The organism is Trichocoleus sp. ST-U2 (assembly GCF_039961875.1).
Lineage (GTDB): Bacteria > Cyanobacteriota > Cyanobacteriia > Cyanobacteriales > FACHB-T130 > FACHB-T130.
Window position 1 is genome coordinate 1 of sequence record NZ_JAMPJY010000044.1, and the last position, 46,640, is coordinate 46,640.

Here is a 46,640-nt window from a genome sequence, read left to right on the forward strand (position 1 = left end):
GTATTTCATTAGCTTTACTTATGAATTACCAGGGGTGAGCGTAGAAGACAGGTGAGCGAGCGCATAATTTCAGACCTCATATTACCCCAGCGACGACTTTTGCAAGAGGTCTACTATTTAGATGGATCGAATTATTTGTAGTTCCCCATCCTTATCTCTGTGTCAGCATTAAGTTTCGTTCCTCAAACGCCACGTCGCAAGAGTGGGGAAGCCTCCGTTTTCAGGTGGCTTCCCAACCTTTAACGCATTAAAGGACTCCCGTGGTGATGGACTAAATACCACTTTTGGGCCATTCGCTCAAAAATATTCGTTGCCATCGACTGGGCTTTAACTCTTCTGCCACCGCTGACTTGAAACACATTTTCGACAAGTACAACGTAGGCAATATTATCTCGAATCTCTGTAGTAACAATCTCTGTTTCTATTTCAATGTAACTGGTGTTTTTAAATATCTGTTCCCAGGAAGAGCGAATTTCCTTGCGGCCTTTCAGTGCTTTGCGTCCGGGGTGAATACAAAGAGTCCCTGTTCCCTGCGAACAGATTGCACTCATGGCTTCAATATCTTTTTTCTCGAAGGCTCGATAGAAAGCCTGATTTGCGGCTAATACCTCTTGCTCATCGCTCATAGTTTCCTCACCTCATTTAAATTTTGACAGAATTAATTATCATGTTCTTAACTTAGGTGTTTCAGTATCAAAATATTCACGCCAGCGAGTAATCCAACCCTCTTTGAAACTAATAACAATAACATCATCGGCTTTGTTACGACGACCAGTTTAATTTTCAGTATCTTCGTAATACCACTCAACGACTGCGCGATCGCCATCAACGATAACCTGCTGAATCTCAATTCTTACATCTGAATACTGCTGAGCAAAATGAGCGACTTCTTGCCGAATTCTCTCTTGCCCCTGCCATCGTTGACCCGGTACGATGATTTCACCGTTGGGCGTAAACAGTGCCGCTAGAGCCTCGCCGTCACGCGCAATCCAAGCGTCTCTAGCTTGCGCGATCGCTATCCGAATGTCTTCTGGATTCATAGACTGATTGGCAAACGCAACTTTGCTAAAATCTGTATTTAATAATATGAGGCTTAATCCTACCTATATAAACCATTTTAAATGAAAAAGATGTATTAATAAAATAATAAAGGCTATCGTAATTACATTTAACTTTAAAAATGTTGTTTTTTACGAACCGCAGAGGCGGCAGAGAAAACAAATACAGAGAAAATTTATAAGTTAGGCTAGGAAAGCTATGCATCCCTCCACCAGCAGAATGAGTTGATAGCAAGTTTACTAAATGATTAGAAGGCGAGCTACCCGACTTCTCTAAGAAGTCGGGTAGCTGAACCTCTAGCTCATAACTGAAATCTGATTGCTATACTATTTTGGATTGTCAAATACTTACGATTTTCCTTGTCTCTACCAGTCCGTAGCTTCAGAAAATAAAACTCAGAAAATTAAGTATGGTAACGGTCAAACAAAATGGGATTACCAACGAGGGGAATGGAGGTTATTAAAGCCTTTTCTGAGAGTATCTTATCGCCCTGCCAGAAAATTTACTTTAAGGTAGACTCAGGCTGCTAAGGAAAGAAGCTTGAGGCTGGAATTTTTAAACGTCTTTTTTACTTCAAGGGTAAGGAAAGAAGCTGGATGCTGGAATTTTTAAATGTCTTTTTTAGTTCAGGAGGGTTTATCCCTCACGGTCATTGCTACCTATGGAAGCCTGGTTTGGTGTGGCTTCATATCGTGTCCGATTCTCTAATTGCCCTTGCTTATTATTCGATCCCAGTGACGCTGTTCTACTTTGTCCGGAAGCGTCAGGATCTTCCATTTGACTGGATTTTTCTATTATTTGGCTCATTTATCATCGCCTGTGGTACCACCCATGTCATGGAGATTTGGACGCTTTGGCATCCTACCTATTGGCTATCGGGGTTCGTCAAAGCAATTACCGCTTTAGTTTCGGTGTACACGGCTGCGTCTCTGGTGCCCTTGGTTCCTAAAGCGCTTGCTCTCCCAAGCCCCGCAGTGTTGGAAGCAACGAACCGAGAACTGGAAAACCAAATCGCCTACCGCTTGCAGATAGAGGAGGCGCTGCAAGCAAGCGAAGAACGATTTCGGAGTGCCTTTGACTATGCGGCGGTGGGAATGGCGCTGGTGGCAACAGATGGACGCTGGCTGGAAGTCAATCGTTCTTTATGCGAGATCGTTGGCTATTCGGAGCAAGAATTATTGGCTAGGAACTTCCAAGCGATTACGCATCCAGACGATTTAGAAACCAATCTGGAATATATGCACCAAATGCTGGCTGGCAAGATTCAGCATTACAACGTGGAGAAGCGATACCTCCACAAACAGGGACACATTGTATGGATTTTCTTGAGTGGATCGCTAGTGCATAATGCCAAGGGTGAACCGTTGTTTACTGCTCAGATTCAAGACATCACGCAGCGCAAGTTGGCAGAAGAGGAGAGAAAGGCATCGCAAGCGCGACTGGCTGGGATTTTAGATATTGCTGAGGATGCAATTATTTCCGTAAACGAAACTCAACAAATTACCTTATTTAACCAAGGGGCGGAAAAAATATTTGGCTATACCGCCAATGAGGTAATTGGTCAGTCCCTGGATTTGCTGTTGCCAAAGCGGGCTGCGATCGCTCACCGTCAGCATATTCGCAATTTTGACACTTCTGTGGGTACCGCCCGGAAGATGGGAGAGCGCAACGAGGTTTTTGGACAGCGTAAAAATGGTGTGGAGTTTCCAGCGGAAGCTTCCATTTCTAAGCTGGAATTAGCTGGGGAAAAAATATTTACCGTAATTTTACGAGACATCACCGAACGCAAGCGGGGGGAGGAAGCTTTATCCCAACTAGCCTCGATTGTTGAGTCCTCAGAGGATGCAATCGTGGGCAAAACACTAGATGGAATCATTACCAGCTGGAACTCAGGGGCTGAACGAATCTATGGCTATACCGCCCAAGAAGTCAAGGGACAGCCAATCTCGATTCTGTTGACACCCGACCGCTTCAATGAGATGCCGTCAATTTTGGCAAGAATCAAGCAGGGAGAACGCATCCCCCCTTATGAAACCGTGCGCCTTAAAAAAGACGGCAGCCAAATTGATGTTGCCATTACGATTTCTCCAATTAAGAATCGGGTGGGTCAGGTGACGGGTGCCTCAGCGATCGCTCGTGACATTAGCGATCGCCGCGCCATAGAACGCCTCAAAGATGAGTTTGTCTCTATCGTCAGTCACGAACTGCGGACGCCCCTAACCTCGATTCGCGGTGCCCTCGGCTTGCTGGCAGGGGGTCTGCTGACTGCTAAACCGGAAAAGGCTCAACGGATGCTGGAGATTGCCGTCTCGAATACCGATCGCTTAGTGCGCCTGATTAACGACATCCTCGATATTGAGCGCATCGAGTCGGGTCAGGTAGCGATGGAAAAGCATATTTGCGATGCCGCAACTCTAATGCTTCAGGCATCAGAGGTGATGCGGGCAATGGCTGACAAAGCTGGAGTCACCCTATCCGTGTCTCCCACATCCGCCCAACTTTACGCCGATCCTGACCGGATCATCCAGACCCTGACGAACCTACTCAGCAATGCCATCAAATTCTCGCCTCCTAGCAGCAACGTCTATCTCAGCGCCGAAATTCAGCAGACCAGGGAGCCGCTTGTAGAGACGCGATTTCCCACTTCTGGAGTCGGGGAGGGTGGAACAGGGAAAGAATTTACCCCCTCACTTGCTCAACCTCTCACCCTCACAGTATTGTTCAAAGTGAAAGACCAGGGACGAGGGATTCCCGCACAGAAGCTGGAAAGCATCTTTAACCGATTCCAACAAGTTGATGCCTCTGACTCGCGCGATAAAGGTGGCACAGGTCTGGGGTTAGCAATCTGTCGCAGCATTGTGCAACAGCATGGAGGTCGTATCTGGGTCGAAAGTACGCTGAATGAAGGCAGTACCTTTTTCTTTACACTGCCCCTTTTGAGTGGTGAGACACGAATGCTGAATGCTGAGGATGAACGGGAGAATCTGTCTTTGGGAGATGTGACGACAGCTCAAGCCGAATACTCCCCTGTGGATACTCAGGACAGTGCCGTGCCCTTACCTTCGGATGCTGAGAATGCACTAGGTACGCCTCTCGTGCTGGTGTGCGATGATGAGCCTGCGGTCTGTGCTGTAGTCCAAACTTTATTAGAACAGCGCGGCTACCAAGTCAAGACGGCTTTCTCAGGTCAAGAAGCGGTAGAATTGGCGCTACAGGAGCAACCTGCGGTGATTCTGCTTGACCTGATTATGCCCGGTATGAACGGCTGGCAAACAATGGCGGTTTTGAAACAGCGACCCGATACGAGGGAAATTCCCATCGTCATTTTCAGCGTTTTATCCCCAGAGCAGAGTAATCTCCTCAAATCTTCTTTAGAGAATCAGACCTTAAGTAGCCTGCTAGATGGAAACCTTCTGCAAACCGATCTGAGTCAGTTGCAGCCGTCTGAGCCTTCAGATGCGATCGCTACCAATGCAATTGCAATGGAAAATGCAGCCAGTTCTAATATTGACAGCGCGGATTCTACAATCAACGACATTCCGCCTCAGGTATTGCTTCCACCAAACTCAGATGATGACAAGCCGCGCCCTCCTGATTTTACCGGCTGGGTTCGCAAACCCTTAAATGAAGCATCCTTATTTCAAGCGCTAGAGCAGTCGTTGCAACAGGCAAAGGTTGCTAGAGTTTTGCTGGTGGAAGACGATCTGGATCTGGCGCGGGTACTGATTGCTCGGTTTGAGCGCCACGGTTTGGAAACGATTCACGCGAAGAACGGACGCGAGGCAATTCAAAAATTAGCAAATATCAATCCCGATCTGCTAGTGCTGGATATCGTACTGCCGGAGTACGATGGTTTTGCTGTAGTAGACTGGCTGCGTCAGTGCAATCGCCTGCGCCAAATTCCAATCGTGGTATATTCTGCTAAGGATTTGAACAACGCCGAAAGAGAGCGGCTGCGGCTGGAACAAACCGAGTTTCTCACTAAAGGTCGGATTACTCCAGAACAATTTGAAGGGCGCATCATTGCCTTGCTGAATCGGATGGTTCCCAACAGGAAGGAAAACTGCAATGGTGACAACGAAGCGCATCCTGGTAATTGATGATGAAGAGGATATTCGGGAAGTGGCTCAGCTAAGCTTAGAAATGGTCGCCAGCTGGGACGTTATGACAGCGAGTTCCGGAAGGGAAGGGCTTGCCAAGGCTGAAGTTGAACCACTTGACGCCATCCTTCTAGATGTGATGATGCCCGACTGGGACGGTACAACGACTTTTCAACAGCTGCAAGCCAATCCAGTAACCCAGCACATCCCCGTGCTGTTGTTGACGGCTAAAATGCAGGCTGCTGACCAACGCCGTTTTGCTCAACTAGGAGTAAAGGCAGTAATTGCGAAACCTTTCGACCCGATGACTCTGGCAGATCAAGTTGCGAAGTCTTTAGGATGGGATATTTAACTGAGTTTTGCTACCAATCGACTGCAAACTCACCCCATCCCAAATTTGAGTGAAAACCAAAAGAATAGGGCGCACAACTGCGCCCTATTCTTGTTAAACAGTAAAATCAATTCGATGAAATGAGGTTAACTCAGCTCGTTCTAGGATAGATAGGCCAGCTTCTTAGCTAAATCTTCTCTATACTCCCAGCGCTCTGCGAGTTTGCGGTCCCACTACTCCATCTGCACGTAAGCCATTTCTCGACTGAAAATTCCGGACTGCTCTTTGAGTCACCGAACCATAATATCCAGTCGGTGAAACCCCCAAAGCTGATTGAACTTGTCGAACAGCAGAACCTCTAGAGCCTAGGCGGAGAAAGGAACCGCCAACACCAGAACCAGGATTAGAACCAGAACCTGGTCTCGTGCTGATATAGTTAGCAGCAACATAACGACCCGTAGAAAGCTTTGCATACCCGTTGCGATAAGCCACAACTGGTGCAAGTGCGGCTCCATTACGGACGCAGCTATGCACTCCGTAAGATGTGCCGGGGCCATAGCGAGCGTTAAGACAACTGCCGTTTGTATTTACAAAATACTGTGCTGCGTTGGCAGGTTTGATCTCGCTGAGACCGCCAAATAAGAAAGCTACGCCAAGTAAACCCAGCCAAGCTGAACTCGGTGGTTGCTTCCAGTTCAGCGAAAAGTCACGCAGAGTATACTCGATACCAGCTTCTGCCTCTTCATAGGTATTAGAAACATGAATGTAAGCAAGAGTTTCCATGATTTTTCTCCGTATGGTTGAGAAACACTTTGTGATGCTTCAGGATGGCTGCTGAGTTTTTCGGAAACATTTTTCGGAAACTCAGGTGATTTTTTATGAATTGTTGAGTTTCAGCCACATTAGAGGAACCTAATGTGCAATTTACTTTCTAAATGAGACGTTCAAGTGTAGCCGTTCCAAGACATACAGACAATTCAGCAATACACAAATAATGTGAACTGACAGATGGCAATTCAATCAACGAGTCAAGTTCCAGAAATATCTGGTCTATCCCCGCTTTAGAATAAATCGTTTGCTCAGTTGTCCGATCGCTGTTTTCCCGCACTGACGCACCTTCAGAAAAGTTGCATCGATGCGAGATGGTAATGCTCGTGTCGGTCAGAACGCTTTGTCTATCTGGTTAATCAATACTGTAAGGCTTTAACTCCTCACAATAGTCAAACAATAAGGTAGACATTATCGCAATCTTAAAATCTTAATTTTTTATTCAGAAAAAAGTGAAGAAAAATAAGTTTTATTAAGAAGAAGTAAAGAAAAGGCGATCGCTTTGTCACCTCCCTTGGAAAATCAGGGTAGAAAGAGCGATCGCCCATAGAGAACCTGATAGTCTATCTAGAGAAGAAATCGGGTAGCACTTTCTCTTAGCACGTTCTTTGAAGATTCGTAACCATCAGTCGTCAAACCAAAGCTTTTAGAACCGTGAAATCTTCAAAGAACCGTTAAAAGGCTCAGAACGGAGCTGACGACCATTTCGCCAAACTTCTACTCCGCGTGGACTAATAAAATAAGAATAACTGCCGTTATCCGCTTGATACCGATCCTGCCCAACACGCCAAGCAGCAAGCTGCATCGAAGCGCTCGGTTGTTGCTTTAATTGCCCCATATAAAACAATTGACCATTTTCCCGACAAACTTTCACCAGAGAGCTTGCCGTCTCACCTTCAATCAAGGGGTTGCCGCATTGATTGAAAGTCGCAGCAACAGCATAAGTCGCTGGTGCCGGAGTCACTGCAATCGGTTGCAGTGGTTTGGGTGCGATCGCGCGCGGTACTCGAAGAGAGTTCCCTTGCTGACGACCCCCAGAATAAACATTTAGATTCGGGTAAAGTTTGGTGTTGCCTCTCGTGTCCGCGTTGTTGCGTACAGTCTGAGAAACCACTGGAGGCGGATCAATCGGTTTAGGCGCAGCGGTTGCTGTTTGCGGCGGTGGAATCCTGCCTGCGACTAAAGAGGGCAATCCGGCAGCCGGGTCAACCGCTAGACGACCATCAGGATGATACTCAAAGTGGAGATGAGGGCCTGTACTATTCCCTGTCGAACCCATCTCAGCAATTACTTGACCCTGAGTAACTTGTTGACCTTTACTCACCAAAAGACGACTATTGTGACCATACACCGTGTGGCTTCCATCAGGATGCTGGATTTCTATTACGTTGCCTAATCCCCATCCCGAATCATCACGACCAGCTTTGATGACTGTACCCGATGCGGCAGCAACAATCGGAGTTCCAGTGCTATTAGCAATATCAATTCCTTCATGATAAGTATTAAAGCCTTGAGTGAGATTCCCTTGAGTGGGCCATATTAAGCCAGAAGCAAGGGAGGGATGACCTTGAGTAGCGGAATAGTCTTTTGCTTGACTCAAGAGGCAGAAACTTGTCCCTAGCATGGTGGCGCATGAGATAACGCCAATTAAGCCATATTTACGGAATTGAGAAATAGCGAGTTGTTTCATTAGATCAGAGCCTGGAAGAAGAAGGGTCTAGGAAGCCTTTTTGTTATCTGTTGGCTTCAGCTTTGAGCTAGCTATATCAGGACAATCGCTATGTAGATTAGGGATACCCGTTTAAGGGGGACAGTAGAACCCCCTCCTCTTATCTTCAGAGGCAAACCTGCATCTCCCAATCCCTCCCGGCTGATGGTGAGGGGCGCTCGGTTTGATAACCTACGCTGCTAGCGAGTCACTAAACCTGGCTGACAAGTAGTTATATTTTGTGCTGTTCGCTTGGAGTTGAGCTTTCGGACAGGTCTATAGATGAAGGAACTTGTTATTTAGTTTAAGTGGATATTTTCTATTAGAAGGGTTGCTTAGAAGTATGTTCCTTGTTTGGGGATAGATCCAAAAATGGTCAAAAGCATTAATAAATGGCTTAATTTGTGCAGATTCGCTTTAATTCAGGAATTAGCGCTTTTCATTTGAAGCGAATACGGCAGAATAACCTAACCTTCTAGCCTTCCTTCCCTAAGATGGCTATCCTTTACCCATCACTGCGGAAACAGAGTTTATTTTTTTTGTGTTCTGTAAAAAAGTTCAGATAGCTCCGATAGTGACAAAGGACTCTCTCAATCTGACACGCAAGCAGATGGGTATTATCCAACTTTAGTCTGCTCGTGCTGCCCTTCACTCTCCGACAGCTCAAACAGCCTGAGTGCAAAGAAGTGTTAGATATTTGGCTAATCCTTATTGAATAAATCTATCGGATTATTTCTTAAGGAAATTAAAGTTACATCGGGTGGAAGAGGAAGCTGCAAACTTGAAAATGATATTTTGTAATTGTCAGGCAACAAAAGAAGTTTAAATAAACTGGTTCATTTAGCTTCATTCTCAGACACATATCAATTACTTAACTTTAGTTTTTGGCCTAGTTGGGCACAGGAGAATATTATGGAACGCCCCATTGAATTGTCTTTAGAGCAAGAATTTAGCCTAATTTCTTTTGCAGATCAAGTGCAGCATATGTCTCGCGAGCAAGCTCAACAATTTTTGGTTCAGCTACATAAGCAAATGATAATTCGAGACAATATCTATCAGAACCTGCTGAAGCATCAATGGGGGCTGGATTCAATTCTGGGATCTGTGTAAAGCTTGAAAGCGATCGCCTAAACTTTCCTAAATTTTGAAAAATTACATATATATGAGTAAAGCCCTGGTTTACAGCCAGGGCTTTGTTGTTAGCTTTGGTTTTTAAATACTTGCACGCCTTGATTTAACGCTGACGTGCAGTTTCATGGTTCTGCTTACGGAACAGATTAGCTAGACCGATTAGACCCAGCAAGCCTAACCAGCCCCAACTGGAGTTGCGATCGCCTCTTGCAGACTGAACTCCTTGGTAAGAAGTGGTGTCTGTAGTAGCGCCGTTGGGAGTTGTGCTACCGGGAACCGTAGTTGTGTCTGAAGTAGTGCCTCCAGGCGTCGTAGTCGTGGCGTCAGGAGCAGCGGTAGTCCCTGTTGCACCCCCAGGCGTTGTGACTGTGCCGTAAGGAGCAGTAGAAGTCCCTGAAGTAGTGCCACCTGCACCCGTGGTACCGGAAGTAGCACCTGCACCCGTGGTACCAGAAGTTGCGCCACCTGCTCCTGTGGTACCGGCAGTTCCGCCACCGATGCCAGTGGTACCAGGAGTTGCACCGCCTGCGCCTGTGGTACCGGCAGTTCCGCCACCGATGCCAGTGGTACCGGAAGTTGCTCCACCCGCGCCCGTTGTCCCGGCAGTTCCGCCACCGATGCCAGTGGTACCGGAAGTTGCGCCACCCGCGCCCGTTGTCCCGGCAGTTCCGCCACCGATGCCAGTAGTACCAGCAGTTCCGCCACCGATGCCAGTAGTACCAGAAGTTGCGCCACCCGCGCCCGTTGTCCCGGCAGTTCCGCCACCGATGCCAGTAGTACCAGCAGTTCCGCCACCGATGCCAGTGGTACCGGAAGTTCCGCCACCCGCGCCCGTTGTCCCGACAGTTCCGCCACCGCCTGCACCTGTAGTACCGGCAGTTCCGCCACCGATGCCAGTGGTACCAGAAGTTGCACCGCCTGCGCCTGTAGTACCGGCAGTTCCGCCACCGATGCCAGTAGTACCAGAAGTTGCACCGCCTGCGCCTGTGGTACCGGCAGTTGCACCGCCTGCACCCGTCGTACCAGAAGTTGCGCCACCTGCACCCGTACCAGTACCGGAAGCTGAACCACCAGCACCACCGCCTGTTTGGGCAACAGAAGGCAGAGTTAAGGGTAGAGCCGCTACAGTGAGGGCAAAGGTACTTGCAAAAAGAACTTTGGACAAATTAGAAGGTTTCATCGTAGTGGTTTTTCTTATTCTCTAGAACTCTGCGATTTGTTATTATTCAAAAACAGTCTTGTTAACTTCATGGTCAGCTAAATTACGAAGACTGGATATACTTCCCGCTCATGAAGTCCCGATCTAGGACGATCGTGGTTTAGAATACGGGTCTGGAATTACCAGAGCGTTTTGCTATTCTCCTCAGATGCGATCGCTCTTAGGAAGAATAACTGCCATCAGTTCTCTTTACTTCTACCAGAGGAACAGACCCACCTCTCCCTGAAGGATTGACTTTACTTTAAGCCAGTGTGTGCTTAAGAATACAAACAGTTCTATGGGGAGCTATGCTATGCTATGCTTCTCCCGATAGCACAGCAGATAAGCTTAGTGATTAGTTGAGACTGTGTCATCGAGGGGAAAATATTTTCCTTTCGTTATTAACTTTCCTTGGCTATTTTCCCCTTTCATCCATCTGCTTTACAGTTTCTCTGAGCAAGCGATCGCTCAACGCTCAGTTTGTAAAACAGAGTCAAGATTCATCACTCCCTTTGGGAGGTTCGCCAAATTCTCCTAGAGAAGTTACTATCTACTGTTCAGTAACTTTGCAGAAGGCCTTTCGAGGCAATTCCTCGAAGTATACTCCACGCTCAATAAAAATTATTAATATATTATTAAGGTTTTTATTTAAAGCCTAAATAAGATATTTTCTTTAGTAGCTTTAGCTATTAAAATACTTACGAAAAACTTTTGCACACCTTTTGTATTTGCTACTAAAGGTGATACATAAAGCATAAATTATATAAATTTAGTGCTGTATTTTTTTAGGATACAAGCATTTAATTCACCTTTATTCAATCCATTTAGAGCGATCGCTAAGCGCACAGCTTCGGCGAACATAACTCTTATTGAATAACCTAAAACGCAAGCACCTAAAATGATAAACCGGCGTAAAACCAAATTACGTGAGATTACGTGCGCTCGTTACTGAAGCTACTACAGCCATCGAATAGGGATGCAATAATGCTGCTACTTGGAAGCATTGTCTTCTAAGTCCTGCAACCCACCCGCATCTCTTGTTTACTCCCATTAAAAGTCACTATACTTAGGTATTTTGTATTATTTAGCACAAACTAATTTAACATTAAATTTATTCTTTAGGAAGAAGTCGCGTCATTCCTCTGGTAGAAGCTAGAACTCAACAATAGCTATTATTTTTTTAGCAGTGGCAGCAAATTCCTTCTCCAGGCAGAAGCGGATGGTAATAAAACCCGATAAATTAAGCAGAAGTGCGAAGTCAATAAAACTGCTTTAGAGTCGCAAAAAGGGTAAACAAGGCAGGAAAACATCATTTCTAGCTGCTTTTTGTAGTTATAGCTAGGAATTAATTTTAAGTGTTCTTTTCACTTCAAGGCTTTCCACTTTGTTCTTCTTTGTGTGTAGGTAGGCGATTCTGAAAGCTTAAATCCAATCTACGAAATATCTGAGGCTATTTATGTCCCAGCCCAAAAATTTGATAAAGAATAGTGTGAGTAATGGTGGGGCATGGGAGATACAGTTCTCCATAAAAGATGCACTTGAGTCTCCCTCAGCGAGTGCATTTCCAACATTACAGTCGGATGGTTCTGATTCCTTGTCAAATACACCGGCGCTCATTTGTTTGTCGCATTTGCGTTGGGATTTTGTCTACCAACGACCGCAACATCTCTTGAGTCGCTGTGCAAAGCAGCGAAGAGTATTCTTCATTGAAGAACCGATTTTCAGTTCCGATCCATCTTGGCGGCTGGATGTTAGCCTCCGCGAGAGTGGTGTCTCGGTGGTGGTGCCTTACTTGAGCGAAGGAATGAGTGAGGAAGAAATCATTGCTGCTCAAAAGGGGATGCTCGATGATTTGTTAGCACAAGCGCAGATCCGCGAGTATATCCTGTGGTATTACACACCGATGGCGATCGCGATCGCAGACCACTTAGATCCTTTAGTCGTTGTCTACGACTGTATGGATGAGCTATCTGCATTTAAGGGAGCGCCACCCGTGATGATTGAGCGCGAAGCCGAACTCTTTAAACGTGCAGATTTGGTATTTACAGGCGGACAGAGCCTTTACGAAGCCAAGCGCAACCAGCACCCGAATGCCCACGCCTTCCCCAGTAGCATCGAGAGAGCGCACTTTGCACAAGCAAAAACTCTGACAGAGGAACCAGCAGATCAAAAAAATATTCCCCACCCGCGTCTGGGATTCTATGGGGTAATTGATGAGCGCATGGATCTGGAACTGCTGAGTGGCATGGCCCAAGCGCGACCTGACTGGCATCTGGTTATCATTGGCCCAGTCGTCAAAATAGACCCCAAAGAGCTGCCCCAACATCCCAATCTTCACTATCTGGGTGGGAAGTCTTATCAAGAATTGCCTGCATATCTTGCTGGGTGGGATGTAGCGTTGTTGCCTTTTGCTCGTAACGAGTCAACCCGCTTTATTAGCCCTACCAAAACTCCAGAATACCTCGCCGCTGGGAAGCCAGTTGTATCTACCTCGATCCGGGATGTCGTTCGTCCTTACGGAGAGATGGGTTTAGTGCAGATTGCAGATACCGTCGCAGATTTCGTCGCCGCAGCCGAAGCAGCAATCGAGCAAAATTACGATCGGTCGGCATGGCTGAGTCAGGTGGATGCTTTCTTAGCGCAGAATTCGTGGGATTCCACTTGGGCGCGGATGATGCAACTGATTGAGGGTGTAATGAACGACACGAGTGTATCTCAAGAATTGCGCGATCGCGTTGCCAAAACTTCAGCGTCTCAAATGGACGAGCGTGCAGGAGTTACCTCGGTTAACAAACCTCAACAAACATCCTGAGCTAGTCCGCTCAAAGCGAATCAGGACTGGTTTTTGGTTGATTTTCTGACTTTTCAGTTTTTCAATTTTTACTTTCTACCCAAGGGTAGCCGTTTCATTTTTCCCTTACTCCCGTAAGGGTTTCACCGCCATATTTCTATTAAATAAGCGAGGCTTTTAGAATGTTCGATTATCTTATTGTGGGTGCAGGGTTCGCTGGAAGTGTCCTTGCAGAGCGGCTGGCGACTCAGTCGGGCAAGAAGGTTCTAGTGGTTGACAAGCGATCGCACATTGGCGGCAATGCTTACGATCATTACGATGATGCGGGCGTTCTGGTACACAAATACGGCCCTCACATCTTTCATACCAACTCCCGCGAAGTCTTTGAGTACCTTTCCAACTTCACCGAATGGCGCTCTTACGAACACCGCGTTTTGGCGAGTGTAGACGGTCAACTGGTACCCATGCCCATCAACCTCGACACCGTTAATAAACTTTACGGACTGAGTCTCACCTCCTTTCAACTCGAAGAATTTTTCGCCTCGGTTGCTGAGAAAAAAGAACAGATCCGTACCAGCGAAGATGTAGTTGTCAGCAAAGTAGGGCGGGAATTGTACGAAAAATTCTTCCGGAACTACACGCGCAAACAATGGGGAATCGATCCCTCGGATCTCGATAAGTCAGTCACCTCACGGGTGCCTACCCGCACCAATCGAGACGATCGATATTTCACCGATAGCTATCAAGCGATGCCATTGCACGGCTATACCCGGATGTTCGAGAAGATGTTGTCTCATCCGAACATCAAAATCATGCTGAACACCGATTATCGGGAAATTCAGAAAGTCATTCCGTACCGGGAAATGATTTACAGCGGGCCTGTTGATGCTTACTTCGATTACCGCTATGGAAAGCTTCCCTACCGTTCCCTTGAATTCAAGCATGAAACGCACAACAAGCCTGTGCATCAATCAGCGCCAGTCGTAAACTACCCCAATGAGCATTTATACACGCGCATCACTGAGTTCAAGTATCTGACCGGACAAGAACACAGTAAAACTAGCATTGTTTACGAGTACCCCCAGGCAGAGGGAGATCCTTACTACCCAGTACCGCGGCCAGAAAATGCCGAACTCTACAAGAAATACAAGGCATTGGCTGATGCAACCCCGGGGGTACATTTTGTCGGACGCTTGGCGACCTACAAGTATTACAACATGGATCAATGCGTGGCTCAGGCGCTCACGGTTCACAAACAGATTGGCACGAAACAAGAACCAATCACTTTAGAACCTGTGGAAGCGAGAAGCAACTACACCCAGAATGTTTCTCTCAGTGAAATCGTTGAACAACGCCCGCAGACAGAAGTTGCAACTACAAACGGAAACGGTCACGGAAAAGCCGTCAGTCATTAGTCAGTAGTCAACAGTCATTAGTCATTAGGGATTTGCTAATGACTAATGCTTGCTTGAATCATTTTTACTGCCATGCCATGAACGATGAATAAAACATCGGAAACAATAGCCATGAGTCATGGGCTACTGACACTTCATGCACAAGTTATTCGGGGGTGAGGAATGATAAGAGCAGCCTTAAGTAAAGAACTAATCATTAGCAATTCTGAACGAACTCAAAACTCAAAGCCCAAAACTCAAAACTCTAAATTGGAGATGTGGGCTGGAGTAGAGTGTACCGTTAACCGCGTAGGCGATCGCTATTTCAACCAGTTGGAACGAAACGGTCACAAAACGCGCTTAAGTGACCTCAATTTGTTTGCCGAACTCGGCGTAAGTGCCATTCGCTACCCGATCCTCTGGGAATTAACTGCCCCTGATGGGCCAGATAGCGCCGATTGGTCTTGGGCGGATGAACGACTGGGACGTTTGCGCGAACTCGGTATCCGTCCCATTGTCGGTTTAGTTCACCACGGCAGTGGCCCTCGTCATACAAGCCTGGTGAATCCCACCTTTGCCTCTGGGCTTGCCCAGTTCGCCGAAGCCGTTGCCCAACGCTATCCGTGGGTGGAAAATTACACCCCTGTTAACGAGCCGCTCACGACAGCGCGTTTTAGCGGATTATACGGTCACTGGTATCCTCACGGTCGGGATAGTTTAACTTTCTTGCAGGCATTGCTGACGCAACTCCGCGGCACAATCCTGTCAATGCAGGCCATTCGCCAAGTTAACCCAGACGCAAAGCTGGTGCAAACCGAGGACTTGTGCAAGGTGTTCAGCACGCCACAGATGGCGTACCAAGCAGAGTTTGAAAATGAGCGTCGCTGGCTGAGTTTCGATCTGCTGTCTGGTCGCCTCAATCCCGATCGCCCGATGTGGCAATATCTATGTAAAGTTGGAATTCCTGAAGCTGAACTGGAGTGGTTTTTAGAAAATCCCTGCCCGCCAGACATTATTGGGATTAACCACTACTTAACGAGCGATCGCTTTCTGGATGAGCGCCTAGAACGCTATCCCCAATGGACGCATGGGGGAAATGGGCGGCAGCAGTACGCAGATGTCGAGGCAGTGCGGGTGCGTGCTGAAGGAATCGCCGGACCCTACACGCTGATCAAAGAGACATGGGAACGCTACGGCTTGCCAATTGCGGTCACTGAAGTCCATCACGGTTGCACCCGCGAGGAACAACTGCGCTGGGTTAAAGAGGTGTGGGAAGCAGCAACCCGTCTGCGTTCCGAAGGCATCGATCTGCGGGCTATCACCGCTTGGTCGCTCCTCGGTTCTTATGACTGGACTAGCTTGGTAACAAAAGATAACGGTCATTACGAGCCTGGGGTGTTCGACTTGCGATCGCCCGAACCCCGCCCAACTGCGATCGCCCATATGCTGCGCGAGTTGGCACGCGGCGAGATGCCTCACCATCCCCTTTTGGATGTGCCAGGATGGTGGCATAGAAACCAGCGACTGCTCTATCCACCCGTTGCGGAGAGCAACGGCGCAGAGGTGCAGAGGCACAAAAACCCAGAAACGCACCTCAGTCCTCAGTACCTAAGCACCTCAACACCTGTCCGTTCTTCCTCACCGCGTCCGCTCGCCATTATTGGAGCGAGAGGCACGCTGGGGAAAGCTTTTGCTCGAATTTGCGACATCCGGGGTATCCCCTATCACCTCCTTAACCGTCAGGAACTGGATATTGCCGATCCTGCCTCGGTTAAGCGGGTACTGGCTGAACTCAAGCCTTGGGCGGTTGTAAATGCGGCTGGATACGTTCGCGTAGATGATGCGGAGCGCGAACCGGATGCTTGTCTGCGCGAAAACGCAGTTGGCCCAGCAACTCTTGCGGCTGCTTGCGCGATGCAGAAAGTGGCGTTGCTCACCTTCTCATCGGATCTGGTATTTGATGGAACTGGTGTTGCTCCTTATGTGGAGAGCGATGCTGTTGCACCGCTCAATGTGTATGGACGCAGTAAAGTAGAAGCTGAGTCGCAAGTTCTAAAGTTTCATCCCTCGTCGCTCGTCGTCCGCACCAGCGCCTTCTTCGGGCCGTGGGACGAGTACAACTTTATTACAATGGCGCTCCGCACCCTAGCGGCAGGAAAACCCTTTATTGCGGCAGAAGATTCGGTCGTTTCACCGACCTACGTTCCGGATCTGGTCAATGCCAGCCTTGACCTCTTAATTGATAGCGAGAACGGTTTGTGGCACATTGCGAACCCTGGTGAGAGTTCTTGGGCAGATTTGGCACGGTTTGCTGCAAAGAAAGCTGGTTTCGATGCTACCCGAATTGAAGCTTGTCCCATGCAAGCGCTGAGGCTATTGGCACCACGCCCAATCTACAGCGTTCTGGGCAGCGAACGAGGGGTACTGTTGCCGTCGCTGGAAAATGCGATCGCCCGCTACTTCCAAGAATCCAAAATTTCCCTGTAAAAATCGATACTTTAACCCACTCTAAGGTGGGCACTGCTCACCTTAGTCCATTTACCCATTGAGGTTTTTAAGATGAGCATTCTTTTTAAAATCGTTAAATCCCCAGACATTTTTGATAGCTCTAGAGCAGCTCAGTTTCATCAAGAAATTGAGAATCTGATCGACGCAGGAGTCAAATTTGTTCTCCTCGATCTCAAAAATGTCACTTTTATCAGTAGTTCTGGCTTAATGGCTCTTGTTTCAATGGTGAGGCTTACCCGCTCCGCGGGTTGCAAAATTTTACTTTATTCCAAGAGCGAACAGGTTAGGATTTTATTGGAGATGACGGGTTTAGATCAGGTTTTGGAAACCTTTAATAAGTCAGAAGGATTTCAAAGTTTAGGAAGCTTAACGCGAGCTAATGTTAATCCTATATCAGAAACCTTGTCAAAGTCAGCATATTCACCAAAGCTGAAATCTACCAGCTCGCCTGTCCAGCCTGCTTCGGCTCGTTAAATCGTTAAGTTTTCGCGATTCTTCTCCAAAATGGGAGCGTGTGTTCCTGAAGGATGAACGCAGCAAAATTATTACTCTTTTGCTTCTAACAATGCCTGACAAGCGTTGTGCTAACGTATCCTACTCTTGAGAAAAGGTACGTTATCAATGAAGCAACAGTAATATACTCTTTCTGCGAACGGCAAATAACCCAATTTAATAACATCTCCCAATTTTCTTAATTGCAACCATCACAGTTATCCTGACATAACGCCGGATTTACGATTCTGACCAATCCAAATTTTTTCCATTAGGCAGAGAGAGTGCATTTGGGCGAATATCTTCGCTCACATCACTGGAAAAATCCCGCCATAAATCTTAACGATCTGCCGTCGATCGATTTGATTCTACTCTCGCAAATGCACAAAGCTCGTTTCGAGTGCATTGCAGAGCAAAAACTGAATACAAACATTCCCATCATATCTTCCCTTTCCGCAACTGCTACAATTAATAAAGAAGGGAGTTTAATGCAACCTAATCTGCTCAAAACTTGGAACCTTTAACTGTTACCAAGGGGAATGTTGATTTTTAGCTTAAGTCGATGCCTGGAAGACACGGGTCGATGCTCCTCACAGCCGTACTACCACCTGTTATGCGAGTCTGCTAAAGCTTCAACCTGCTTCTGGGAAGACGGCATTTCGTCTCTTTATTACTGGCAATACCTTCGCTAACCAACAACTGAAAGAAATTCCTCGACAGTATTCGGATATCGATTTGGTTTTGCTGCACTTGTATGGAACAAAAGCATTCGCAATTCGTCTGATAATCGATGCCAAGCAAGGCGTTAAGGCAATTCAATAAATTGTTCTTTCTATGCCATCCCAATTCACTCCAACGATTACACGAATTTTAAATCGTCGTTAGAGGATTTTATGCAAGCGATTACGGCAACGGAACTCAAACAAAAAGTTACGTATCTGAGTCACGATAAGACTTACAATTTTGAGGCGTCGATAACACAGTAGCCGGATATGTGGTACAGAGGCAACGTACCTCGCTCCGGAAAAGATTGGCAAATGGATGTAGTAATAACGATAGGCATTACTTATCGTATTAATGGCATTAAACAGTCTTGGTTCTTAAACTGTATTTTTGCTAGAAAAAAATAACCTTAAATCCCTGAAATCCAGACTGTGTAGACATTTAAAAAATTTTATAGAAAAACACTTAAAAGAGTTAGTACTCAGATATTTATGGGTACTCTAGAAATATAACCTTGGATAGATGACTATATGCACTCTTTGGGGAAATGGCTGGAGAATTGTTATATCGCGTCTGGCGGCGCTACTCAGTCTAATTTTGACCAGTTCGACAGAGCATATCCGCGTCCGCAGTTACAGCGATCGCATTGGATTTGTCTCAACGGTCCGTGGAAGTTTACTTATGACGATGAGGGGAAGATAACTCGACCCTCAGATGTTTCCGGGTGGACGCATACAATTGAAGTTCCCTTCGCGCCAGAATCCTCAAAAAGTGGCATTGGCGACACAGGGTTTCACCCGAACTGCTGGTATGAGCGAGAATTTAACATTGTTAAGGGTGCAGGTCGGGTGCTGCTTCACTTCGGGGCGGTAGATTATCGCGCCCGCGTGTGGATCAACGGTCAATTTATGGCTGACCATGAAGGCGGACATACTCCCTTCAGCATCGATATTACGCCAGTATTTAATGAGAACGGACCGCAGCGGGTAACAGTGTGGGCGCAAGACGACCCCCAAGACTTGGCAAAACCTCGTGGTAAGCAAGATTGGCAACTGGAACCGCACAGTATTTGGTACCCGCGCACCACTGGGATTTGGCAGACCGTTTGGGCGGAGATCGTTCCTTCTACTTATATTGAGCGCATCCGCTGGACACCGCACTTTGAGCGTTGGGAAATTGGCTTTGAAGCTTTTGTTGCAGGTGACCAGTGCGATGGCATCGAGGTAAAGGTAAAACTAACCGTTGGCTGCCAGTTGCTAGTCAACGATACCTATGAAGTAATTCACGGAGAGATTCACCGACGGATTGCCCTTTCTGACCCTGGTATTGACGACTACCGCAACGAATTGCTTTGGAGTCCAGAAAAGCCAACTCTGATCGATGTTGAAGTGCAGTTGTGGTCTAATGGCGAGTTGCTGGATGAAATCAAGTCTTATACCGCAATGCGGACGGTGGGAATCCAGCGCGATCGCTTTATGCTCAATGGTCGTCCCTACTATCTGCGACTGGTTCTAGACCAAGGCTATTGGCCTGAAACTCTGATGACCGCACCTTCCGATGAAGCGTTGCGGCAAGATGTTGAGCTAGTCAAAGCAATGGGATTCAACGGGGTTCGCAAGCACCAGAAGATTGAAGACCCCCGCTTCTTGTATTGGGCAGATGTGCTAGGACTGATGGTTTGGGAAGAAATGCCCAGCGCCTATCGCTTCTCTCCTAAAGCGGTGGAACGGATTACCAAGGAGTGGACTGAGGTCATTGAACGCGATGCCAGCCATCCTTGCATTGTCGTCTGGGTGCCCTTCAACGAATCTTGGGGTGTTCCCGATTTGACAGCGACAGCAGCCCACCAGCACTGCGTCCAAGCACTGTATCATTTGACCAAGACTCTCGATCCAACTCGTCCAGTCATCGGTAACGACGGTTGGGAAAGTGCGGCGACCGATATTTTGGCTATCCACGACTACGATAATAAGCCGACTCGGATGGCAAAACGCTACGGTCCAGAAGTGAAGCTATCAGACCTTTTCGATCGCCAACGTCCGGGTGGGCGGGTTCTGACGCTGGATGGCTATCCTCATCAAGGACAGCCGATTATGCTGACTGAGTTTGGCGGTATTGCTTATGCGGGTCGGGAAGATAAAAAAGCTTGGGGATATGTGCGTTCCCATGATGTCTCCGAACTGCAAATCCGGTATACGGCGCTACTAGATGTGGTGAACCGAGTCGAGTTATTTAGCGGTTTTTGTTACACCCAGTTGACCGATACCTACCAAGAAGCGAACGGACTGCTATATGCCGACCGGACTCCGAAATTTCCTATCGAAGCGATCGCATATGCAACTCTAGGCAGGGGTGAGGAAGACGAAGAGGACGTTATGCTCACAACAGTTAAAGCTGCATTGGGGCAAGAAAACAATGTATTCCCAGGAGCTGTTGAAGCCGGATGGTCGCAAGCTGATTCTATACAGCAGATTCCCCATTGCGGAGGAAATTACAGCCACTAGCCCTAGTAATGAGCCAGTGCAGGCGAATCCTCACCTGCGCTGGCATCCGTTGCGGGGCGAATGGATTGCTTATGCAAGTCACCGTCAGGGGCGGACTTTTATGCCGCCCCCAGAATACAATCCGTTAGCACCTACCAAAGATCCTCAGTTTCCGACGGAACTCCCGCAGGGGAAATATGATATGGCGGTGTTCGACAACCGCTTTCCCTCAATGGCTTTGGGGGCGCACAATCCACCCGCTAGCATTGTGCAGACTCTCCCAGCAAACGGCGCGTGCGAAGTGGTCGTATTTACGCAAGATCCGCAAGCTTCCCTCAGTTCTTTAGAACTGGATCAATTAGAGTTATTGTTGCAAGTTTGGGGCGATCGCACTCGCGCTTTAGGCGAAATGCCCCAGATTCAGTATGTACTGCCTTTTGAGAATAAAGGGGTCGAAATGGGGGTGACTTTACAGCATCCCCACGGGCAAATCTACGCTTATCCCTTTGTTCCACCCGTCCCAGCGCGGATGTTAGAGAGGCAACATGCGTATTATCAGGAACATCAGCGGGGTTTGCTGCAAGATTTGATCCAAAAAGAGATTTTGGATAATCAGCGAATTATTTATCTGGATGAGGAAGCGATCGCATTTGTCCCCGCTTTTGCCCGTTACCCTTACGAAGTCTGGATTGCCCCGATTCAGCCCACCGCTACATTTGTGGATCTGACAGATGGGCAGCGCCAAGGACTCGCCAAAGCCTTAAAAACGGTCACTCTCAAGTATGACGGTTTGTGGAATCGTCCTTTCCCTTACTTGATGGCGTGGTTCCAAGCACCTACCGATGGAAATCCGCACCCAGAAGCGCATCTGCACGCAGAGTTGTATCCTCCCTATCGGACTCAGGATCGGCTTAAGTACCTGGCGGGAACCGAACTAGCCGCAGGTATGTTTGCCAATGATGCGCTTCCGGAGGAGAAGGTGAAGGAGTTGCAAGCTGTCGTCATCACACTTGAGAATCCTGTGCGGTTGTGAATCAAAACTTAACCCCCGAATCCCTTCGTTTGCAGGGAAGGGGCAAGAACTTCAGTTTCCTCCCCGTTTCCGGGAGGGGCTGGGGGAGGAATTTCCTGCTGTAAGAGGTGAGTTATGAATCAAGTTAGTGAAGAAGTCTCTCAGAAGCTAGAGTTAATCCGAAACGCCTTAACAGAATCTGAAGCGCAGGGTTTGCGATTGCGCGGCACAGATTGGTTCGCCTGGGCGACTGCTGGCGGTTCTAGCACCGTACTGCTGACGGCTGAAACTGGAATCGCAGAAGTGCTGGTGACTCCTGAGGATGCCTGGATATTAACCGATGAAATCGAAGCGCAGCGGTTAAAAGATGAGGAGATTCCCGGAAATTTCCAGCATTATGCGAATCCCTGGGCTGATGCGGCGGCGCGTGAATCTTTTGTGCAACAGGCAACCAATGGGGGGAAAATTTTAAGCGATCGCCCGATTCCTCATGTTGAAAAGCGATTACCCGCCTCTCTACAACAGCATAAGCGAACCTTGATACCAAGCGAGCTAGAGCGATATCGCCAGCTAGGGCGTCAGGCAAGCGAAGCGATGACTGAGGTACTCAAAGCCGCCAAGCCAGATTGGACAGAATATCAGCTTGCCGGTGCGGGTGCGGAGGCATTATGGGCGAGGGGGATACATCCAGCGCTGACGCTGGTAGCAGGCGAGAGACGTTTGCCGCTGTACCGTCATGCTACCGCCACAGGTGAAAAGATTGGACGGCAAGCGATGCTGGTATTTTGCGCCAGAAGACATGGTTTGTATGCGAATCTGACCCGATTTGTATCATTCGGTTCGTCCGATGAAAGTGCTAAATTGCATGGTGATGTCCGGCAAATTGAAGCGGAAGCTTTGAATTTTTTAAAGCCTGGAATCGCTCTGAATGCAGTTTATGACACTTTAGCTGATGTTTATCAAAAGCACGGATATCCTAATGCCATCCGAGAACATCATCAAGGTGGAACGACTGGATATTTGGCGCGAGAAGTTGTAGCGAATCCGACGACTAATGACACGTTGGAAGAAAATATGGCTATCGCCTGGAATCCCAGTGTACGGGGTGCAAAGATTGAGGATACTTTTGTACTTCTCAAAGATGGACTAGAAAATCTGACTTTCGATCCAAATTTTCCCAGTGTTGAAGTAGCCGGAAGATTGCGCCCTGTGCCCTTAGAGGTTGGGTAATGAGAACGCCTTGGCGAATGTAATTCGCGTCTACACAGACGAAACCTGCCTACGCAGGTTTGAAGAGGAATTTACTCTTAGTCCGCGAAGGCGGACTTTGTTTGTGTAGCCGCGATTTCTAATCGCCGGGGTCTTTTTTGCACCAGATATATTCAGCAAAGCCGCCGCAGTATGTCACAGGAAAAGATTGAAAAGCTGACTCCAGAACAAGAAGCTTTAATTCCGGTTTATCGGGAGAAGTGGAGAGATATAGCATATTCAACTGAGCCAATTGATAGAGAAAAAGCTGCTAAAGCGGTAAAAGCAGTTTATATTTTGATTGAATTATCTGAACCAGAGATACTTTTTTACGATAGTCCTTATGCAGTAGGTAGCGACAAACAATTAGTCATAGATAAAAATAGAATATATGGAGAATTGTATGAAACCAGAAGAATATTTAACCAAGATTTTTCCGACTATTTATTATCAGCTATAAAGTCTAGTTTTTGTAATACAGTTATGAGCCGACTGGGTAGCGAACTACATAATGATATAAGTTGGAAATTAGAGGGGTTACTAACGGAGGAACTTATAATGTTCTTCCAAACAATGGAGCAAGTGCGAAATCAACTATGGGAGGAAATAGAATTTAAAGAAAAGCAAATACAGAAGCTATGCGAGGAAATGTGGGTACAGCTTGATATACCAATACCAAATAATTTGGTGGATCGGTTAATACTACAGGATTTACTCATAGGAAGTGAAACGAATCATCAACTTGCAAATCGCATATCCCAGGAAACGGATAACCTTAGCCAACAGGAAAACCTACTGAATATTATCTTTGGTAATGATGATATATATATTGAACCCGCTCAATGGGTTAGTTCGGGCAGTTTGTATGACTTTTGCATTAACGTATTAAATTTTGAGTATAAGCAAAAAGAATGGGAAGCATTTCAGACAATAGCCAAGAATTGCGGTTGTATTTTCCCTTATGAGAAGATGGTAATTGTCTGCGATCGCCCTCGCATCCTCTCCCTGGACAACCAGCAGCGCCTCCACGCGGAAGGCGCACCCGCGATCCAGTTTGCAGACGGATACAGCCTCTACGTTTATCATGGGGTAAGATTACCTGAAAAATACGGCAAGCTACACCCAACACAGTGGGAAGCTAAATGGATAATAGAAGAAGATAACGCCGAACTACGGCGAGTGCTAATTCAGGGAATTGGCTACGATAGAATTGCCCAGGAATTAGGAGCAATTGAGTTAGATTCTTATCAAGAATACACTTTATTTAAAATTGATACTGATATTGATGTTGAGCCAATATCTTTGTTGAAGATGACTTGCCCAAGCACAGGATTTATTCATGTGTTGCGCGTACCACCTGAGATGATATCGGCACGGGAAGCGATCGCTTGGGTGAATTGGGGAATTAAGCCGGAAGAATTTTCTGTGCAGACATGAAATTTTTTGATGATTCACGCGCTATTGAAAGCAATCAACTAACTGCTACACTATCTCCCAACTTCGAGGGCCAGCGGACAGTCAGAATGGTACAATCTGACTCGGCAGACCAAGAATGGGGTACGCCTGGAGACCAGAGAACGTAGTCGCCTTCACGAGACAGTAAGACTTCTTGCTCTGGAAATTTAACGTGAAATCGTCCTTTAATCAGGATAGAAAGTGTAGTTGCTTCCTCATTCATTGCCCATTCGGATCTCCCGTCTCCTGCTGGGTGCATCCCCCATTTCACTTCTAGGTTGGAAGTCGAACGAATGTCATCGATTGGGTTTATAAAATGACCGAGAAACCAACCAGAACGATTTGCACCTTCACTATGAGCATTCCCAACAACAACATTAGACGGCATTTGCGAATCCTTGCTTATATGCAAGTATTAATTTTATAAAACTCAGCAAAATTATCAAGTCGGATGACTAAGTGTTAACGCACAAGTGCTAACGCACAAATGTGAACGCACACAGATTGTGCAAAATCTTAGGAATTGTAGAGACGCAAAATTCTACGTCTCTACAGGATGGGATTTCTCTCTACTCCCGGCGAGATTTCCCGGCGAAATGTTCCTTAACGGGACGCCACGGCTAAGCCGCTATGGCGCAGTAAAGGCTCCGTACTCGGTTCCCGTCCCCGGAAGGACTTGAACACTTCCATCGGGTGTAAGCTACCACCCAGCGCCAACACGGTGTCGCGGAAGCGCTTACCTGTAGAAGCTACAGCCGTCTCATCTTCTAAGCCAGCGTCTTCAAAAGCTGCAAAGGCATCAGCACTGAGAACTTCAGCCCACTTGTAGCTGTAATAACCCGCCGCATAGCCGCCAGCAAAGATATGTCCGAACCCGCATAAAAAGGAGTCTTCTGGCAGAGGGGACAAAATTGTTGTGGTTTGGGCAATGCGGTTTCGCACATCAGCCACCGTTTCATTCCCACCCGGTTGATAGCGATGGTGCAGTTCGATATCCACTAAGCTAAAGTGCAATTGCCGCAACGTGCCAGTACCGCTCATGTAGTTGCGTGCTGCCAAAAGCTTTTGGTAGTAATGCTCTGGTAAGGTTTCCCCGGTTTCGTAGTGCTTCGCCATTCCCATCAAAGTGGGTCGGTCATAGCACCAGTTTTCCATAAACTGGCTGGGTAATTCTACCGCATCCCATTCCACATTGTTGATGCCTGCTGCACCCGGATAATCCACCTTGGTCAGCATATGCTGCAAGCCGTGACCGAATTCGTGGAATAAGGTTTCTACCTCGCCAAAGGTCATCAGGCTGGGTTTGCCATCGACTGGGGGGGTTTGGTTGCAGACCAAATAGGCGACAGGTAAGCGTGTAGTGGGCGTGCCAGCTTCGATAATTTTGGCACGGACTAGGCACTCGTCCATCCAGGCACCGCCGCGCTTTTCGGCGGGACGGCTGAAAGGATCTAAATAGAAGTATGCGATCGCATTGCCTGTTTCATCAGCAATCTGGAAGTAACGCACATCCTCATTCCACACTGGGGCTTGACCATCAGCCGCCGTGACGGTAATGCCAAATAACCGCTTGACGAGGCTGAATAGCCCATCTAGCACTTGTGGTAGGGGGAAGTAAGGGCGTAACTCTTCTGCACTGAAGGCGAACTTTTCTTCCCGCTGGCGTTCCGACCAAAAGCTGATATCCCAGTGCTTCAAGTCGCTGCTTTCTGCGGCTCCTTTACTTGCAGCATACGCTTTTAATTCTTCTAATTCCTTCTTAGCCGCATCATAACTAGCGCCGCGCAGTTCATCTAGTAACGCCTCAACTGCTTCAACGCTAGGAGCCATTTTTCGGGCTAGGCTTAACTCGGCAAAACTGTCAAAACCGAGTAGCCTTGCCTTTTCTTGGCGCAGTTCCAATATGCGCTCAATGAGTGGGGTGTTATCTAACTCGCCACTCGATGCACGGCTGACATAGGCTTTATAAAGCTTTTCGCGCAAGTCCCGACGGGTGCTGTGCTGCAAGAAAGGGCCAAAGCTGGGAAAATCCAGGGTGATGCGCCAAGGGCCATTTTCAGGGGTGGCATTTTCTTCGCCAGCAGCACGGGCAGTTTGAGCAGCTAGACTAATTAAGCTGGGCGGTAAGCCGTCAACTTCGTCTTTGTTGGTGAGGGTCAGGCTAAACGCTTTTGTAGCGTCGAGGACGTGGTTAGAGAACTTGGTGGAAAGTTCTGCTAATTCGAGTTGGATAGCGTTGAAGCGATCGCGCTTTTCTCCTTCTAACCCAACGCCGGAAAGTTCGGCATCTTTAATCGCTGATTCGACAATCCGCTTTTGGGCTGGTTCCAGGCTATCCCAAGCGTTGCTACTTTGCAGCCCCTTAAATGCTTCATACAGCGGCTTACTTTGGTTCAGCTGGTTGGAAAACTGCACCACTTTTGGCTGCACGGTTTCGTGCGCTTCGCGGATTTCGGGGCTATTCTTCACAGCCATCAAGTGACCGACAATCCCCCAACTCCAGGTTAAGCGTTCAACCAGTTGTTGGAGGGGATCGACTAAACCGCTCCAAGTCGGTTCTACCTGAGTTTCTAGGGTGGCAAGTTCCTGTTCTAGTTCAGCCAGTAGCTGCGTCATCGCCGGAACGACGTGTTCCGGCTTGATGGCATCAAATGGGGGCAGCCCTTTGCCGATGAGTAACGGGTTATCAGTAATAATGGCGTTTGCACTCATAGGTGATTTGTTTGTAAACGTATTTGGGCTGAATCGTCCTTGTTATCCGATCTTAAGAAAAAAATCAGCTACCCTTACAGGGTGGTTAACCGTAGCGAAGTTGCGGCTTATCGTCGGTACTCGTCGCCGCAGTCACCGATAAGCTGGTAGAGATCGCGCGATTGTTGAGCGATCGCATTCATTCGCCGATCATCCTCTGCATCCAGTATCAAATCAAACACCCTGGCATTGTCTTCGATATGCTCTGACACCCCTAACCGTGCGCCGACGATTGCACCCGCGACTGCTGGCTGCTCTAGAATATAACGCACCGCCACATTAGAGATATTTACCCCGTGCTTCTGAGCAATCTCTTGGAGGACAGAAAGTAACTCTTGAAATAAATTCCAGCCACCCCACGCATCTACCATATTCTTGTATTTTCGCAAGCTAGCCGTCTTCAGTTCTCCTGCTCGCGGTTCTGGTTGTCCCAGGTACTTTTCTGACAGCAAGCCGCCGCAGAGTGTCCCGTAAGCAAAAAGCTTGATGTTATTCTCTTGACAGAATTGCACCATGTTCGCTAAGGGACGCCTGTCAATTAGCGAAAATTGCACCTGATTGGAGACAATTTTGATACCTGCCTCGGTAATAATTTTCAGACGTTCTGTATCAAAATTTGTCAAAGCTAGATGATTGATTTTTCCCTCCTCTTGGAGTTCCGCCATATACTTGAGCGCATCCAAGTAGTTTTTATCGCGATAATCCCACCAATGAAACTGCATCAAGTCAAGAGAATCAACTCCCATTCTTTTTAGGGAAATATTAATGTTATCTTCTACCAACTTGCGCGTCATTTTAGTGGGTCTTGGTACCCATTTTGTGAAAGCTTGCAAGTTAGACAGCGCCTCTTCACCTCGACTTGCTACCAATTGCCTCCGGAACTCTCCAATAAAGTCCTCAGCGGGGCCATAATGGTCGGCTAAATCCCAAGTGGTGAAGCCTGCATCCATGTAATCAAACATATTTTGGATCGCAGCTTTTGAGTCAATTCTTCCATGTGCGCCTGACACTTGCCACATTCCATTCAGTACGCGGCAGATATTCAAATCTGGGGTAAATTGTAATCTACTTGATTCTGGTAAATTCATGTTGACGCTTTGTTATGTATAGATAAAATTATTGCCTATAGTGCCAGAAGTTGGATGCGATACACAAACTTAACCTCTCCCCAAACCCCTCTCCTCGTAGGAGAGGGGCTTTCTCTATCTCCTAGTTTTGAAATTTAAATACAGATAAACACTGATAATTTATCTGCGTTTGTCTATGGTTAATAAGTCTAAAAACTTACTATTCAGGTTTGTACGGAAAAATCTTCTGGATCGATGTCCCAATTGATCCAGCGAATCGCTGCACGAGCCGATGTAATATCCGGCGGCACTCGCATAGCATGAATGAAACCAGTGCTAGGACAAGTCATTTTTATCAAGTGAATAGGCTCTTTTTGAGGAGCATCATCAAAAGCATTACGTTGAAAACCATCAATATCAGCATCAAGTTTTAGCAAAGTGTATTCTTGCCAGGAATCTAATTCAGTTGCTTGTAATTCTTGACAGATTCGTGCATAGCCAATTCCTTGAATTAATATTCGACGCAATTCAGCGTTGTCTTCTTCTAAAATCCATTGTGCCTGCCATTGATGGGGATGCAGTTTGCCATATTTTTCAGGCAATTTTACCCCATGATAGTAATACCCCGTATGCCATCCATCAGCAAACTGAATCGCGGGTTCACCTTCGGCGTGGAGGCGGTTTTGGCTGTCGAGGGAGAGTTTAGTCGGGCGATCGCATACAATACAAACCTTCTCAAACGGGAAAATCCAGCCGCATTGCTCGAAAAGCTGGTTCAAGCATTCAAGTGCTTCCTGTGACTTCTGCTCCAGCACCCAACCGATAGAGACACAGTATTGGCTGATGCTGATAATCGCAACGAAATCTTCAGGGGTAATGGCACTCAATGGTTGGTAATATTGCAACAAATGTTGTGTTAGGTTATTCTCGATCGTTCTTCCTAGTTGAAAGTTGATCTCTTGCTGCAAAGCTGTCCAGACTCCTAAACTCAGCGATTTCCTAGCTAATTGGGATAGTGACTGTGCGAGTGAAATTCCCAACTGCTGGTATTCGCGTAACCACTCAACACCAGTAAGTGGACTACTGCAAAAAATGATTTCAGGTTCTTCTTGACCAATAACTGCGTAGGTTGATTTTATTGTTTCTGTGACTTTTTGACGATCGATCGGCTGTGTTAACAAAGCGCGCCACTTCTGTTGAAGCGATCGCAACAAACTTAGATTGGAAATTGGATTGGCTTGAAGATACAGTTCGGTGAGGTTGGTTAACCCAGATAGCTCGCTCAAGTCAGTAATTTGATTGCCACCGAGATTCAGGCGGGTGAGGTTGGTTAACCCAGAGAGGCTACTCAAGTCAGTAATTTGATTGTTACCTAGATACAGTTGGGTGAGGTTGATTAACCTAGAAAGCCCACTCAAGTCGGTAATTTGATTGCTACCGAGATTCAATTGGGTAAGGTTGGTTAACCCAGAAAGGGGACTTAAGTCGATAATTTGATTGTTATTTATATACAGTTGGGTGAGGTTGGTTAACTCAGAAAGGGGACTTAAGTCGGTAATTTGATTGTTGTAGAGATGCAGGTGGGTGAGGTTGGTTAACTCAGAAAGGGGACTTAAGTCGGTAATTTGATTGTTGTAGAGATGCAGGTGAGTGAGGTTGGTTAATCCAGAAAGCGCACTCAAGTCTGTAATTTGATTGGTGTGGAGATTCAGACGGGTGAGGTTGGTTAACCCAGAAAGCGCACTCAAGTCTGTAATTTGATTGTTATTTAGATACAGTTGAGTAAGGTTGATTAACCTAGAAAGCGGACTCCAGTCGCTAATTTGATTGTTATTTGGATACAGGTAGGTACCGTTGTAGAGATGCAGTTCGGTGAGGTTGGTTAACCCAGAAAGAGAACTCAAGTCAGTAATTTGATTAATGAGATACAGTTGGGTGAGGTTAGTTAACCTAGAAAGCCCACTTAAGTCGATAATTCGATTGTCATTTAGATACAGTTGGGTAAGGTTGATTAACCCAGAAAGCGGACTCAAGTCTGTAATTCGAGTGTTATAGAGATTCAGTTGGGTAAGGTTGGTTAATCCAGAAAGCGGACTCAAGTCGGTAGTTTGATTGTTGTAGAGATGTAGCTCAGTGCAGCTTGATAGTATCCGATTCGCTTGATTACAGTCAGAAGTGCCAGCTTTCTGCAACAACACCTCAACCGTATGCCTTGCTGCTGGAGAGAGGCTATCTTTGTGCAAACACCAGTCAGCAAAGCTGTTAAAAATTGTGGTTTGGTTTGGCTGCGATCCGGACATAAAGCACCCTCAACAGTAATTTTTGCTTTTTTAGTCAGGTGTCAGTAACCAGCAACTTGTTAGGAACGCCAGTCTTTTTCAGCTTGTTCTAGCACGTAAGCAGAAACAGCTTGGATTTCTTGTTCGCTGAGGCGGTCTTTGTATGCCGACATATTGTTTTTGCCGTTGGCGACGATGGATGCGATCGCATCCACGTTATCCATGTCATTTCGTTTTAATGCCTTGAGTTTCAGATTCTTCCCGCGTCTGATAATATTGCCGCCGTTGAGATGACAGCCTGCACACTGGACGCTAAAGATTTTGGCACCGTTAGCAGTATCTGCGGCTAAAGCTGGAACGCTAAAAGCAATTAGCACGGTGAAAGTTAGAAGTAAGACGGTTAGTAGCTTCCTCAAGGGACTTTTCCTCGGTTTTTATTAAATTAATCACCACTGAGAATCCGCTATTTTATGAATCGGTGTCTTCTCCCTCAACTTCTTCGTCTTCTATCGCTTCCTGAAGAAATAAGCGTGCCAATCTGTTATAGGTGCCAGGGCCAACAAATTGAGGATAAGTATGAGAACGGCTGTACACCCATACCAGTTCTTTTCCGTCAAAAATGCGGATATCTTGAAACAGACCTTTGCATTTTGGTTGCAGCGACTTAGCTGTATTTAATGCGTCCGTCCATCTTTCAAACTCTTGGGAAAATTCATAGGTGATGACTTTAAACATAAGCTTGGGCTTCTTTCTTGACTTCCTAATTTGAAGCTTAAGCGGCGGGTAGGAATTGGGGGAATGATTCTGGACAAGCGACCAAAAGCACCGAGGTCAAAGTGCCTGATGTCAAAGTGCCTCAAAGGAAGCGGTGAATCCTTCAAGACTTAAACACTCGTCTTGGAAAGATTCGGCGTCTCCGACCTCTTCAACCTTGTATTCCATGAAGCGCTGACCATCTGGCGTTTTTTTGGAAGAGATACAAGTGCTTTGATACTTGTCTGCGATCGCTTTACAGGTAGTCCCATTGCGTTTCCAAGCATCGCCCGAACAGCTAATCGTTACCAGCCACATAACTTCAGTCTCCATTGATATTGGGGGTGTGCGATCGCGAAAACTCTGAGTTGCTCTGACGCAATCTGATGCATCATATCAAGGGTTATCACCCTAAGCCTAACTCCGGAGTTAAGGATTGATATGACTCGCAAGCGCTTATTTTCGCTAATTGTGGCGCTGTTACTGATTGCACTTTCCTGGTGGGGGGTAGCGGCGGCACGGACTGGATTGGTGACGCGAACATTCTCAGATACATTCTCAGATAAAGGGTTGCCGATGCTGTACGTCGCACCAGAGGGTTTTGAACAGGGTTCTGAGAAAATACCCGGTGTGCTGGTGGCGCACGGCTATGCGGGTTCTAAGCAATTAATGCTGGGCTACGCGCACGTTTTGGCGCACGCGGGGTATGCCGTGATGTTGTGGGATTTCGGCGGACATGGCGCGAATCCAGCACCCCTAGAGCGCGATTCACTTCAGCAAGACCTGAATGTGGCTTATGCTGCCCTGTTGGAGCAACCAGAGGTCGATCCTAGCCGCTTGGCGCTGCTGGGGCACTCAATGGGGAGTGGTGCGGTGATGTCGGCGGGTATCCGCAATCCCGACCGCTTTGCGGCAACGGTTGCCGTCTCGCCAACGGGTGCGGGAGTGACGCCTTCTATCCCGCGCAATCTTCAGCTACAAGCCGGGAGTTGGGAAGGTGGATTTGTGACGAATGCCCAGCGGTTGCTGGCGGCGGCAGGAGGAGAAAACGATAACTTTGCTGGGGGAAGGGCGCGATCGCTCGTTATCATCCCGAACGCCGAACACATCACCATTCTCCTCCGCAATATCAGCCACCAAGCTGCCCGAACGTGGCTCGATGCTACCTTCAGAATTCAGAGTAGCAGTAACTATAGTGACCGTCGGATGGCTTGGTATGCCTTGCATTTGTTGGCATGGCTGTTGTTCCTTTTCGCCGTTGCCCCTGCTGTTGCTGACCCGGCGACTACACCTAAGGCAAAGGTGCATCCGCTACAAAGCTTGCTAGGTTCGCTTTTAGCTCCCTTCCTTGCCAGCGCTTCACTCCTATTGCTGAGTCGTATAGGGGAAATTGACAGCTTGGGTGGCGTCCTCGTCGGCGGTGCAATCGGAATTTGGTTCTTTGTGGCAGGCGTCGTCTGGCTGGGGATTCTCTTGCGCCTACAACGTCCTACACTCAGGGCGCTGGGGATAGGCTTAGGGCTGTTTGTACTGCTTTGGGTGGGTTTTGGGGCAATGGCACAGTCGGTGTGGCTGCAATGGTGGCTAATTCCAGCACGTCTGAAGCTTTGGCCTTTGCTGTCGTTGGCTTGCCTTCCTTGGTTTCTAGCGTCGGGAGTGGCGCAACAGGATGCTGGGGTACTCTCGCGGATGGCGTGGTGGTTGTGGCAAAGCGTGCTGCTAGTAGGCGGCTTTATTTTGGCGGTGTACTTGGTTCCGCAACTTGGTTTTATCTACCTGTTGCTGCCGCTATTTCCGCTAGCGATGGGTATTTTCTCCTTTGCTGGCAGCCAACTTAATAATGTGTGGAGTTATGCACTGGGGAGTGCGTTGTTTTTCGGTTGGGCGATCGCTGCTGCTTTCCCGCTCGCTAGTTAGCGAATACAGAATTAGAAGTTTTCTACCTAAAGGAAGTACCGATTTCGAAGCGATCGCGCCAAGATAGAAGAAGCGGATTATAACCTCTTTTTTGCTGGAAAGCTTGTACAAGTAGTTTAATTAAAGCTTCATCTAAATCAACTACTACAAACCGGGGAAGAAAATGCCTAATAATAAAATCAAAGAACAAATTACAACCGATCTCCATCAAGCTAAAGAAACAGGACAGCTCAGAGCAGAGCGGATTCGGGAAATTGTTCAATCTGCTGTCTCTCAGGTGGGTTCGGAGTTTAAGGAAGGTTCCACCGAACTTCGCTCAATTGTTAAAGATGCGGTTTCTGTGGTTCTGGAAAACTTGCAAGATAAAGGTGGCGAACTCAAAGAAGAAGTCACGGCTACGATTGAGGGAGCGGTTGAAGGCTTTAGCCATCTAAGACATCGAAATATTGCGAAAACGCAAGCAGAGGTTAAACAGCTACAAGCTCAACTGGACAACGAAGAAAATGAACTCCAGCAAGAAATTGATAAGCTGCTAGTAGACATCGAAGAATCTGGTAAAGATACCTCGCCTTCTACCAAAACTGCTCTGGAGTCTGCGATTAATAATCTCAAAAATAGCGACGAGGTCGCATCGCTGAAAGAGCGTTATGCTCAACTACAAGCTCAACTAGCGATTCTCCGAGCGAATTTGGCTGCACGTTACGGGGGACGCGCCGAGGACGTGAAGGGGTACCTGGACGAAGCGAAGCACTGGTACGACCGTTCTCGCCCTCAAGCTGAAATAATGGTTCAGCAGGTAGAACAAAAGCGATCGCAGGTTGAAGAAAAACTGGGTGATGCTGGGGTAGCGATCGCTAAGAAAGAACGTCAGGTACGTCAAATCTTGAGTGAGTTGTTACGAACAGCAGCAGATGCAATTCGCGAAAAAGAACCCGTGAGTAAATCAGGGACTCCTAAAGATTCTCACCATTAATTAAAACAGAACCAGCTAAGACTTAGCTGGTTCTGTTTTTTAAACTCAATTTTTAAACTTGCAGTAGGGTTTTAACACGCAACCAGCACTCAAGAAAGACTTCTACTCCCACCACTACCGCTACAAGGGATAGAAGCGTCTAACTAACCTTGGCTTAGTATACGTTTTCTCCTCCAGCCATTCTTTCTTCGTGCTTCACGATTACCCAAACCGCATGAATACTACCGGGAAGCCAACCCAGAACCGTAAGCAAAATGTTGATGAATAAAGTTGGGCCAACACCAACTGTCAGAAAAATGCCTAAAGGAGGCACGAGAAGACCAGCCAGAATCCGGAGTAATTTCATGAGACTACTTCAACTTTCTTATTTAAACTCTTATTAGTCTTATTGTCCTAAATCAAGTAATTGAAGACCTCCCCCTAACGAATTATCTTCGTTTGGATAGATGGTATACAAAACTGCATTCATCTTTCTAGCTTGCAAACTAAAAAAGGAGGAATAGCATCTAGCTTTCCTCCTTTTTTTAATCCCTATCAATTTTACTTCTCTGGATAGAGATTAACCTTGAGTTTTCAAGTCACTACTGCTGCCGGTTAGTACACCCGCATTTCTCTCAGCAAAATATTTGCTGATGAAAGTATTTGCAAAAGATAGAACGACGGGTGCCAACAGAAAAGCTAAAATCCCATGCATACTAAATCCGGGAACCAAAATTGAAGCCAACCAGAAACATATCCCGTTAACGACGAGCGAAAATGTTCCTAAGCTGACAAAGTTAAGCGGCATAGATAGTAAAGATAGAGTCGGCTTAACTCCAGCATTGACTAAGCCAATCGCTACAGCAGCAATTAAAGCAGCAGGAAATGTAGCAATATTAACACCTGGAACAAGTAAATCAACAATTAGTAGGCTAAGAGCTGTAGCTACCCAGGTAAAAAGCGTTCCCATCATGGTTTTTTTCCTTAAATTGACACAATAGAAAATTTTAAAGTCCTGATACTATGCTCAGCGATCGCCTAGCCTTCAACCTCCCTACGAAGGTAGATTTTTCTAGAAGCGATCGCCTGTTGCCTTGGTGTTTTAGTGTCTTGGTCGTTGATTACACACAAGATGTAGATAAGGTAGTTCCTCTCGCCAGGAGAAGGCAGTAAATCTCAATACAATCAGGACAACTTAAGCTAAGTGAAATTAGTGATGTATAGGATGGGTAAGCGATAGCGAAATCTATGCAGGGGTTGGGTTTCCCAAGTCAAACACCACTTGCGTGCGGGGGAACCCCCCGCACGCAAGTGGCTCCCCAACCTACGAACATCTTCAATTTAATTGCATCCGCTTACTTATTGTTGAGGTGCAGTTATGCTGACGTTATTCGTTGAGCTATCCAATACTATCCAGCCAGATTTCCCGTCTAAATTCTCTGAACTATTTGCCACTTTAAAATAGAGCTTCTCGCCGCCACGAGTTTCAACAGCAAAATCGGCTTTTTCCGCATAAACCACTTTAAATCCTCGGTCTCTCAGACAATACATCGCCCAAGCTTTCAGCGTGTGCTTGTGTGGTTCATATTGAATCGGAGGCTTGTTTAACGCCTCTTCCATCACCTTAATTAGCTGCACTGGTTGCACGCTCCACTAGATACTTTCCCTTTTAGTTTCTGCTGGATCGCAGCGAATTTCAATCAGGAATCCATCCGGGTCGTAAAAGTAAATGCCTCGTCCGGTGGGACGGCTGACAGGGCCGTGATCGATGGGCACTTGATTTTGTTTTAGCACCTCGACCGCCCGCTCGAACAACTGCGGGTCGATGTCAAAGGCGAGGTGATTGACGCGGGTAAAAGCGCGATGCGGGTCATTGTCTGGGGGTGGCAAATCCGGCTCCCAAAACAAGTCGAGGACGGTACCATCGGGGGTGACGAAATTGGTAACTTTGCCTGATGCTACAAGCGATCGCAATGTGGTCGGCACTTCTTCACCCGTCAGTTCGTACAAACCCAGGATACCCCCGTAAAAGTGCCGGGAAGCTTGCAGATCGTGGACGTTCAAGGCAATGTGGTGGACTCGCCGCAGATCCCCTGCGGAAAGGGCAGTGTTGACGGATTGGGGGCTGGATAGCATGACAGAAAAGACTCCTTTCGTTACTTTCGATAGAAGCAAGACTTTTTTCTTTAAGTCTATTATTCAAAATAAAAATTATCATGCCCTTTGATTACACTTTAGATTTTAAGGCAATCGATTTTCGCTCTTCTCCCGAACTTTATCGAGTGGGTAAGGGCGAGCAGGGGGTGCTTTTGGTAGAACCCTACAAATCAGAAATTCTTCCCTACTGGCGCTTTAAAACTCCAGAGATTGCCAGAGAATCGAGCGAAAAAATTTACCAGATGTTTCTGGATTACCTAGAACAAGATGATTTTGTTGGCGCGGATATGGCACGGAAGTTTTTACAAATGGGTTATACGCGATCGCGCAGATATGCCAATCATAAAAGCGGCAGAAAATTTAAGTCAAATCCTCAAAAAGAAACCTCTAAAGAATCACAGCTTCAAGCAAGGAAAGATATTTTACCCAATGAAGTAGATCCGGTGAAAGCTGAATCAGCCGCAATCTTTAAAGAGAAATGGATGCAAGCAAAGATAAATGAGAAATATTTACAGCTTTTAGCAAACCATAAACAGATGTACGAGTAAGGATGAAAGAGAATAATCTTAGCAAATAGAATTCGCAGCTTCGCCAGCCTTCCTATGTCAGTTCAAATACTGACACATAATCAACTCAGAGTTTTCGGAAACGCTTTCTACATTGGTGTTGTATACAATTAGTTTACCGAGAACAATCAAAATGAGTAATAGCCGGAAATCAATTTTATTTTTTAGCTTATTCCTCACCCTTTTGGGAACAATCACCTCTGGGAAACACGTCCTAGCGATCGCCCAATCTTCAGAATCAACCCAGCGACTAACTGTATCACAGACATCACCCTCCAAATTGGCACAGCTTTCTTCTACATGTACCTATGACGATAGAAAAACCGTAGAAACTGTGAAAGACAAAAAGGGTAAAGTGACACTGGTTGGTGAAACTTATGTCATCGTAACTGAAGGACAGAATGGTATAAGATATGCAACTTGTAATCTTCCTGATAGTTTCAAGGCAGAAGGAAAAGCAATTACATTCAGTGGTGAAGTAAAAGAAATCTATCCTAATGAACGTTGGGCAGCTACACCGTTAAAAATTACAGCGATCGCATCCAGCACCCCAACTTCGACCCCAACCCCAACCCCAGTTCAATCTATTCAAAGCCTATCGAATGGTAACTACACCTTTTGTAGCAAACCTCCCTCAGGCACCGGGAACCAACAGGGTGTAGATTTAGGGCATTGTTATGTATTTGGGAAGAAAGGAAATCGCCTAGTCGGAGACCTTTACGATACCAAAAATTTGGGCGAAGTAACCGCTTGTGTTAGCGGTGTAGTTAATAAGAGAACTGTTAGCGGCGAAGCGATAGAAATTGTCGGAGATATTGGTCGGCAAAATATACCGCCAAACTCATCAGGCACCCGGTTAGTTAATTGGGACAATCAGGGTTACTTGAAAGTTGCGAGAGCTACTGTAATTGGCAGGCTGAATAGCCCTGGCAGCAACAATGTCAGAAAAGTTCGCTATCGTTCTGCTTTGCTTAACTTAAATGGTTTTTATCGCCACAATCAACTGAAACAAGCACCTACAAACTGTTTAAAACGCTAAGAAAGGCAACCGCTAAAAGTAAGCGATCGCATTCTCAATAACAGTAGGTTAAACCCAACAACCAAGAAACCCAACCAATGCTTAATCGAGTTGGGTTTCTTTGCCGCATTCCAACTTAAATTTTTATTGATAGTAAAACTTTACTATCAATATTTGTATCAAAAATCCTCAAATTGATAAATTTATTAATTCAACTTGTCTCCAGTTGAATGAGTATACTTCTGATACCCATTGTTTGTTGGATAATTATTTGTTGGATACAAAGCATTGGATTTGAATAATTGCCCCGATTGGATAATCGCAATAGCGATGGGTTCTAAAGCTTTTGTCCAGCTGTCTCTGATTCGCTGCTGCTCTTCCGGAGTGGGGTTGGTGCTTAACCGTTGAATTTCAGCCAGGACAATTGCTGGTAGTTGCTCGTAGAAACTCATTGCTAGTTCACTACCTACCTGATTCAGCAACAGTTGCACTAAAGCAGAGCTGTTCATTACATCATTCGCAACACTACCCGTTGCACCAGTGGCAGTTGCACTAGCGGCAGTTGCACTAGCGGCAGGGGGCGGATTTAATTGGGGGATAGCATCAACGGGAGATACAGGGGTTTTAACAGGCTCAGCAGGACTTTGAAGCGTGTCGCTGCCATATTCAATCGGAGGTTGAACAATCACAGCAGGACTTTGAAGTGTGTCCCTGGCATCTTCAATCGGAGGTTGAACAATCGCAGCAGGACTTTGAAGCGTGTCGCTGCCATATTCAATAGGAATAGTAGGGTGAACAGGCACAGGACCTTTATGCGTATCCCAGGGGTCTTCAATCGTAGGGTGAACACCCGTAGCAGCGCCTTTAAGGCTGTCGATTGCACCTTCAATCGTAGGGTGAACACCCGCAGCAGCACCTTTTATTACTAAATCCGCAGCACCTTCAACAATCGCTTTAATACCCTCACCTACACTTTTACCAGTAAACGCCGCAGCAGCTGCACTGACTACAGCACCAAAGGTTGCTCCAGCTAAAGCAGCATTCGCCACACGCCTGCGGGTGCCTGTTGGCTGAACACCAGACTCTTCTGTAGCCGCGTCAGTCTCTTCATTCGCTGCATCTGACGCAGCATCACCGCCATCTCCGCTAGTGTCTGCTGGAGGAACGCTGGACTGTGCCGGAATCCGGTCAGTATTTTCGTCATGCCGATCAAAAGGCTGATTGCTCTGTGTCATAATGCCCCGTCTCCTGCCTACCAAAACGGCTTAACGATCTGAAGTCACTGCTACTGCTAATTTAGCGATCGCGCGTATAGACTTACACCGACCTCAAGGGAGACATCCTTAAATACCCAGCAAGGTATAGCCATATACGATGATTGGGATTCCATATCTACAACTACAGATGCAATAGGTGTTGAGTCATGTCTGCCTTTAGCTCAGTTAAATCCTTATTGAGGCTCGTTAGAGTTGCAATAGATAACGAGCTACAGCAAAACGATATTTAGATGCTTGGGGGCAAAAGAGACAATGATGACTAATAATACGCCAAATTTCGAGAGACGTGACGAAAATGCTGGCTCTAGCGAGACAGCTCAACCTTATATTCGTACAGAAAGCACAACTCAACCTAGTGGAATAGCAAGAGCAGAAAACAGCCCTACGATTACATCTCAATCTGTTGCTCGGCAACAACCCACCGACATCAATGCTCGGCAACAACCCACCGACATCAATGCTCGGCAACAACCCACCGACATCAATGCTCGGCAACAATCCGGCAGTATGAATGCTGGACAACAATCTAGCAGCATGAATCCAGCCTTATCTAGAGCGCTGATGGGAGGACTCATCGGTGCTACCTTAGGGACACTAGCCGGTCTGGTAGCTGGTAGGAGAACATCTGAGGGTGTGAAACACGCTGCAAAAGGTGTTGGCGATGCGACAAAGACTATTGCTGGCGGTGTTAACCAGACTGCAAAAGGTGTTGGCGAAGCAGCAAAGACTGTAGCTGGCGGTGTTGGTCAGACAGCCAAAGGTGTTGGCGAAGCGGTTAAGAGTGTAGCTGAAGGCGTTAACTACGCTGTAGTAGGCACATTACAAGATACCGCTGAAGGTGTTAGCCAGGCTGTAGTAGGTACATTGGACGCAGTAAAGGGTACAGCTTCAAATGCTAAGCAAGTTGTAGCAGGTGCCGCAGACCAGCTACAGGATAAAACTGAGGATGCCAAGCAATCTGCAATCAGTGGATTGGACGCAGTTCAGGATGCCGCTGAGGATATCAAGCCATCTTACGAGCAGAACGTCAAGGTAGCGAAAGAGCATCCGGTGATCAGTACGCCGCAGGTCACGACAACTGCGAACATCGGCATGGAAAGGGACATGGATATGCAGACAGCATATATTTCCGGCCCAGATGAGGAAGATGTGGTTAATCGAAATAGGTTTTCAGAGACTGAAACCTCACTAGATCCTAATGCAACCTATCTCCAAGAAGGGGAAGCTTCTGGTTTCCAACGTTATGAAGATACTGCTGACATTTAGAAGCAAGTCTTGATGACTGCGAATGATTGATAGAAGGGTTAGGAGTTAGGAGTTAAGAGTTGGAAATTGATAACTCATAATTCATGACTCCTAACCTTTATCAATTGTCCCTGAAAAACAACCCTTGCAAATTAGAATAAAATTGTAATTAGTTGGGTTTGAACTAAGCGTTAGCAAAGGATATTTCCGCATTTGCTTAGGTTAGGAGAATATCGCTTTTTGCCTATTTAAGCAAGCGGCTATCATCAGTATCTATTTAAGTAGAAAGGAGACGATTTTTATGATTGATAATGACAAAGTTTTGGGTGAAGATGAAATATTTGTTGAACAAATCCCACACGAATATGATGCTCCTCCAGCAGACACAGGCATGAATAATGCCTTGACTAAAATAGCGATTGGAGCATTCATTGGTGCTACGGTGGGTGCGATAGCTGGCGCTATGGCGAATAAGGGTGCCGTTGATCGGGTAAACCAGACTGTAAGAAATGCAGGAAATGCAGTCAAAAATGCCGCTGACGGTGTTAACCAAACTGTAAGAAGCGTAGGTGATGGTGTAAAGAACGTAGCTGTCAGCGTTAACGACACAGTAATCGATGTAGGGGATAAAGTTAAGGGCGTCACCCAGGATGTTAATTACACCGTAAAAGATACCCTTAGCACAGTTAAGGGTACAGCGGAGAATGTTAACGAGACTGTGAAAGGTACAGTAGATGTACTCAAGGATGCAGCGGATAATGTTAACGAGAATGTCAGAGGTGCGGGAGAAGCATTGAAAGGTGCATCTGAGGATGCCACTCCATCTGAACCTCAGATTGTCAAGGGGCCTGATAAGCAGGTAAAGTACATTTTAGTGCCAGTAGAAACTGAAGGGAATGTTTGATAAACCAAACTTCGAGGAAGGGGAAGTTTAGGAACAAATACTTGAAGTGTTGCTTTTGCAACTGGACAAACTTTTGTCGCAAGAACAAATTTTAATTAGAAGCGATCGCTCTCTGAAAAAAAGAAGCGATCGCTTCTTTTTTTCTAATAAAAAGGGTAGATTGAGGCTTCACTTTTTATTTAATTGTAGAAATCTTAATAGATGAGGAATTGATTAAGGGCAGTGCCGTTTCAATTTTTCCAAGTAGCTCCATTTTTTCTATGTCATCACACCAAGAAGATTTGATGGCATTTTTAATCAAATTTACAATATCATCCAAAGAAAATCCTAATTTTTCAACCAACATTTTATACTCGTAACCTAAACTCGAATTAAACATTTTTGGATCGTCAGTATTAACCGTTATCAGCAGTCCTTCCTCGTATAATTTTTTAATCGGGTGAAGTTCAATGCCAGCAACGACTCCTGTTCTCAAATTAGAGATAGGACACATCTCTATTGGGATTTGCTCTGACTTCAAAAAGGATACTAATTCTGGATCGTCTATCGCACGTACACCATGCCCAATACGATCCACTTTTAAGCTGCGAATGGCTCCCCAGATACTCTCAGAACCTGCTGCTTCACCCGCGTGGGCAGAAGTTTTAAACCCCAAGTTTCTCGCTTGCTCGTAAACCGCTTCGTAGGGTTCGGGAGGAAATGTTTGTTCCGAGCCACCGATGCCAATTCCCAAGACTCCAAGATTTTTTACCTCGTGAATCTGTTTTACCCAAGTCATTCCCTGTTCCGGTCCGAAATCTCGAATCAGGTCGGCTACTAAATTCACTGTAATTTTATCGGCATGAACATCCAAACCTTTGCGAATTGCTTCTGTGAGTTTCTGGGGTTCCAGTCCATGCCTAATAAAATCGCCTGGAGAATAAAAAGCTTCCACATAAATAATATTTTGAGAAGCTAAATCCTCAGCAACTTTACTAGCAATCAATGTAAAATCTTCGTATTCTCGTAAAAAGTTGTTCTTCCAAACCCAGGTGTCAATAAAATGTTGAAAATCTTTGTATTGAAATTTTTGCTCCATCTGGGAGAATGAACCAACCGAAGAAACGGCATTATACTTTTCTATAAGTTGCCAAAGGGCTGTGAGGGGAATTGCTCCCTCCAGATGAAGATGAAGTTCAACTTTGGGTAATTGGTGCAGAGTATCATTTAGCAACATATTCTTAAGATGAAAAGTAATTTTTATCGGCGTCAGATGACGTAATTTTACCGCTCAAAAATCGCCAACTCTATTTATTAGAGTTACTTTGCCTAAAGGTTATTATCTTCCTCCAAGTGGTTCACCCGATTGGGTGAGAATATGGACGGTGAGAGTATGGACAGATAGCTCCCATGTGAGAATATAGCGGGCAAGCAGTTGAGTCCAAGACAAACCTAACCCCCAGCTCCTTCCCTAGTAGGAAAGGGGAGTAAGACTTAAATCAAAGCCTCTCTCCTCCTAGGACAGAGGTTTGGAGAGAGGTCAAAAATGTACTGCATCCAACTGAGAACGGCTATATCCCATTGATGTTCCTTGGCAGCGAGGGTGCGCCTACACACAATTAGTTTTCTGTCAATCTGGAAGCGATAAAAATAATTCGTGGATGGGTGTTTTAGGATGATCATCACAGAAGTGTCTGATTCGTAACTGCTGAACACATCCGATGCTGAACATTCCTCAACTACTGGCACAAGAGCTTTCTCTCAAACCTTCTCAGGTGCAAAGTGCGCTGGAACTTTTCGCCGAGGGGTCAACGATTCCCTTTATTGCTCGTTATCGGAAAGAGCGTACTGGCACAATGGACGAAATCCAGCTTCGCAACCTGTCGGAGCGATTTACCTACCTGACGGAGCTGGAAGAGCGCAAGGCGGCGATTCTGGAAGCGATCGCATCCCAAGGTAAACTCACCGATGAGCTGAAAGCTAAAATCGAATCCTCTGTGCAAAAAACCGAACTAGAGGATCTTTACCTACCCTACAAAACGAAGCGACGGACACGTGCCACCATCGCTAGGGAAAAAGGACTGGAACCCTTGGCAGAGTTTATCAAGTCGCTGAACAATCGCACTGCTCAGCCTGCATCTCTGGAGTCAGAGGCGGCAAAGTATATTTCTGAAGAAAAGGGAGTGAAGACGCTGGAGGAGGCGCTTAAAGGTGCTTCTGACATTCTGGCGGAGGCGGTGTCTGAAAAAGCTGAGGTGCGATCGCATCTACGCGACTATTTGATGAACGAAGGGGTATTCGTCTCGCGCATCAAAAACGATCATCCCGAAGGTTCCACCAAATTTGAGATGTACCGAAATTTTCAGGCTTCGGTGAAAAATATTGCGCCGCACAACTTTCTGGCACTGCTGCGAGGGGAGACGGAGGAAGTGTTGAACTTAGAACTGTCCTTCGATGAAGAAGTTGTCCTTTCCTATTTGGAGTCGCAGGAAATCCAAACGAAAGTCCCAGCAGTGAGAGACTTTTATCGGGGAATGCTCAAAGATGCCTTCAACCGTTTGATGAAAGCTTCCCTGATTAGCGAAGTGCGTGCTGATAGAAAAGCTTATGCAGATGTCGAGTCGATTAAGACATTTGAAAGTAATTTGCGGGAGTTGCTGCTGTCGAGTCCAGCGGGATTGAAGCCAACCCTGGCAATCGATCCGGGATTTCGGACTGGGTGCAAAGTTGCCGTTCTTGATGAGACGGGGCAATTTTTAGAATACCAGGCTGTCTTTCCCCATCAAGCAGCCGAGCAGCGATTGAAGGCTGCCAGCACTATCAAGAAATTGATTGAAAAGTACAATATTCAACTGATAGCCATCGGTAATGGCACTGCCGGACGAGAGACGGATGAGTTCGTTGCAGAAATTCTCAAGACGATGGATCGCAAACCGATTAAAGTCATGGTGAATGAGTCGGGAGCATCGATTTATTCTGCGAGTGATGTAGCGATCGCAGAATTTCCCGATCTTGATATTACCGTTCGCGGTGCTATCAGCATCGGTCGTCGCTTGCAAGATCCCTTAGCCGAACTGGTCAAAATTGATCCCAAGTCGATTGGCGTCGGACAGTACCAACACGATGTCGATCAAAAATTACTGAAAACGAAGCTAGATGATACGGTAGAAAGTTGCGTGAACTATGTCGGTGTGGATTTGAACACCGCCTCGAAGGAACTTCTGACCTTTGTTTCCGGGATGACACCAACGGTTGCCAAAAATATCATCACCTATCGCAACAAACAAGGTGCATTCAAAAACCGCCGGGAACTTCTGAAAGTACCAAAATTAGGACCAAAAGCCTTTGAACAGGCGGCTGGTTTCTTGCGGATTCGCGCTGGCGAAAATCCTTTAGATAATACAGCCGTACATCCTGAGAGTTATGGGGTTGTACAAGCGATCGCTAAAGATTTAAATGTGCCATTGGAGCAAATTACGCAAGTTGCAGAAAAACTTAAGTCAACCAACTTGAAGAAATACGTCACTGATACCGTCGGCGAACCGACGCTGCGCGATATTATCAGCGAACTGGAAAAACCGGGAAGAGATCCCCGCGCCGAGTTTAAGTATGCCACTTTTAAGGAAGGAGTCAAAGAAATCAAGGATCTCCAAATTGGCATGGAACTGGAAGGGATTGTGACGAATGTTGCTAACTTTGGCGCGTTTGTCGATATCGGCGTTCACCAAGATGGTTTGGTGCATATTTCGCAACTCTCTGACCGATTTGTAGACGATCCAAAACAAATTGTCAAAGTCGGACAAGTTGTGAAAGTGCGAGTGCTGGAAGTCAACGGGCAGTTGAAACGCATTAGTTTGTCGATGAAATCAGCAGGCGAAGCGAGTGGCGGAAGTAGTGTGAAAAAGGCAAGCGATCGCATGCAACAAAAATCACCAACACTAAACGACTTAAAAACGAAGTTTGGTAGAAAATCGTAAGCTTGCAACTTCCTAGCTCGATCCCCCCAACCCCCCTTTTTAAGGGGGGCTAAAATTCTTAAGACTTTGGCAATATTGGGTAAGCTCTAAATAAAAAAATACTTTTTTATTTACAGATTCTGATTTTTATCAAGTTTTTTTAGTTTAGAAATGAAAAATATTGGTTTTAGCTTCCCTTAAAAAGGGGGGTTGGGGTGCTCAAATATAGCAGCAGCCCAAAATTATCTTATCCCTCCAGCTTTTGAAATACCATCAAATGCTGCTGAGGTAAAAAGCTTTTTGTTTCCAACCATTGCAAACCCACTGCTGCCATTTCTTTACGCACTTGCTTTTGAGTCATTTTGTGCAGCGCTTTGATCAGAATAAACGGATTTTCACCGCGATACTCAACTAAAACTACACGTCCACCTGGTTTAAGCGCCTTCACAAGTGCTTCCATCACTTCTCTGGGATACTCAAATTCGTGATAAGCATCCACCATTAACGCCAAATCGACACTTGCTGTCAGCAGATTTGGGTCTTTAATTGTGGCTAAATTTGGCTCAACATTCGTAATATTTCCCTCTTTTTTCATAAAATTCATCATGTCGAGCATCTCCGGCTGAACATCCACCGCCAGCACCTTCCCTTGTGACACGAGGGGAGCAATGCGAAAGCTCATGTATCCCGTCCCGGCTCCGATATCTGCCACAATATCAGTAGGTTTCAAGTCAAGGGCATTCACCACTTTAGAAGGTCGCTCTTCAGCTTCTCGACTCGGTCGTTCCAGCCAAAATGCTCCCTTATGTCCCATCACTTTAGCAATTTCTCGACCCATGTAAAACTTGCCAATGCCTTCTGAGCTGTGGTTGCTCCGTTCCTGATAAATCGCGTTATCAGAAGCTATTGTATTTGTTAGTCCCGTGTCAGCAGGATTGAGCAAGAAACCGCCTATCATTACCAAAATAATCACCGCTACACGTAATTTTTTCAAAATTTCCATCCTTGGTTTACCTAAATATGTCTCTGCTTTGTGCCCCAAAGCTCAACTTAGCACTCAGACAGTCAAGAGCATATCATCCGATTCCTTAAAATCTTCGGAATTCCCGAAGAAACGGCTATATGAAGAATCGGATGTATTAGGAAGTAGCTGGTGATGCGATCGCGGCATCGACTAATGGGCTAATCCCACTCGGAGATTCTCAAAGCACCGCTGGACACCCATTTAAGTTGAAATTTCATCATTAGACCTCTTGCAAAAGTCGTCGCTGGGGTAATATGAGGTCTGAAATTATGCGCTCGCTCACCTGTCTTCTACGCTCACCCCTGGTAATTCATAAGTAAAGCTAATGAAATAC

35 protein-coding genes and 1 pseudogene are annotated in these 46,640 nt (G+C 46.4%); 17 read left to right on the top strand and 19 right to left on the bottom strand.

Annotation, left to right across the window (positions count from 1 at the left end):
• Window positions 1-239: 239 nt before the first annotated feature.
• Together NC996_RS22460 and NC996_RS22465 are read right to left on the bottom strand one after the other, a co-directional pair.
• Complete coding sequence (locus NC996_RS22460) at window positions 240-626, bottom strand: nuclear transport factor 2 family protein (protein ID WP_190687054.1); 387 nt, start codon at window positions 624-626, stop codon at window positions 240-242.
• A 150-nt stretch (window positions 627-776) separates the two neighbouring features.
• Window positions 777-1,040, bottom strand: a complete 264-nt coding sequence (locus NC996_RS22465) for a nuclear transport factor 2 family protein (protein WP_199303166.1) — start codon at window positions 1,038-1,040, stop codon at window positions 777-779.
• Between the two features lie 615 nt (window positions 1,041-1,655).
• On the opposite strand from NC996_RS22465, the gene NC996_RS22470 reads away from it, so the two are divergent.
• Window positions 1,656-5,159, top strand: coding sequence for a PAS domain S-box protein (locus tag NC996_RS22470; protein WP_190687057.1), 3,504 nt, complete (start codon window positions 1,656-1,658; stop codon window positions 5,157-5,159).
• Window positions 5,131-5,511 (top strand): response regulator, encoded by a 381-nt coding sequence (locus tag NC996_RS22475; RefSeq protein ID WP_190410137.1) that lies wholly within the window; start codon window positions 5,131-5,133, stop codon window positions 5,509-5,511. The genes NC996_RS22470 and NC996_RS22475 overlap by 29 nt, the downstream gene beginning before the upstream one ends.
• Window positions 5,512-5,688: 177 nt before the next feature.
• Here the strand turns inward: NC996_RS22475 and NC996_RS22480 are convergent, their stop codons facing one another.
• Window positions 5,689-6,273, bottom strand: a complete 585-nt coding sequence (locus tag NC996_RS22480) for a peptidoglycan-binding domain-containing protein (protein WP_190687061.1) — start codon at window positions 6,271-6,273, stop codon at window positions 5,689-5,691.
• A 691-nt stretch (window positions 6,274-6,964) separates the two neighbouring features.
• A complete protein-coding gene (locus tag NC996_RS22485; protein ID WP_190687064.1) occupies window positions 6,965-8,008 on the bottom strand; it encodes a M23 family metallopeptidase in 1,044 nt (347 codons plus the stop codon).
• A gap of 930 nt (window positions 8,009-8,938) precedes the next feature.
• Between NC996_RS22485 and NC996_RS22490 the strand changes: the two genes are divergently transcribed.
• A complete protein-coding gene (locus NC996_RS22490; RefSeq protein WP_190428799.1) occupies window positions 8,939-9,136 on the top strand; it encodes an NblA/ycf18 family protein in 198 nt (65 codons plus the stop codon).
• A gap of 124 nt (window positions 9,137-9,260) precedes the next feature.
• Here the strand turns inward: NC996_RS22490 and NC996_RS22495 are convergent, their stop codons facing one another.
• Window positions 9,261-10,337, bottom strand: coding sequence for a WGxxGxxG-CTERM domain-containing protein (locus tag NC996_RS22495; protein WP_190687067.1), 1,077 nt, complete (start codon window positions 10,335-10,337; stop codon window positions 9,261-9,263).
• 1,474 nt (window positions 10,338-11,811) lie between these two features.
• Between NC996_RS22495 and NC996_RS22500 the strand changes: the two are divergent.
• The 7 genes and pseudogenes from NC996_RS22500 to NC996_RS22530 form a co-directional block, all read left to right on the top strand.
• Window positions 11,812-13,044, top strand: a pseudogene (locus tag NC996_RS22500) (glycosyltransferase family 1 protein); the annotation flags it as partial.
• Window positions 13,045-13,328: 284 nt separating this feature from the next.
• A complete protein-coding gene (gene glf / locus NC996_RS22505; protein ID WP_190687070.1) occupies window positions 13,329-14,561 on the top strand; it encodes a UDP-galactopyranose mutase in 1,233 nt (410 codons plus the stop codon).
• A gap of 255 nt (window positions 14,562-14,816) precedes the next feature.
• Window positions 14,817-17,027: a family 1 glycosylhydrolase gene (locus NC996_RS22510; protein ID WP_347277793.1), complete on the top strand. Its 2,211-nt coding sequence runs from the start codon at window positions 14,817-14,819 to the stop codon at window positions 17,025-17,027.
• Between the two features lie 1,766 nt (window positions 17,028-18,793).
• The gene (locus NC996_RS22515; RefSeq protein ID WP_190410073.1) at window positions 18,794-20,767 is read left to right on the top strand and encodes a glycoside hydrolase family 2 TIM barrel-domain containing protein; all 1,974 of its coding nucleotides are present in this window, start codon (window positions 18,794-18,796) and stop codon (window positions 20,765-20,767) included.
• The gene (gene galT / locus NC996_RS22520) at window positions 20,679-21,779 is read left to right on the top strand and encodes a galactose-1-phosphate uridylyltransferase (RefSeq protein ID WP_190687078.1); all 1,101 of its coding nucleotides are present in this window, start codon (window positions 20,679-20,681) and stop codon (window positions 21,777-21,779) included. Before NC996_RS22515 ends, galT begins: the two co-directional genes overlap by 89 nt.
• Before the next feature lie 114 nt (window positions 21,780-21,893).
• Window positions 21,894-22,988 (top strand): M24 family metallopeptidase, encoded by a 1,095-nt coding sequence (locus NC996_RS22525; protein ID WP_190687080.1) that lies wholly within the window; start codon window positions 21,894-21,896, stop codon window positions 22,986-22,988.
• A gap of 171 nt (window positions 22,989-23,159) precedes the next feature.
• Window positions 23,160-24,443, top strand: coding sequence for a DUF6745 domain-containing protein (locus NC996_RS22530; RefSeq protein WP_190687083.1), 1,284 nt, complete (start codon window positions 23,160-23,162; stop codon window positions 24,441-24,443).
• A 34-nt stretch (window positions 24,444-24,477) separates the two neighbouring features.
• Here NC996_RS22530 and NC996_RS22535 read toward each other — a convergent pair whose 3' ends face one another.
• The 7 genes from NC996_RS22535 to NC996_RS22565 form a co-directional block, all read right to left on the bottom strand.
• Window positions 24,478-24,849 carry a signal peptidase I gene (locus NC996_RS22535; protein WP_190687084.1) on the bottom strand — a complete coding sequence of 124 codons (372 nt, stop codon included), beginning with the start codon at window positions 24,847-24,849 and terminating at the stop codon, window positions 24,478-24,480.
• Between the two features lie 215 nt (window positions 24,850-25,064).
• Entirely contained in the window at window positions 25,065-27,173 is a 2,109-nt protein-coding gene (locus NC996_RS22540) for a M3 family metallopeptidase (protein WP_190687087.1), read from the bottom strand.
• Window positions 27,174-27,280: 107 nt separating this feature from the next.
• Window positions 27,281-28,300 carry an aldo/keto reductase gene (locus NC996_RS22545; RefSeq protein WP_190687090.1) on the bottom strand — a complete coding sequence of 340 codons (1,020 nt, stop codon included), beginning with the start codon at window positions 28,298-28,300 and terminating at the stop codon, window positions 27,281-27,283.
• A 203-nt stretch (window positions 28,301-28,503) separates the two neighbouring features.
• Complete coding sequence (locus NC996_RS22550; protein WP_190687093.1) at window positions 28,504-30,579, bottom strand: leucine-rich repeat domain-containing protein; 2,076 nt, start codon at window positions 30,577-30,579, stop codon at window positions 28,504-28,506.
• Window positions 30,580-30,638: 59 nt separating this feature from the next.
• Window positions 30,639-30,974: a cytochrome c6 PetJ gene (gene petJ, locus NC996_RS22555; RefSeq protein WP_190687096.1), complete on the bottom strand. Its 336-nt coding sequence runs from the start codon at window positions 30,972-30,974 to the stop codon at window positions 30,639-30,641.
• Between the two features lie 52 nt (window positions 30,975-31,026).
• Window positions 31,027-31,293 carry a hypothetical protein gene (locus NC996_RS22560; protein ID WP_190687100.1) on the bottom strand — a complete coding sequence of 89 codons (267 nt, stop codon included), beginning with the start codon at window positions 31,291-31,293 and terminating at the stop codon, window positions 31,027-31,029.
• Window positions 31,294-31,404: 111 nt separating this feature from the next.
• On the bottom strand, window positions 31,405-31,629 hold the full coding sequence (locus tag NC996_RS22565) for a hypothetical protein (protein ID WP_190687123.1): 225 nt from the start codon (window positions 31,627-31,629) through the stop codon (window positions 31,405-31,407).
• A gap of 123 nt (window positions 31,630-31,752) precedes the next feature.
• Here NC996_RS22565 and NC996_RS22570 point away from each other — a divergent pair, with 123 nt between their 5' ends.
• Both NC996_RS22570 and NC996_RS22575 read left to right on the top strand, forming a co-directional pair.
• Window positions 31,753-33,228: an alpha/beta fold hydrolase gene (locus NC996_RS22570; RefSeq protein ID WP_190687102.1), complete on the top strand. Its 1,476-nt coding sequence runs from the start codon at window positions 31,753-31,755 to the stop codon at window positions 33,226-33,228.
• 163 nt (window positions 33,229-33,391) lie between these two features.
• Window positions 33,392-34,201 carry a histidine kinase gene (locus tag NC996_RS22575; RefSeq protein WP_190410084.1) on the top strand — a complete coding sequence of 270 codons (810 nt, stop codon included), beginning with the start codon at window positions 33,392-33,394 and terminating at the stop codon, window positions 34,199-34,201.
• Between the two features lie 154 nt (window positions 34,202-34,355).
• Here NC996_RS22575 and NC996_RS22580 read toward each other — a convergent pair whose 3' ends face one another.
• The 4 genes from NC996_RS22580 to NC996_RS22595 all read right to left on the bottom strand — a co-directional run bounded on the left by NC996_RS22580 (window position 34,356) and on the right by NC996_RS22595 (window position 36,316).
• Window positions 34,356-34,547: a YqaE/Pmp3 family membrane protein gene (locus NC996_RS22580; protein ID WP_190410085.1), complete on the bottom strand. Its 192-nt coding sequence runs from the start codon at window positions 34,545-34,547 to the stop codon at window positions 34,356-34,358.
• A gap of 213 nt (window positions 34,548-34,760) precedes the next feature.
• Window positions 34,761-35,153 carry a phage holin family protein gene (locus NC996_RS22585; RefSeq protein ID WP_190410086.1) on the bottom strand — a complete coding sequence of 131 codons (393 nt, stop codon included), beginning with the start codon at window positions 35,151-35,153 and terminating at the stop codon, window positions 34,761-34,763.
• Between the two features lie 386 nt (window positions 35,154-35,539).
• Entirely contained in the window at window positions 35,540-35,818 is a 279-nt protein-coding gene (locus NC996_RS22590; RefSeq protein ID WP_190410088.1) for a hypothetical protein, read from the bottom strand.
• Window positions 35,819-35,833: 15 nt separating this feature from the next.
• Window positions 35,834-36,316, bottom strand: coding sequence for a VOC family protein (locus tag NC996_RS22595; RefSeq protein ID WP_190687105.1), 483 nt, complete (start codon window positions 36,314-36,316; stop codon window positions 35,834-35,836).
• Window positions 36,317-36,396: 80 nt separating this feature from the next.
• Here NC996_RS22595 and NC996_RS22600 point away from each other — a divergent pair, with 80 nt between their 5' ends.
• On the top strand, window positions 36,397-36,885 hold the full coding sequence (locus tag NC996_RS22600; RefSeq protein ID WP_190675333.1) for a DUF4385 domain-containing protein: 489 nt from the start codon (window positions 36,397-36,399) through the stop codon (window positions 36,883-36,885).
• Between the two features lie 151 nt (window positions 36,886-37,036).
• Window positions 37,037-37,942: a hypothetical protein gene (locus NC996_RS22605; RefSeq protein ID WP_190687108.1), complete on the top strand. Its 906-nt coding sequence runs from the start codon at window positions 37,037-37,039 to the stop codon at window positions 37,940-37,942.
• 185 nt (window positions 37,943-38,127) lie between these two features.
• Here NC996_RS22605 and NC996_RS22610 read toward each other — a convergent pair whose 3' ends face one another.
• On the bottom strand, window positions 38,128-39,156 hold the full coding sequence (locus NC996_RS22610) for a hypothetical protein (protein WP_190687111.1): 1,029 nt from the start codon (window positions 39,154-39,156) through the stop codon (window positions 38,128-38,130).
• A 294-nt stretch (window positions 39,157-39,450) separates the two neighbouring features.
• On the opposite strand from NC996_RS22610, the gene NC996_RS22615 reads away from it, so the two are divergent.
• Both NC996_RS22615 and NC996_RS22620 read left to right on the top strand, forming a co-directional pair.
• Window positions 39,451-40,464 carry a hypothetical protein gene (locus NC996_RS22615; protein ID WP_190675337.1) on the top strand — a complete coding sequence of 338 codons (1,014 nt, stop codon included), beginning with the start codon at window positions 39,451-39,453 and terminating at the stop codon, window positions 40,462-40,464.
• A gap of 280 nt (window positions 40,465-40,744) precedes the next feature.
• Window positions 40,745-41,347 carry a hypothetical protein gene (locus NC996_RS22620; RefSeq protein WP_190439025.1) on the top strand — a complete coding sequence of 201 codons (603 nt, stop codon included), beginning with the start codon at window positions 40,745-40,747 and terminating at the stop codon, window positions 41,345-41,347.
• A gap of 175 nt (window positions 41,348-41,522) precedes the next feature.
• Here NC996_RS22620 and add read toward each other — a convergent pair whose 3' ends face one another.
• Window positions 41,523-42,563: an adenosine deaminase gene (gene add / locus NC996_RS22625; RefSeq protein WP_190687114.1), complete on the bottom strand. Its 1,041-nt coding sequence runs from the start codon at window positions 42,561-42,563 to the stop codon at window positions 41,523-41,525.
• 484 nt (window positions 42,564-43,047) lie between these two features.
• Between add and NC996_RS22630 the strand changes: the two genes are divergently transcribed.
• A complete protein-coding gene (locus NC996_RS22630; RefSeq protein WP_190687116.1) occupies window positions 43,048-45,303 on the top strand; it encodes a Tex family protein in 2,256 nt (751 codons plus the stop codon).
• 226 nt (window positions 45,304-45,529) lie between these two features.
• On the opposite strand, the gene NC996_RS22635 is transcribed toward NC996_RS22630, so the two are convergent.
• Window positions 45,530-46,285 carry a class I SAM-dependent methyltransferase gene (locus NC996_RS22635; protein ID WP_190687119.1) on the bottom strand — a complete coding sequence of 252 codons (756 nt, stop codon included), beginning with the start codon at window positions 46,283-46,285 and terminating at the stop codon, window positions 45,530-45,532.
• Between the last annotated feature and the right edge of the window lie 355 nt (window positions 46,286-46,640).

Excerpts from the sequence above, each read along its gene's own strand:
- NC996_RS22460 (WP_190687054.1), bottom strand. The coding sequence starts at position 626 with ATGAGCGATGAGCAAGAGGTATTAGCCGCAAATCAGGCTTTCTATCGA.
- NC996_RS22465 (WP_199303166.1), bottom strand. The coding sequence starts at position 1,040 with ATGAATCCAGAAGACATTCGGATAGCGATCGCGCAAGCTAGAGACGCT.
- NC996_RS22470 (WP_190687057.1), top strand. The coding sequence starts at position 1,656 with ATGCTGGAATTTTTAAATGTCTTTTTTAGTTCAGGAGGGTTTATCCCT.
- NC996_RS22480 (WP_190687061.1), bottom strand. The coding sequence starts at position 6,273 with ATGGAAACTCTTGCTTACATTCATGTTTCTAATACCTATGAAGAGGCA.
- NC996_RS22485 (WP_190687064.1), bottom strand. The coding sequence starts at position 8,008 with ATGAAACAACTCGCTATTTCTCAATTCCGTAAATATGGCTTAATTGGC.
- NC996_RS22490 (WP_190428799.1), top strand. The coding sequence starts at position 8,939 with ATGGAACGCCCCATTGAATTGTCTTTAGAGCAAGAATTTAGCCTAATT.
- NC996_RS22495 (WP_190687067.1), bottom strand. The coding sequence starts at position 10,337 with ATGAAACCTTCTAATTTGTCCAAAGTTCTTTTTGCAAGTACCTTTGCC.
- glf (WP_190687070.1), top strand. The coding sequence starts at position 13,329 with ATGTTCGATTATCTTATTGTGGGTGCAGGGTTCGCTGGAAGTGTCCTT.
- NC996_RS22510 (WP_347277793.1), top strand. The coding sequence starts at position 14,817 with ATGTGGGCTGGAGTAGAGTGTACCGTTAACCGCGTAGGCGATCGCTAT.
- NC996_RS22515 (WP_190410073.1), top strand. The coding sequence starts at position 18,794 with ATGCACTCTTTGGGGAAATGGCTGGAGAATTGTTATATCGCGTCTGGC.
- galT (WP_190687078.1), top strand. The coding sequence starts at position 20,679 with ATGTATTCCCAGGAGCTGTTGAAGCCGGATGGTCGCAAGCTGATTCTA.
- NC996_RS22525 (WP_190687080.1), top strand. The coding sequence starts at position 21,894 with ATGAATCAAGTTAGTGAAGAAGTCTCTCAGAAGCTAGAGTTAATCCGA.
- NC996_RS22530 (WP_190687083.1), top strand. The coding sequence starts at position 23,160 with ATGTCACAGGAAAAGATTGAAAAGCTGACTCCAGAACAAGAAGCTTTA.
- NC996_RS22535 (WP_190687084.1), bottom strand. The coding sequence starts at position 24,849 with ATGCCGTCTAATGTTGTTGTTGGGAATGCTCATAGTGAAGGTGCAAAT.
- NC996_RS22540 (WP_190687087.1), bottom strand. The coding sequence starts at position 27,173 with ATGAGTGCAAACGCCATTATTACTGATAACCCGTTACTCATCGGCAAA.
- NC996_RS22545 (WP_190687090.1), bottom strand. The coding sequence starts at position 28,300 with ATGAATTTACCAGAATCAAGTAGATTACAATTTACCCCAGATTTGAAT.
- NC996_RS22550 (WP_190687093.1), bottom strand. The coding sequence starts at position 30,579 with ATGTCCGGATCGCAGCCAAACCAAACCACAATTTTTAACAGCTTTGCT.
- NC996_RS22560 (WP_190687100.1), bottom strand. The coding sequence starts at position 31,293 with ATGTTTAAAGTCATCACCTATGAATTTTCCCAAGAGTTTGAAAGATGG.
- NC996_RS22565 (WP_190687123.1), bottom strand. The coding sequence starts at position 31,629 with ATGTGGCTGGTAACGATTAGCTGTTCGGGCGATGCTTGGAAACGCAAT.
- NC996_RS22570 (WP_190687102.1), top strand. The coding sequence starts at position 31,753 with ATGACTCGCAAGCGCTTATTTTCGCTAATTGTGGCGCTGTTACTGATT.
- NC996_RS22575 (WP_190410084.1), top strand. The coding sequence starts at position 33,392 with ATGCCTAATAATAAAATCAAAGAACAAATTACAACCGATCTCCATCAA.
- NC996_RS22580 (WP_190410085.1), bottom strand. The coding sequence starts at position 34,547 with ATGAAATTACTCCGGATTCTGGCTGGTCTTCTCGTGCCTCCTTTAGGC.
- NC996_RS22585 (WP_190410086.1), bottom strand. The coding sequence starts at position 35,153 with ATGATGGGAACGCTTTTTACCTGGGTAGCTACAGCTCTTAGCCTACTA.
- NC996_RS22595 (WP_190687105.1), bottom strand. The coding sequence starts at position 36,316 with ATGCTATCCAGCCCCCAATCCGTCAACACTGCCCTTTCCGCAGGGGAT.
- NC996_RS22600 (WP_190675333.1), top strand. The coding sequence starts at position 36,397 with ATGCCCTTTGATTACACTTTAGATTTTAAGGCAATCGATTTTCGCTCT.
- NC996_RS22605 (WP_190687108.1), top strand. The coding sequence starts at position 37,037 with ATGAGTAATAGCCGGAAATCAATTTTATTTTTTAGCTTATTCCTCACC.
- NC996_RS22610 (WP_190687111.1), bottom strand. The coding sequence starts at position 39,156 with ATGACACAGAGCAATCAGCCTTTTGATCGGCATGACGAAAATACTGAC.
- NC996_RS22615 (WP_190675337.1), top strand. The coding sequence starts at position 39,451 with ATGATGACTAATAATACGCCAAATTTCGAGAGACGTGACGAAAATGCT.
- NC996_RS22620 (WP_190439025.1), top strand. The coding sequence starts at position 40,745 with ATGATTGATAATGACAAAGTTTTGGGTGAAGATGAAATATTTGTTGAA.
- add (WP_190687114.1), bottom strand. The coding sequence starts at position 42,563 with ATGTTGCTAAATGATACTCTGCACCAATTACCCAAAGTTGAACTTCAT.
- NC996_RS22630 (WP_190687116.1), top strand. The coding sequence starts at position 43,048 with ATGCTGAACATTCCTCAACTACTGGCACAAGAGCTTTCTCTCAAACCT.
- NC996_RS22635 (WP_190687119.1), bottom strand. The coding sequence starts at position 46,285 with ATGGAAATTTTGAAAAAATTACGTGTAGCGGTGATTATTTTGGTAATG.